The organism is Pseudomonas sp. MF08875 (genome assembly GCF_059862525.1).
The window spans coordinates 56,408-111,842 of the sequence record NZ_JCBCUW010000016.1 but is presented as its reverse complement, the minus strand read 5'-3'; the positions used below and the strand labels follow the sequence as shown (position 1 = coordinate 111,842).

The window sequence follows — 55,435 nt, the reverse complement described above, 5'->3', positions numbered from 1 at the left end:
AGGGGCGGGCAGCAACCCCTCCAACCGCACATCCCGCATCAGCAAACCAAAGCGCAAGTCCACCTGGTCGGGGATGGGCAGGTAGACGGTGTGGCCGTCGCCCGGGGCAACGGTGATGGCCTGGCCCTTGGCGTCTTGCAACTGGTGCAGGTCGAAGTGGAAGTTGCCCTTGGGGGTCATCAGTTCCAGGTGATCGCCCAGTTGGAAGCGGTTTTTCACCCGGACTTCAGCTAACCGATCGCGGCGTTCGCCGGTCAGTTCGCCGACGAATTGCTGGCGTTCGGACACCGAGCTGCCGTTCTGGTAGTTCTGGTATTCATCGTGCACGTGGCGGCGCAAAAAGCCCTCGGTGTAGCCGCGTTGGGCCAGGGATTCCAGGTCGTTCATCAGGCTGCGGTCGAATTCGCGGCCGGCCACGGCGTCGTCGATGGCCTGGCGGTACACCTGGGTGGTGCGCGCGCAATAGAAGTGGGACTTGGTGCGGCCCTCGATTTTCAGCGAGTGCACGCCCATTTTGGTCAGGCGCTCGACGTGCTGCACAGCGCGCAGGTCCTTGGAATTCATGATGTAGGTGCCGTGTTCGTCCTCGAACGCGGGCATCGGTTCGTCCGGGCGGTTGGCTTCCTGGAGCATGAACACCTGGTCGGTGGGGGCGCCGACGCCCAGGGTCGGCTCGGGCGAGTACTGCTGCACGATGTCGCCCAGCAGGTTTTCGCTGGCCGGTTGGGCGCTGTACTTCCAGCGGCAGGCGTTGGTGCAACTGCCCTGGTTGGCATCGCGCTTGTTCATGTAGCCCGACAGCAGGCAACGCCCGGAATAGGCCATGCACAGGGCGCCGTGGACGAAAATCTCCAGCTCCATGGCCGGCACGTGCTCGCGGATTTCGGCGATTTCTTCCAGCGACAGTTCCCGCGACAGGATCACCCGGCAGATGCCTTGTTGCTGCCAGAACTCGACACTGGCCCAGTTCACCGTGTTGGCCTGCACCGAGAGGTGGATGGGCATCTGCGGGAAGTGTTTGCGCACCAGCATGATGAGGCCCGGGTCGCTCATGATGAGGGCGTCCGGGGCCATGGCGATCACCGGCTCCAGGTCCTTGAGGAAGGTGCGCAGCTTGGCGTTGTGGGGCGCGATGTTGACCACCACGTAAAAGCGCTTGCCCTGGGCCTGGGCTTCGCTGATGCCCAGGGCGAGGGTGGCGTGGTCGAATTCGTTGTTGCGCACCCGCAGGCTGTAGCGCGGCTGGCCCGCGTACACCGCATCGGCGCCGTAGGCGATGGCGTAGCGCATGTTTTTCAGGGTGCCGGCGGGGGCGAGCAGTTCGGGCGAGGCGAGGGGCATGATGGTTTCGATCGCAAAAGGGCGCGAGGGTAGCCGGATGGGCCGGCGCGGATATTGACCTGGGTCTATACCCAGCGAAGAAAACACGGCACTCGGGCGCGCCCGTGCGGACTAAGCATCAGCGACGTCGCAATCCTTTTGCCAGAGACCGGCCCATGAACCCAGATGTCTTTCACAACAAATCCCTACCCGTGCTGCTCATCCTGGTGACAGTGGCGTTTATCTGGATTCTGCTGCCGTTCTACGGCGCGGTGTTCTGGGCGGTCATCCTCGGCATCCTGTTCGCGCCGTTGCAGCGGCGCCTGCAATTGAAGTTCGGCTGGCAGCGCAACCTCACGGCGCTGTGCACCTTGGGCGTGTGCCTGCTGATCGCGATTCTGCCGGTGATCGTCATCGCCACCTTGCTGGTGCAGGAAGGGGCGACGATCTACAAGAACATCGAAAGCGGGCAACTGGACATCTCCGGCTATATCGCCCAGTTCAAGCACAGCCTGCCGCCGTACTTCCAGCAGTTGCTGGACCGCTTCGGCATGGGCGAGTTGGAAGGGCTGCGCGAGAAAATCGTCAAGGGCGCCATGCAGGGCAGCCAGTTCCTCGCCAGCCAGGCGTTCAGCTTTGGCCAGGGCACTTTTGAGTTCGTGGTGAGTTTTTTCATCATGCTGTATTTGCTGTTCTTCTTTTTGCGCGACGGCGCCGAGCTGGTGCGCAAGATCCGCACCGCAACGCCTTTGGCCGAGCACCAGAAGCGCCGTTTGCAGCTCAAGTTCAACCGCGTGGTGCGGGCCACGGTCAAGGGCAACCTGCTGGTGGCGGTGACTCAAGGGGCGTTGGGCGGGTTGATTTTCTGGTTCCTGGACATTCCCAGTGCGTTGCTCTGGGCGGTGCTGATGGCGTTTTTGTCGCTGTTGCCGGCGGTGGGGGCGGGGATTGTCTGGGCGCCCGTGGCGGCGTACTTCCTGCTCAGCGGGGCGATTTGGCAAGGGGTGGTGCTGGGCTGCTTCGGGGTGTTCGTGATTGGCCTGGTGGACAACGTGCTGCGCCCGATTCTGGTGGGCAAGGACACCAAGATGCCGGATTACCTGATCCTGATTTCCACCCTGGGCGGCTTGGCGGTGTTCGGCCTCAACGGGTTTGTCATCGGGCCGTTGATCGCCGCGTTGTTTATGTCCAGTTGGGCGCTGTATGTGGAAACCCAGCCGCGGGTGCAGTTGCCCTAGGCGCGCAGGTCGACCTGCCGGGACAACGCTTGCGCCGCCGGTAGGGAGGTCAGCGGGCCACTGACCGGCACGCCGTCGCGCACCAGGTACCAGCAGGCGAGCAGGCCGGTTTCACGCAAGGGTTTGGGCACGGCGCTGCCGATCACGGACATGATTTGGATACGGGCCATTGAGGTGCTCCTGGGCATCGATCATGGGGCACACCTTATGCAACCGTTGGGGCGAGGGCCAATCATCGCGCTCGATAGTGCTCATCGACAGCGCGAGCGCAGGTGTCAGTCCACCACTTGATCGAGCATGTTCAGCACTTCGTGTTCATTGAGCAGGCCCTTGCGCACCAGGTTTTCGGCCAGTAGCGAAAGGAATTTGGCGCTGCGGTGGCCTTCCAGGTGCTTGAGTTCGGTTAGCGCGCTGTAAACCTTGCTGGAAGTGCACAGGCCTGCGGTGCGGTGGGGATGCTGCGTGGGCATGGTGGGTCGTCCTTGTTTTTATGGGGGGTGTACGGACACCCGGGAGGGTGGCGCGCGGGCATGACAGCAATATGACAGCCATGGCACGGTGCGGCCAATACGACATTGGGTGGCCATGATGTCAGAAAGGGCTGCATTCGCTGTGCCAGGAACGACCTCAAGTAGGACGTTTCAGTCATCCCAACGCCTCAGGCCCCGCTGTCGGGGCGGGGCCTGAGGGTGCATCACCAGCGCGGCGGGCCGTAATGGCCGGGGGGCGGGCCGTAGTAGCCACGGGGTGGCCCGTAGTACACGGGCGCAGGGCGGTAGTACACCGGTGGCGGGCGGTAATACACCGGTTGCTCGATGTAGACCGGTTGTGGCGGGTAATACATCGGTGGGGGCTGTTGTACGTAGACCGGTTGCGGCGCGTAGTACACCGGTTGCTGCTGCACATACACCGGGCGGTCACGGCTGATGACGGCACCGCCGATAATGGCCGCGCCGACCACCGCACCGAACACCGCCGGGCCGCGCCAATCGCCACCGCGGCCGTGGCCATGGCCGTGGGCAGAGGCTTGACCGGTGATCGCCAGCGCTGCGATGAGCAGGGCGCTGGTGGTGATTTTTCCCATCATGATGGCTGTTCCTCGTTTCGCTCCCGGCGCCCGGGCCTGCGGTAGGCCCGGGGAATGGCGCGGGGATAACCTTTAAGACAGCCTGTTTGGGAAAAACTGCGCCGGAGCTGGGTAAATATTGTGTAAGGTCGGTGCCTTGCTGTAACGATTCACCTCAACCCAAACGCCCCGTGCAGGAGACGCCCATGCAGATGCACCCCAACAAAGACACTCAACTGTGCATGTCGCTCTCGGCGCGCCCGGGCAACTTCGGTTTGCGCTTTCACAACCATCTGTATGAACAGTTGGGCCTGAACTTCTACTACAAGGCGTTCAGCAGCCAGGACCTGCCGGGCGCGGTGACCGGCATCCGCGCCCTGGGTATTCGCGGTTGCGGCGTGTCGATGCCGTTCAAGGAAGCGGCCATCGCCCTGGTGGATGAGTTGGACGCCTCGGCGGCGGCCATCGCTTCGATCAATACCATCGTCAACACCGCGGGCCACCTTAAGGCCTACAACACCGATTACCTGGCTATTGCCCAACTGCTCGACAGCCACCGTGTGCCCAAGGAATACCGCTTTGTGCTGCGCGGCAGCGGTGGCATGGCCAAGGCCGTGGCCAGTGCCTTGCGTGATGGTGGCTACCGCAACGGCGCGATCCTGGCCCGCAACGAACGCGCCGGCCGGGCCCTGGCCGAGGCGCTGGGTTACACCTGGCAGGCGCAACCGGATGACCTGCCGGCGCAGTTGCTGATTAACGTCACGCCCATCGGCATGAGCGGCGGCGCCCAGGCCGACGACCTGGCGTTCAGTGGCGAGGCGATTGCGGCGGCGCAGATCGTCTTTGATGTGGTGGCGATCCCGGCAGAAACCCCACTGATCCTGCGCGCCCGTGCCGAGGGCAAGCAGGTGATTACTGGGCTGGAGGTGATTGCGCTGCAGGCACTGGAGCAGTTTGTGCTGTACACCGGCATGCGCCCCACGCCGGCGCAGTTTGACGCGGCGGTGAGGTTTGCGCGGGGTTGAACGGTTCTGTGGCAACGGGTGTGCTGGTGCGTGCGCGCCCGCGATGGGGCCAGTACAGTCATTAACGCTCTAGCGCCAGGAATGCCGTCATCGCGGGCAGGCCCGCTCCCACAGCTGAACGGTGGTGTGGGTGGGATGTTCATTTTTCCTGTGTGGGAGCGAGCCTGCTCGCGATGACGGCACGCAGTGGCGGTGACGAAGGGCAGGGGTGAGACAGTTGCTCCCGCACACGTGGGCTCACACAAGCCCGTTTCTCTAAGGGGGGCCTCACTCCAGGCGCGAGAGGCGCTCTTCCAGCGCGGCGATCCGGGCTTCGAGTTCTTCGATGCGTTCCACCGACACGCCGCTGGCTGGGCTGCGTTCGGCCGCTTGCTGGCGGGCGGCGAGCAGGGTGTCGATGTCGGCTGGGTCGCCCAGGGCGTGCATATAGCGGTCTTCGCGCTGGCCGCTCTGGCGCGGGATCAGCAGGGCCAGGCCCCGGGAGATCAGGCGTTCGAGTTGGTGCACCACTTGTTCGCTGTCCTCGAAGTCGTGCATGCGCCCGCTGCGGGTCAGTAGTTCGTTGACGGTCTGCGGGCCGCGCAAAAACAGCAGGCCGCAGAGGATTACCTGGGCCGGCACCAGCTCCAGGGCTTTGTCCACGCGATGCTCCCAGCGGTCGGCGCGGCTGCCCATCACCAGGCGCGTGAAGCCCAGCCCTTCGAGCACCCGCAGGCTTTGGCCGACCTGGCCTTGGCTGAGGTTCATCACTGGCTCGCGGCTGGTCTTCTGGTTGCAGGCCAGGACGAGGGCATTGAGGGTCAGGGGGTAGGTTTCCGGGCTGGTGGCCTGCTTTTCGATCAGGGCGCCCAGAATCCGGATTTGCGTGGCGTCCAAGCGCTGCGGTGCGGGGGTGGTGTCTTCGGTGCTCATCGCGCGTTCCCTATGCTGTTCAAGCGGCCTAGCCTAATCCTTGCGCGGTAAAAGACAAGCCGCACCGTGGCCCGGGCATGGCTATAATCGCGCCACGTTCACCCCTTGCGAGATTGACATGACTATTTCCCTGCACGCCGCCTCCGTTCCTGTGTTCAAGCAAATGCTCAACGCCCTGAGCAACGTCCTCACCAAGGCCGAAGCCCACGCGAGCGCCAAGAACATCGACCCGGCCGTTTTCCTGCAATCGCGCCTGTACCCGGACATGTTCCCGCTGGTGCGCCAAGTGCAGATCGCCGTGGACTTCGCCAAAGGCGTCAGCGGCCGCCTGGCCCAGGTCGAACTGCCTAAGTACGACGACAGCGAAACCACCTTCGCCGAGCTGCAAGCACTGATCGCCAAGGTCCTGGCGTTCCTCGACGGCATCGCCCCGGCCCAGATCGACGGCAAGGAAGGCATCGAGATCATCACCCGCCAGGGCACGCCAAAAGAGAAGCGCTTTAGCGGCCAGGCCTACCTGCTGACCTACGGCTTGCCGCAGTTCTTCTTCCATGTCACCACCGCGTACGCGATCCTGCGCCACAACGGTGTGGAAGTGGGCAAGCGCGACTACATGGGCGCGTTCTAACCCCCCCCAGATGCACAAAAGCCCACCCCGGTTTGCGCCGGGGCGGGCTTTTTTGTGCCGTGAATGTCAGGCGGCGCGTTGCGCCTGTTCTTCCTGGGCCATGCACGCGGCGGCGGTAAAGAGCACGTCGGTGGAGGAGTTCAGCGCTGTTTCGGCCGAATCCTGCAACACGCCGATGATGAAACCGACAGCCACCACCTGCATGGCGACTTCGCTGGGGATGCCGAACAGGCTGCACGCCAGCGGAATCAGCAGCAGCGAGCCGCCGGCCACGCCCGAGGCGCCGCAGGCGCAGATCGCCGCGACCACACTGAGGAGGATGGCGGTGGGGATGTCCACGGTAATGCCCAGGGTGTGCACGGCGGCCAGGGTCAGCACGGTGATGGTGATCGCCGCGCCGGCCATATTGATGGTGGCGCCCAGGGGGATGGAGACCGAGTAGGTGTCTTCATGCAGGCCCAGGCGTTTGCTCAGCTCCAGGTTGACCGGGATGTTGGCCGCGGAGCTGCGGGTGAAGAACGCGGTGATACCGCTTTCGCGCAGGCAGGTGAACACCAGCGGGTAAGGGTTGCGGCGCAGTTTCCAGTAGACGATGGCCGGGTTCATCACCAGCGCCACGAACAGCATGGAGCCCAGCAGCACAGCCAGCAGTTGCAGGTAACCGAGCAGGGCGCCGAAACCGGAGGTGGCGAGGGTGGAGGCCACCAGGCCGAAGATCCCCAGGGGCGCAAAGCGGATGACGACGCGCACGATCAGGGTCACGCCGTTGGACAGGTCATCCAGCACCGTGCGGGTGGTTTGCCCGGCGTGGCGGATGGCGATGCCCATGCCGATGGCCCAGGTCAACACGCCGATGAAATTGGCGTTCATCAGGGCGCTGATGGGGTTGTCCACGGCGCTGAGCAGCAGGCTTTGCAGCACTTCGCTGATGCCACCGGGCGCGGTGACGGCCACGTCGTGGGTCGCCAGCACCAGGGTGGAGGGGAACAGCATGCTGGCGATCACCGCGACCACCGCGGCGGCGAAGGTGCCCAGCAGGTACAGGAACAGAATCGGGCGGATGTGGGTTTCCTGGCCGTGGCGGTGGTTGGCGATGGAGGCCATCACCAGGATGAACACCAGGATCGGGGCCACTGCCTTGAGCGCCGAGACAAAGACCTTGCCGATGAAGGCCGTGGACCGTGCCGCGTCGGGCAGCACCAGGGCCAGGGCGATACCGGCCAGCAGGCCGATGAGAATCTGGGTGACCAGGCTCATATTCTTGAGCTTGTGCAACAGGGAAGGGGCAGCAGTCATGGCGCTATCTCTGATTGTTAGGGGTGCTGTGATTCACGTGGGGCGTGCCAGCGGCGGCGCCATCCACGGGGGGTGTGGCGTTGGCAGGGGGCGGACTTTATCACAGCGTCAGCCAAGTCCTTCAGACCTGTGACGATCCGTCGCCGGAATGTTTTAGGGGGAATGCATCCGAAAGTCTCTGTTAAGCTGCGCCATCTTTTTCCATCTTCAGTCAGTGGGCCTTCGGGCTAGCGCTGGCGTTGCCGTTTGCGGAGTTTTTGCATGCTGTTGCCCATCCTTCTGTTGTCTGCCGCCGGGTTCACGGTGCTAACCACGGAATTCATCATCGTCGGCCTGTTGCCCGCCATCGCCCGGGACCTGGACGTCAGCGTGCCCCAGGCCGGTTTGCTGGTGACCCTGTTCGCCTTTACCGTGGCCGCGTTCGGGCCGTTTCTCACCGCGTATTGCGCGCGGTTCGAGCGCAAGCGCCTGTTCGTCTCGGTGTTGGTGATGTTTGGCCTGGCCAATACCCTGGCGGCGCTGGCGCCTAATATCGGGGTGATGGCGTTGGCGCGGCTAGTGCCGGCGCTGGGGTTGCCGGTGTTTTGGGCGCTGGCCAGTGAAACGGCGGTGGGCATCGTCGGGCCGGCCTACGCCGGGCGGGCGATTGCGAAAATCGGCTTCGGCATCGTCTGCGCCACGGTGTTTGGCATCCCGGTGGGCACGCTGATTTCCGACGCGTTTGGCTGGCGCAGTGCGTTCGCCCTCCTGGCGGTGATCGCGTTCGCCAAGGCGCTGCTGCTGTTGGTCTACCTGCCCAGAACTGACCTGCATAAACAGCAGGTGAGTTTGCGCGAGCAATTCAAGATCCTGCGCGAGCCCTTGATGCAGGGGCATGTGCTGCTGTCGATCCTGGTGTTCAGCGGCATGTTCACCGCCTACACCTACCTGGCCGACATCCTCGAACGCCTGGCCGGTTTCGATGGCACCCTGGTGGGCTGGTGCCTGATGGGCTTTGGCGCGGTGGGGTTGATCGGCAACTCCCTGGGCGGGCGGATGGTCGATCGTCACCCGTTGATCGCTTCGATGGTGTTCTGCTTCTTTATGATCGGCGGCATGGTGGCCTTGGTGCCGAGTATTCACTCCACCCTGGGCCTGGCGGCCGCGATGGGCATCTGGGGTGTGACCCAGGCTGCGCTGTTTCTGGTTAGCCATGTGCGCTTGATGAAGGCCGCGCCCCACGCACCGGCCTTCGCCGCTTCGCTAAACATTGCCGGGGCGAACCTGGGCATTGGCCTGGGGGCGATGGTGGGAGGGCGGGTGATTGACACCCTCGGGCTGGGCAGCCTGGGCTTTGCCGCCGCCGGGTTTATCCTGCTGTCGATCCTGCTGGCGTTGGGCTTGATGCGCCTCAAACCGGCCCAGGCCTGTGCCTAAAGCGCGGTAAACAACTCGCGGCGGGCGCCTTCGGTAATGGCCACGATGCCGGGGTGCTTGACCTTGCGCTCCACGGAAATGGCATAGAACGACTCGCTTACCGCATCGGTCTGGCCGATCAACTCGACGCCGTACTGGCGTGTCACCTCGTCGGCAATCACGCTGGGGCTGATGAAAATGCCACTGCCCGATTGCCCGAACGCCTGCATCAAGGCGCTGTCGTCGAACTCACCAACGATGCGTGGCTGGATCTGTTGCTCGGCGAACCAGCGCAACAAACGGCTGCGCACTACGGTTTCCTGCCCGGGAATCAGCAGCGGTGCGCCATGCAGGCTGCGTGGGAAGTCCTGGCCATAGCGCTGGGCCAGGGCGGGGGTGGCGAAAAAACTGATACCGCATTCCCCCAGTTTCTGGCTGTAGCCCTTGATGTCCAGGTGCGAAGGCATGGGGCTGTCGGAGATCACCAAGTCCAGGCGCTGGATCGCCAGGTCGGCCAGCAGGCGTTCGAGTTTGTCTTCGCGGCAGGTGATGTGGATCGGCTCGCTCAGTTCCATGGTCGGGGCGATCAGGCGATAGACAATGGATTTGGGCACCACATCCGCCACGCCGACGCGAAACTGTACTTGCTGCTGGTTGGGTTGGGCGCGCAGCATGGCTTCGAGTTCGTTGCCGGTCTGGAACATCTGCTCGGCGTAGGGCAGGGCCTGGCGGCCGGCTTCGGTCAGCTCCAGTTGCCGGCCGACGCGGCGAAATAGCTCAAGGCCATAGGTTTGCTCCAGCAGGCTGATTTGCCCGCTGATGGTCTGGGGCGTGAGGTTCAGTTGCTCGCACGCGCGCACGATGCTGCCGGTTTTGGCCACGACCCAGAAGTAGTGCAGTTGCCGGTAGTTGAGCATAAGGGCGCCAATATTCGTAAAAAGCGAAGTATAGCTGCTGAAAATACGAATTTTACTGAAGTATTTGCCTCCTTAGAATGCCGCGCTATTGACGGGCCATCACTGGGCCCGGTTCAGGCCACTGAGGACACCCCACCATGAACATCAAAAAACTCGGCGCTGCGGCGCTGCTGGCAGCATCCTTGTTGGCGTTGGCCGGCTGCGACCAGGCCGAAAAAAGCGCCCAGCAGTTGATGGGCAAAGCCGCCGAAACCGCCAAGCAGGCGATCGACGATACACAAAAAGCCGCCGAGCAAGCCCTCGGCGACGCCACCGGCGGAATCATCAGCAAGCGCCAGACGCCTGCCGAAGACGATGAAAAACAATCCAGCACCTCGCAAGAAATCTAATTCGCGTACACCGAGTCAGGACTGACCCATGGACTATCTGTTACAGCTCGCTGCAAGCCCCACCGCGTGGGTGGCCTTGGCCACCCTGGTCGTCATGGAAATCGTGCTTGGCATCGATAACCTGATCTTTATCTCGATCCTGACCAACAAACTGCCCGAGCAGCATCGCGCCAAGGCGCGACGCATCGGTATCAGCATGGCGCTGATCCTGCGCCTGGGCCTGTTGAGTACCATCGCCTTTATCGTGCAGTTGACGGAGCCGGTGATCGACGTATTCGGCCATGCGTTCTCCTGGAAGGACATGATCCTGATCGCCGGCGGCCTGTTCCTGCTATGGAAAGCCACCACCGAAATCCACCACAGCATGGACCCTTACGAGCAGACCGAAGCGAGCGTCAGTTCCAAGGTGACCATCGGTTTTGCTGCGGCCATTGGCCAGATCCTGATGCTCGACCTGGTGTTTTCCATCGACAGCATCATTACGGCGGTGGGCATGACCGAGCACTTGCCGATCATGATTATCGCGGTGGTGGTCTCGGTGCTGGTGATGCTGCTGGCGGCCGAGCCTTTGGCCAAGTTCATCAATGACAACCCGACGGTGGTGATGCTGGCGCTGGGCTTCTTGATAATGATCGGCATGACGCTGATTGCCGAAGGCTTCGGCGCCCATGTGCCCAAAGGCTACGTCTACGCCGCCATGGCGTTCTCGGCCGTGATCGAGTGCTTGAATATGCTGTCGCGCCGGGCGCGGCAAAAGCGTAGCGCCGAACAGGCCTGACGCGAACCACGAAAAACGGCCGCCTGCGCTAATCGCGTGGCGGCCGTTTTTTTATGGGGATTTTGCAGGGTTTCTCAGTGGGCGTTTGCCGGGCGTGCAGGGGTTTTCTTCAGGGGCGTGGGGCGAGGTTCCGTGTGCGGGTGATGGTGCCGGCGGGCGATGCGCAGCACGCCCCATAACATCGCGGTGGCGACGGCGAGCCAGCTGAAAATCAGCAGTGTGATAGTGGTTGCCAGGCCCATGAGTGCCTCCTTTGCCCCGTCGCGGGGCCTACGCTCTTTACAGGGGACAGTCTAGTCTGTGCAGTGTTTCAGGCTATTGACCAATGGTCGTGTGCGCTCAACTTGTTTGCTCTATCGAGGCTGGGCAACTGGCGCTTAAGGCTATAGGGGCCCTATGATCGGGGGCCGAGCCGGGTGCCTGTCTGCCTGGTGTGTTCAAGAGAGTGATGATGTTGCCTGTATTTTCTCGATTTAAATTTGTGCTGCTCGCGGGTGCTTGTGTCCTGGGCCTGATGGGCTGTGCGGGCAGTCCAAGGCCCGGCTTGCAGGGGTTGCCGGAGCGCGTTGAGCTGACGGGGCTGCCGTTCTTCCGGGGCGATGCCTATCAGGGTGGGCCACAGGTGCTGGCCAGCATGATTTCCCAGCAGGGCATCGTGATTACACCGGGGTTGCTGCTCAAGTCCCTGCACTTGCCGGGCGCCGAGGCGCAACTGGAGCAAAACCTCCAGGTCGCGGCCCGGGATTTCGGCATGGTGGTCTATCCCCTGGACAACACCCTGGCGCAGGTTCTGACTCAGGTGGCCGCTGGCTATCCGGTGATGGTGCGCATAACTGAAGGGTCGGCGTTCTGGGCAGAGCCGCGTTACGCCATAGTCGCCGGCTACAACCGGCACAAACAAACGATACTGCTGCGCTCGGGGATGAACCGACGCCTGGTGATGGGGTTTGGCAGCTTTGAGTCTGCCTGGGACAGTGCCGGGCATTGGGCGATTTTGGTCCAGGGGCCGACGCAGATCCCGGCCAAGGTCGATTCACAGCGGTGGCTCAAAGCCGCGGCTGACTTGGCCCAGGCTGGGCAAGAGCAAGCGGCGGCCAGAGCGGTCAAGGCCCTGGGCGCCCACTGAAGCAAGCAAAAAACGGCACATCGAGTGCCGTTTTTTCATCTGCAGCTCGCCTTACTTGGCAGCTTCCACCAGGCCGGTTTGACGGGCCTTGAGGTTCTTGTCCGCTTTATAGCGCAGCGCGACATCCGGCACGTCACCGCTTATCCCGGTCTCAACCCACTTGCGGATGCGGCTGGCATCGGCGAAGTGGGTGTATTTGCCAAAGGCGTCCAGTATCACCAGCGCCACTGGGCGCTGGCCCATGGTGGTCACCAGCACTAGGCAATGGCCGGCCTGGTTGGTGAAACCGGTCTTGGTCAGTTTGATGTCCCAGTTCTCTCGGTTCACCAAATGGTCTGTGTTACGAAAGCCCAGGGTGTAGTTGGGCTTGCGGAAGGTCACGGTTTTCTCCTTGGTGGTGCTCAGCTCACTCAGCAGTGGGTACTTGCGGGCGGCCAGCAGCAACTTGCTCAGGTCGCGGGCAGTGGACACGTTCTGAGTAGACAGCCCGGTAGGCTCGACATAGTGGGTGCTGCTCATACCCAGGGCCTTGGCCTTGGCGTTCATCGCGGCAATGAACGCGGCGTAACCGCCGGGATAATGGTGGGCGAGGCTGGCGGCGGCACGGTTTTCCGAGGACATCAGGGTTATCAGCAGCATGTCCCGGCGGCTCAACTCGCTGTTGAGCTTGACCCGGGAAAACACACCTTTCATTTCCGGTGTATTGCTGATGGAGACCGAAATGTACTCATCCATGGATTGTTTGGCTTCCAGTACGACCAGCCCGGTCATCAACTTGGTGACTGAAGCGATGGGCACCACGACGTCGGGGTTGCTTGAGTAGATGATTTTGTTGGTCTGTAAATCCAGCAGCATGGCGCTGCCGGAAGCGATATGGAGTTGGGAGGTGTCGCGGGGGGCTTCTATGGTTTCACGAGCGACGACGCTCGAGGTAATGGCAGCGCCTGTAAATGCAAACAATAAGCTGAGGATCGAAATACGAATTTTCACGCAGGTGCGCTCACTCAAAAATGGGTACGCCGTTATGCAACGGGCTTTTCTCATTAAAACGTTACATTTTATGAGTATGTGCGAGAAAAGCGAAAGGCGCCCGTAAAGCTTGGGTAATACGCGGGTGTCTGTTAGGTCGGTACCGGTTCTGTCGCCCTCTTTTTCGAGAAAGCCCGCACTGGGCGGGCTGTGCGGGTAGTTCAGTCCTCTTTCGGGACAACCCAGGAAACCTGCACGCCGCCATCCTCACGGTGCACCAGGGTGACATTGTCGGCTTCGTCAATGTCTTCCAGCAGTTGTGTCCAATCGTCAGAGGACTCGTCAGGGGATTTGTGGATCACGGCACGCTTGGAGGTTTGCGCGCCGGTGGAATTGATGATTTTCTGAATCCGAGTGGCAAGCAGCTCATAAGACGTAGGTGGCTTGGGGGTTGCGGCTTTCTTGGCCATGGGTAAGTCTCGCTTTACTGTTTAAATATACAGTATATGGCGTTTGCTTCATTTGACAAGATGACCAGTGCGCAAATTTTGGCTTCGGGCGCCCACAAAAAAACCGGCGCTCATGACAAGCGCCGGTTTTTTGAGGGGCGGGCTGCTGGCCGGCGATCAGCCGTGCAGGGTTTCCGCCGCGTAAAGGGTGTTTTCAAGCAGGCAGGCACGGGTCATCGGGCCGACGCCGCCAGGGACGGGTGTGATCCAGCCGGCACGGGGCAGGGCGGTCTCGTAGACCACATCGCCTACCAACTTGCCGTCTTCCTGGCGATTGATACCAACGTCGATCACGATCGCGCCTTCCTTGATCCACTCACCTTTCACTAGGCCGGGTTTACCGGCAGCCACGACAACGAGATCAGCGCGGCCAACGTGGCCGGCGAGGTCCTTGGTGAAGCGGTGGGTGACGGTGACGGTGCAGCCGGCGAGCAGCAGCTCCATCGCCATTGGCCGGCCAACGATGTTGGAAGCCCCCACGACAACGGCGTTCATGCCATACAGGTCTGCGCCTGTGCTTTCCAAAAGGGCCATGATGCCCTTGGGAGTGCACGGGCGCAGCAAGGGAATGCGCTGGGCAAGGCGCCCTACGTTGTAAGGGTGGAAGCCGTCGACGTCTTTGTCCGGGCGAATGCGTTCTAACAGCTTGGACGCGTCCAGATGCTCGGGCAGGGGCAGTTGCAGTAGCACCCCGTCGATGTTCGGGTCGTCATTAAGACGGTCGATTAGGTCAGTCAGGGCCTGCTGGGTGGTATCGCTGGGCAGGTCATAGGCCTGGGAGAGGAAGCCAACCTCTTCACAGTCTTTACGCTTGTGCGAGACATAAACCTGAGAGGCAGGATCGCTGCCGACCAGAATCACCGCGAGGCCAGGCGTGCGCAGGCCTTGCTGGCTACGCTCGGCGACACGTTTGGCGATCTGCTGGCGCAGGCTGGCGGCGATTGATTTGCCGTCGATTAGTTGTGCAGTCATTGCGCGTGATTAACCATCGAGAGGGAGAAGAAAAGAGGCCGCATTCTCGCATGCCAGGACGTGAGGGCAAAGGCGCTTGGTCTGCAAATTCCCCTAACCCCTTTAATTAAATGAATTTTTTTTAAAAAAGAGTTGACGACCTTTAGGCTCACCTATAACATTCGTCGCACTTGTCGGGCACAGCCTAGCACTGGTTGAGAAGGTCGAGCTGAATCGAAGTTTGATTTGGTAAGGCTGAAAGCACTTGGTTTGTAATCGTCAAAGAATACAGATTAACAAGGCGCCCGTAGCTCAGCTGGATAGAGCATCCGCCTTCTAAGCGGATGGTCGCAGGTTCGAGTCCTGCCGGGTGCGCCATTAGGCAGCTTTGGCACAAGTAACGCAACATGGCAATATGGTGGGCGTAGCTCAGTTGGTAGAGCACGGGATTGTGACTCCCGTTGTCGAGGGTTCGATCCCCTTCGTCCACCCCATATTTAGAAAGGCGCCAGGCTAAATAGTCTGGCGTCTTTGCTTTAAGAGCTTGATACGCGGATGTGGTGGAATTGGTAGACACACTGGATTTAGGTTCCAGCGCCGCAAGGTGTAAGAGTTCGAGTCTCTTCATCCGCACCAAACAAGTAGCTATTGGCTAACAAAAAGCGGCGCAGCACCTGAAAAGGGCTGCGCCGTTTTCGTTTCAGGGCATGGTAGTTCTGGGGTGCGTGTTTTGGTGAAAAAGGGTTCTTGGCGTTCATCATTGTGTTTCTTGATGCTGCACGGGTGTTCGTCGGTCTCCTTGTTGGGTCGATAGTCGGGTTCTGGCGTGTGTTCTTCTATATATAGAAGGGTTGGTTCAGGGATTTGGCGCGATTTGCTGTATTTGCTCTCGGGATAGGCCTACTGGCTTATGTCTATCCATAAATGGTCTGCTGTTTTTTACCCTTTTTCAGTAGGGTGACTTCTTGAGTTCGACCCTCTAGAATGCATGCCCTTGATTCTGGGGTCGGAAACGGCCGGCTAACGTCTGTGCAACGAGGAATATCCATGCAAGTTTCTGTTGAAAATACTTCTGCTCTTGAGCGCCGCATGAGCATCACCGTGCCAGCTGAGCGCATTGAGACCCAGGTCAACAAGCGTCTGCAGCAGACCGCCCAAAAGGCCAAGATTGCAGGTTTCCGCCCTGGCAAGGTGCCAATGAGCGTGATTCGTCAGCGTTATGAAGCTGATGCTCGCCAGGAAGCGGTCGGTGACGTGATCCAAGCTTCCTTTTATGAAGCCGTGGTTGAGCAAAAGCTGAACCCTGCTGGCGCGCCTTCCGTAGAGCCAAAGGTTCTGGAGAAGGGCAAGGATCTGGAATACGTTGCTACTTTTGAAGTGTTCCCAGAGTTCACTGTTGCCGGTTTCGATTCGATTGCTGTTGAGCGCCTGAGTGCTGACGTGACCGATGCGGACTTGGACAAGATGCTGGAAATCCTGCGCAAGCAAAATGTGCGCTTTGAGCTGGCTGATCGTGCTGCGCAGAACGAAGATCAATTGAACATCGATTTCGTCGGTAAGGTTGACGGCGAAGTGTTCGCTGGCGGTTCCGCTAAGGGCACTCAACTGGTATTGGGTTCCGGTCGCATGATCCCTGGCTTTGAAGATGGTTTGGTTGGCGCCAAGGCCGGTGAAGAGCGTGTATTGAGCCTCACTTTCCCGGCCGACTATCAGAACCTTGACCTGGCTGGTAAAACTGCTGAGTTCACCGTTACCGTGAACACCGTGTCTGAGCCGAAATTACCTGAGTTGACCGAGGAATTCTTCGCCCAGTTCGGTATCAAGGAAGCAGGTATCGACGGTTTCCGCGCCGAAGTTCGTAAGAACATGGAGCGTGAATTGCGTCAGGCGATCAAGTCCAAGGTCAAGAATCAGGTAATGGATGGTCTGCTGGCCACCAACCCGATCGAAGTGCCGAAGGCATTGCTCGACAACGAAGTCAATCGCCTGCGCGTACAGGCCGTTCAGCAGTTCGGTGGCAACATCAAGCCCGACCAATTGCCGGCTGAGCTGTTTGAAGAGCAAGCCAAGCGCCGCGTCGTGCTGGGCCTGATCGTGGCTGAAGTGGTCAAGCAATTCGACCTCAAACCGGACGAAGATCGCGTTCGCGAGCTGATCCAGGAAATGGCTTCTGCTTATCAGGAGCCAGAGCAAGTCGTGTCTTGGTACTACAAGAACGATCAGCAAATGAACGAAGTCCGTTCGGTTGTGCTGGAAGAACAAGTTGTGGATACTGTTCTGCAGAAGGCTAGCGTGACCGACAAATCGGTCTCTTACGAAGAAGCGGTCAAGCCGGCAGAAGCAGCACAAGCCGACTGATATCTGATTCGTTTGAAAATACACACATAAGCCAGCCTCGCGCTGGCTTATGTGTATTCAAGACATGACTATTTGGGAGTGACTGCAGGACATGTCCCGCAATTCTTATTATCAGCAGAGTTCTGACATCCAGGCCGCAGGCGGCCTGGTCCCGATGGTAGTCGAGCAGTCCGCCCGTGGCGAACGCGCCTATGACATCTATTCGCGCCTCCTCAAGGAGCGCGTGATCTTCCTGATTGGCCCCGTAGAAGACTACATGGCCAATCTGGTTGTGGCGCAACTGCTGTTCCTTGAAGCGGAAAACCCGGACAAGGACATCCATCTCTACATCAACTCGCCAGGTGGTTCCGTAACGGCAGGGATGTCGATCTACGACACCATGCAGTTCATCAAGCCTGACGTTTCCACCATGTGTATTGGCCAGGCCTGTAGCATGGGTGCATTCCTGCTCGCCGGTGGCGCAGCGGGCAAACGCCACTGCCTGCCTAACTCGCGGATGATGATTCACCAGCCGCTGGGTGGTTTCCAGGGGCAGGCGTCGGACATCGACATCCATGCCAAGGAAATCCTGTCCATTCGTCACCGTCTCAATACTTTGCTGGCTCATCACACCGGTCAAAGCCTCGAAACCATCGAGCGTGACACCGAGCGTGACAACTTCATGAGTGCAGAGCGAGCGGCTGAATATGGCCTGATCGACTCGGTGCATGCAAAGCGCAATATGCCCGCCTAAGTAGCCTGGATGCGGGTGGTTGGTTTAACTGACCACCTGCGGACTTGAAAAAGCCCGCAATAGCCTTCATCTTGTGTTGCAAGCCTATCGGATTTGGATCGATCGAATGACTGACACCCGCAACGGCGAGGACAACGGCAAACTGCTTTATTGCTCCTTCTGTGGCAAAAGCCAGCATGAAGTGCGCAAATTGATTGCCGGCCCCTCGGTCTTTATCTGCGACGAGTGCGTCGACCTGTGCAACGACATCATCCGTGAGGAGGTGCAGGAAGCACAGGCCGAAAGCAGCGCGCATAAATTGCCTTCGCCTAAAGAAATTAGCGGCATCCTTGACCAGTATGTGATTGGTCAAGAGCGTGCAAAAAAGGTTCTGGCCGTAGCGGTGTACAACCACTACAAGCGTTTGAACCAGCGTGACAAGAAAAATGACGACGTCGAACTCGGCAAAAGCAATATCTTGCTGATCGGCCCGACAGGTTCAGGCAAGACCCTGCTGGCCGAAACATTGGCCCGCCTGCTGAATGTGCCGTTCACCATCGCTGACGCAACCACGCTCACCGAAGCCGGTTACGTGGGGGAGGATGTCGAAAACATCATTCAGAAGCTGCTGCAGAAGTGTGATTACGACGTAGAGAAAGCCCAGATGGGTATTGTCTATATCGATGAAATCGACAAGATTTCCCGCAAATCTGACAATCCGTCCATCACCCGGGATGTTTCCGGTGAAGGCGTGCAGCAGGCACTGTTGAAACTGATCGAAGGTACTGTCGCCTCCGTTCCGCCTCAAGGTGGTCGTAAGCATCCTCAACAGGAATTTCTGCAGGTCGACACGCGCAACATCCTGTTTATCTGTGGCGGTGCATTCTCGGGGCTGGAAAAGGTTATTCAGAACCGTTCCACTCGCGGCGGCATCGGCTTCGGTGCAGAGGTTCGCAGCAAGGAAGAGGGCAAAAAAGTCGGCGAATCCCTGCGTGAAGTTGAGCCTGACGATTTGGTCAAGTTCGGCTTGATTCCGGAGTTCGTAGGTCGGTTGCCGGTTCTGGCAACCCTGGACGAACTGGACGAGGCTGCTTTGATGCAGATCCTCACCGAGCCCAAGAATGCCTTGACCAAGCAGTATGCCAAGCTGTTTGAGATGGAAGGCGTTGATCTTGAGTTCCGTGCCGATGCCCTCAAGTCGGTCGCCAAACGCGCCCTTGAGCGTAAGACTGGTGCTCGCGGCCTGCGCTCCATCCTTGAAGGTGTACTGCTCGACACTATGTATGAAATCCCCTCGCAGTCTGAGGTGAGCAAAGTAGTGATCGACGAAAGCGTCATAGAAGGCAAGTCCAAGCCACTGTATATCTACGAAAACAGTGAGCCGACCGCCAAGGCAGCGCCAGACGCCTAAGCGTCACCCTGCTGGAATAAAGAAGGGGCCTTCGGGCCCCTTTGCTTTTACTGTCTTTAAGTGACGCCTTGGAGCTTGTTTTTTTTCAGGGCTGCCCCCATCTTGGCTTCAAGCTTACATCCATCTGTTTACGGCCTTATGGCCGCCGTAGAGGCGAAATCATGAAGACAACCATCGAATTGCCTCTCCTGCCATTGCGTGATGTTGTGGTCTATCCGCACATGGTTATCCCGCTGTTCGTGGGGCGTGAGAAATCTATCGAAGCCCTCGAGGCCGCGATGACGGGCGACAAGCAGATTCTCCTGCTCGCCCAGCGAAATCCCGCTGATGATGATCCTGATGAAGACGCTCTCTATCGTGTAGGCACCGTTGCAACGGTCCTGCAGTTGCTCAAACTGCCCGATGGCACCGTGAAGGTGTTGGTAGAAGGAGAGCAGCGTGGCACCGTGGAGCGCTTCAGTGAAGTTGATGGGCATTGCCGTGCTCAAGTCGCGCTGATTGAAGAGGCGGACGCTCCCGAGCGTGAGTCGGAAGTCTTCGTGCGCAGCCTGCTGTCGCAATTTGAGCAGTACGTACAGTTGGGTAAGAAAGTGCCTGCCGAGGTACTGTCTTCGCTCAACAGCATCGATGAGCCCGGTCGCCTGGTGGATACCATGGCGGCGCATATGGCGCTCAAGATCGAACAGAAGCAGGAAATACTCGAGATTATCGACCTGTCTGCTCGGGTCGAGCATGTATTGGCGTTGTTGGACGCCGAAATTGATCTGCTACAGGTTGAAAAGCGCATTCGTGGGCGCGTGAAGAAGCAGATGGAGCGCAGTCAGCGCGAGTACTACCTGAATGAGCAAATGAAGGCCATTCAGAAAGAATTGGGTGACGGTGACGAAGGTCACAATGAAATTGAAGAGCTGAAAAAGCGTATCGATGCTGCCGGGTTGCCGAAAGATGCAATGACCAAGGCTATGGCTGAGCTGAACAAGCTCAAACAAATGTCGCCGATGTCGGCTGAGGCAACAGTCGTACGTACGTATATCGACTGGTTGGTTCAAGTTCCTTGGAAGGCCCAGAGCAAGGTGCGCCTGGACTTGGCACGTGCCGAAGACATTCTCGACGCTGACCACTATGGCCTTGAAGAGGTCAAGGAACGGATTCTTGAGTACCTCGCCGTACAAAAACGAGTGAAGAAGATCCGCGGCCCTGTGCTGTGCTTGGTCGGCCCTCCTGGTGTAGGTAAAACCTCTTTGGCTGAGTCGATTGCCCACGCAACAAACCGTAAATTCGTACGCATGGCCCTTGGCGGTGTGCGAGACGAGGCAGAAATTCGTGGTCATCGACGGACATACATCGGTTCGATGCCGGGAAGATTGATTCAAAAAATGACGAAAGTGGCGGTGCGCAACCCGCTGTTCTTGCTCGACGAAATCGACAAGATGGGCAACGACATGCGTGGCGATCCGGCCTCGGCATTGCTCGAGGTGCTTGATCCTGAGCAGAACCACAATTTCAACGACCACTACCTTGAAGTCGATTACGACCTCTCCGATGTGATGTTCCTGTGCACGGCGAACTCCATGAACATTCCGGCAGCCTTGCTTGACCGGATGGAAGTCATCCGTCTGCCGGGTTACACGGAGGATGAGAAGATCAACATCGCAGTCAAATACCTCTCACCCAAGCAGATTCAGGCCAATGGCTTGAAAAAGGGCGAGCTGGAATTTGACGCGGAGGCGATTCGCGACATTATCCGCTACTACACACGCGAGGCCGGTGTGCGTGGGTTGGAGCGCCAGATTGCCAAGGTGTGTCGTAAGGCGGTCAAGGAACATGCGTTGGAAAAGCGCTTCTCGGTGAAAGTCACTGCTGACTTGCTTGAGCATTTCCTCGGTGTGCGCAAATTCCGTTATGGTCTTGCTGAGCAGCAGGACCAGATCGGCCAGGTGACAGGCCTTGCCTGGACTCAGGTGGGCGGCGAACTGTTGACTATCGAAGCGGCCGTAGTGCCTGGTAAAGGTCAGCTCATCAAGACCGGTTCGCTGGGCGATGTGATGGTCGAGTCGATCACCGCAGCCCTGACGGTCGTACGCAGTCGTGCGAAAAGTCTGGGTATTCCCCTGGACTTCCACGAGAAGCGTGATACTCACATCCACATGCCGGAAGGGGCCACCCCCAAGGATGGGCCGAGCGCCGGTGTGGGTATGTGCACGGCCTTGGTGTCGGCGCTGACCGGGATTCCTGTACGTGCGGATGTAGCCATGACCGGTGAAATCACTTTGCGTGGCCAGGTGCTCGCTATTGGAGGTCTGAAAGAAAAACTGTTGGCGGCTCATCGCGGTGGAATCAAAACCGTGATAATCCCGGAAGAGAACGTTCGTGATCTGAAGGAAATTCCTGACAACATCAAGCAAGATCTTCAGATTAAACCGGTTAAATGGATTGACGAAGTCCTGCAAATTGCGCTGCAATACGCGCCGGAGCCCTTGCCGGATGTGGCTCCCGAGATAGTTGCAAAGGATGAAAAGCGCGAGTCTGACTCTAAGGAAAGAATTAGCACGCATTAGTACGTATTAGCCTGGGGGGCTTCCTTGACAGCTTTTTAGAGCCCTTGTTATAAAGCGGCTCTTAGGTGCCTGTAGGCCACTCAGCACTCGTTTTTGCTTTTACCAAAAAACTTAGAATCATACTCAATAGATATAAGGGGACTTACGAGTGAACAAGTCGGAATTGATCGAAAAAATCTCTGAAAAAGCTCAAATCTCGAAAGCTACTGCTGGCGTTGTGCTGGACGCAGTGATCGAATCCGTTACTGGCGCACTCACGGCCGGCGACTCTGTTGTACTGGTTGGTTTCGGTACTTTCTCCGTGACTGATCGTCCAGCTCGCATTGGTCGTAACCCACAGACCGGTAAGACACTGGAAATCGCAGCCGCTAAAAAGCCAGGCTTCAAAGCCGGTAAAGCGCTGAAAGAAGCTGTCAACTAAGCCTCCTTCAGGTTTTTTACCTATCCGGGTCGGGGTCATTCCTGACTTGGCAGCGGAGCGGCAGTCCAGTGAGTCAAACGACTTGCTGTGACGCCGGGAGCGCGGATTCGGCTCCCTCTGCTCCGCCAGTTACGAGAAGGCGCATCCTCGGATGCGCCTTTCTTCTATCCGGATTCTACCCACGCTCCACGGTTGTCTAATTTGAAGTACAACCGTTTCTGGGGGACGCATGCTGCAGAATATCAGGGACAATTCACAAGGCTGGATTGCCAAAACCATTATCGGGATCATCGTTGTATTGATGGCATTCACCGGTATCGAGGCCATTTTCCAGGCAACGACCAACAGCCAGGACGCCGCCAAGGTCAATGGTGACGAAATCAGTCAGAACGAGCTGAGCCAGGCGGTCGACATGCAACGTCGGCAACTGATGCAGCAACTGGGCAAGGATTTCGATGCGTCCTTGCTCGACGAACAGATGCTGCGTGAAAGCGCGCTCAAAGGGCTGATCGACCGCAAGCTGTTGCTGCAAGGCGCAGACAAGTCGAAGTTCGCCATCTCCGAGCCGGCGCTGGATCAGGTGATCCTGACCATGCCGGAGTTTCAGGTCGATGGTGCATTCAACGCCGAGCGTTTTGACCAGGTGATCCGTCAGTTGGGCTATAGCCGCCTGCAATTCCGCCAGATGTTGGCCCAGGAAGTGCTGATCGGTCAGGTTCGTGCTGGCTTGGCCGGCAGTGCCTTCGTCACCGACGCCCAGGTACTGGCGTTTGCCCGTCTGGAAAAACAGACCCGTGACTTCGCTTCGTTGAACGTCAAGGCGGACCCGGATGCGGTCAAGTTGACCGACGAAGAGGTCAAGGCCTACTACGACGAGCACGCCAAGGAGTTCATGACGCCGGACCAGGTGGTCATCGATTACCTGGAGTTGAAGAAAGCTTCGTTCTTCGACCAGGTCACTGTCAGCGACGAACAGTTGCAAGCCCAATATCAGAAAGAAACCGCAAACCTGGCTGAACAACGCCGTGCCGCGCACATTCTGATTGAGGTCAACGACAAGCTGAACGAAGCGCAGGCCAAGGCCAAGCTTGAAGAAGTTCAGCAGCGCCTGGCCAAGGGTGAAAGCTTCGAGGCCCTGGCCAAGGAGTTCTCCCAGGACCCAGGTTCTGCCACCAACGGTGGTGACCTCGGTTACGCCGCTCCAGGCGTCTATGACCCCGCGTTTGAGACGGCGCTGTATGCCCTGGGCAAAGATCAGGTTTCAGCCCCGGTGCGCACCGATTTTGGCTGGCATCTCATCAAACTGTTGGGTGTAGAAGCGCCTGAAGTGCCGAGCTTCGCCAGCCTGAAAGACAAGCTGACCCGTGAACTCAAAGCCCAACAGGTCGAGCAGCGTTTCGTCGAGGCGACCAAGCAATTGGAAGACTCCTCCTTTGAAGCGTCTGACCTAGCCCAGCCTGCGCAAGAGCTCAAGCTGACCGTGCACACCTCCGCGCCGTTTGGTCGCGAAGGGGGCGAGGGGGTGGCTGCCAGCCGTACCGTGGTGCAGGCTGCGTTCAGTCCGGAAGTGTTGGATGAAGGTGCTAACAGCACCGCCATCGAACTGGACCCGGAAACGGTCGTAGTCGTGCGGGTCAAGGAGCACCGCAAGCCTGAGCAATTGCCGCTCGACGCCGTGTCCGCGAGCATCCGCGCACAGTTGGCCAAAGAGCACGCCAGCGCTGCGGCCAAGACTAAGGCTGAGGAGTTGATCGCCAGCCTGCGTGATGGCAAGACGCCGTTGAACGGTCAGGACTGGAAAGTCGTGCAAGCGGCGACCCGCAGCCAGGAAGGGATCGACCCTACTGTGTTGCAGGCGCTGTTCCGCATGCCTAAGCCTGTATCCAAGGACAAGCCGAACTTCAGCAGCGTCACGCTGGCGGACGGCAGCCTGGTGATCGTGCGCCTGGACGGCGTGAACGAAGCGGCCGCCCCGAGCGAGGACGAGAAGGCACAGATTCGTCGCTTCCTGGCTTCGCGGATTGGTCAGCAGGACTTCACGGCTTACCGCAAGCAATTGGAAAATGAAGCAGACATCAAGAAGTTCTGATGCCTGACTGAGTGTTCGCGCTGTAAAAAAGACCCCGGCCGCAATGCCGGGGTCTTTTTTGTGCCGTACTCAGCGAACGCTTGGGAAGCCGTGGGCCCGGGCGTCCACGGCGCTTTTCGCGAGCACGGCGTGCCGCCGCGCCCCGATGACCTGGCGGACCACGCCTGCGTTGCGGGTATTTATCGATCATCTGTGTGCGCGACTTTTTCCGGCCACCCTCGGGGCGTAAGCTGGGCGTCGCGCTTAAAGGAAGCGCCCCTGTGTATCGATCTGTTGCACAATACGCCCCGAACCGTTTTGCTCAGGATGCTCAATGTTTAATTCATTCCACAGGCGTGCCTTGCTCCTGGCGCTGGTGATGGCAGGCGTAGCCGGTTGCTCGTCGAAGAAAACCGCCATTTACGAACATGAAAACTTCGCCCAGTCCGGCACCTTTTCGCGCAACTACCCGGTCAGCGACACCGCCAGTTGCGAGGCCGCGCGCCGTGCGCTGCTCAGCCAGGGTTACATCATCACCAGCAGCGACCCCAAACTCATCAGCGGGCACAAAAGCTTTCAACAGACCGGCGACACTCACATGGAGATCAGCTTCAGCGTGGTCTGCGCCGAAGACGGCAGCGCCGGACACCATGCCACGATGTTCGCCAATGCCCTGCAGGACCGTTATGCGCTGAAGAAGATCAACAACTCCGCCAGCCTGGGCGTTGGGGTGTTGGGTTCGGTGTCGATGCCGATCGGCTCCACCGATGATTCGATGGTCAAGGTCGCCAGCGAGACGGTGTCCTCGCCCAAGTTCTACGAGCGCTTCTTCGCTTTGGTGGAAGTCTTCCTACCCGCTCAGGTGAAGGAAGCTGCCCATATCCCGGAAAAACCCCAGGCCGACCTCGGTATGCCAGAAGCCGCGACTGCAGAGCCTGCACCGCTTGAACCGCCGACGCCCGCGCCGGCCGTGGAGCCTGCGCCCGTGGCCCCGGTGGAGCCCGCCCCGGTAGAGCCTGCATCGCTACCGCAGGAAGCCGCGCCGGCGGCCTCGCAACCGCTGGCGCCACCGGTCGAAGCGGCGCCGATTGCCCCGGCCGCGGCCCCTGAACCGGCCCCTGAACCGGCCCCTGAGCCAACCCCGCAACCGGCGCCAGACAGCATCACCCCCCCTGTGCAGGACAGCAGCCTGCCGCCGCCCACAGAACCGATCCCGGCATTGCCGGGCAGCGGGCAGTAACCTCGGGTCGCCACGGGCTTGGGCGGGGTCGGATCGACTTAGCAGCGGCTGATGGCCGGCCCCCGGTAAATCGCCAACAGCCTGTTGCGTTTAAGAGCTACAGGCGCGATTCATTTTTCCTTCACATCCTCGCCCTATGCTCAAACCCAGACTCAGCGAACCCAGAGGTTTGGACAATGGACGACTATCAGGAAGAACTGCTCGAATTCCAGGCGTTTGAACACGACCCGAGCGAGGACGCTACGGAGCTTTGAGCCGCAAGCGGCAAGCAGGTTCGGCACTTGCAGCTAGCCGCTTGCGGCTCCCCCTCCTATCCGTTGCGCCCGGCGAAATTCCCCCGGCGTTTGGCTATTCCACCGTTTGAACGCGCGTTGGAAGGCTTCGGCCGAGGCGAAGCCGAGCAGGTAGGCGATTTCGCCGAACGCCAGTTCGGTGTCGCGGATGTAGGTCATGGCCAGGTCGCGGCGGGTGTCGTTGAGGATGGCGCGAAATTGCGTGCCTTCTTCGGCGAGTTTGCGGCGCAGGGTCCAGGTCGGCAGTTTCAGGCGGGCTGCCACTTCTTCCAGGTCGGGTTCCCGACCGCCACTGAGCAATGGCCCCAGCAGGGCGATGATGCGTTCGCGCAGGCTGCGGGTGCGGGTCAGTTGTTCCAGTTCCCGTTCGCATAATTGCAGCAAGTGCCGCCAGGTACTGGGGCAGTGCACCGGGTTGCGTAGAGCCAGGCTAGCCTGGCCCAGGCGCAGCTGGTTGTGCTCGGCGGCAAAATACAGCGGGCAATTGCCGAGCACGGCATAGGCCTGGCGGTAGGGCGGCTCAGTGAATTCGATGTCGATGCGTTCGGCCAGCAGGGTTTGCCCGGCGACGCGGGACAACTGCTGCAACCAACTGGTGATGATCGAATCCACCACGAAGCGGTTGTAGGCGTTGTAGGGGCTGATGGAGTAAAAGCGCAGCCACGCGCCTCGGGCATCTTCATGGAAGCTCGATTGGCCGCGGTAGTTGGTGCCGTACAACGCTTCAAAGCGAATCAGGCAGCGGGCCGCCTCGCGCACGGTGGGCGCCTGGGCGGCGGTGACGCCGGCCAGCCCCAGTTGCTCCAGGCGACTGAGCCGGCCCATGCGCAGGCCCAGGGCCGCATCGTCGGTCAATTGAATGGCGGCGTGGCCCAGGCGCATGTAGCGCGGGATCGACAGCCGCGCCCCCGCTTGCCCGAGCCTGGCGCTGTCCAAACCGTATTGATCGAGCAGCGGTTGCGGGTTCAGGCCATGGCTGGCCACGGCGTCGGCCAGGCTTTGGACGAAGCCCACCGACAAGTCCCCGAGGCGCATCGGCTGGGGTTTCATGGCTTACAACCAGAGGTTGAGCAGGCGCGCCACGGGGGCGCTTGGCGCTGTGAAGGCCTGGGCGCCCTGGCGGATCACGCTGATTCCGCCCAGGCGTTGTTCCCAGAACTGGCCGTGGCTGAACACGCTGACGCTCGCGGTGCCCTGTTGGCCGAGCAGGGGCGCCAGTTGCGCCGGGGCCAGCCCGGCGCCTTGCCACGGGGCCAGCCCTGTGAAGGCCACCGGCGCGGCCACCAGTTTCACGCCTTGGGCATCGAGTTGGCGGTAGTTCTGCAGTTCGGTGCTGGCGTTACCCAGCAACAGGCCCAAGGGCCCGGCGGGGGTGGGGAAGACCTGCAACGGCTGCGCCTCGGCGCCGGGCCGGGCCTGACGTTGGGGCTGGCCGATGGGGAGGCCGTCGCGGCCGAATACCAGCGCGCTGTTGTAGAGCGCGCCGCTGCCAACGACCAGTACGCCGTTGCGCACGCTGGGCTCGGGCAGTACCACGGAGCCGGCCACCAGGGTTACGCCGAATTCCCGGGCCAAGCCGCCGAACAGTTGTTGATAGTCCGCCGCCACACCCGCGGCCTTCATGCGCAGGTAGCTGTCTTGCAGCCTGCCGGGGCCTTGGGCGCCGACAAAGGCGCGGGCGAACGCCACTGGGTTGCTCGCGGCCAGCCAATTCAGCGCCTGGGCCTGGTTGGCGGCTTGGTACAGCTCGTCTTTCTCACCGCCCAGTAGCAGCCAGGTGCCGATGTGCTCGGGCAGTACGACGATGGTTTTTTCATTGAGCAGGTGCTGTTCGCGGGCCTGCTGCAAGTAGGCGCCGAGCTTGCGCTGCAGGCGTTGCGGGTTCTGGTAGTCGGTGGCGAACAGCAACGGTTCGATGCCCAGCAGGTTGCCGCGCTCGCCTGGGGTGCCCTGGTTCACTGCGACCATGCTACGCAGGTCCGACAGGTAGTGGCCCGCCGGGCGCTTGGTGGTCCACAGGCCATAGGTGGTGAGGGCGGCGGCCAGGGCCGCGATGAAGATCAAGCAAAGCAATTTGCGCATGGAGAAGCAGTCGGCGGCCGTGGGCGAGTGGGCCTCTAGGTTAGGACTGCCGGGCGCGATTGCCAAGGGGCGCTGCGCATTTGGATCAATAAGTTGTCAGTTACGGTCATTGAGTGGCCCGATGCCTGCTCTTAGGCTGGCGAGCATGCCTGACGCACGCCGCAAGAGCCTGCGCAGTTTCCCGTGATTGCTTGTTGTGGAGCTTCCAATGACCGCCGCTCATTACCCGCACCTGTTGGCCCCGCTGGACCTGGGTTTTACCACGTTGCGCAACCGCACCCTGATGGGGTCGATGCACACCGGCCTGGAAGAAAAACCCGGTGGCTTCGAGCGCATGGCCGCGTACTTTGCCGAGCGCGCCCGCGGCGGTGTGGGCTTGATGGTCACCGGCGGCATTGGCCCCAACGATGAAGGCGGGGTGTATTCCGGCGCCGCCAAGCTGACCACCGAGGCCGAGGCCTTGCAGCACCAGATCGTCACCCGCGCCGTGCATGAGGCGGGCGGCAAGATCTGCATGCAGATCCTCCACGCCGGGCGTTATGCCTATAGCCCCAAGCAAGTTGCGCCCAGTGCGATCCAGGCGCCGATCAACCCGTTCAAGCCCAAGGAGCTGGACGAGGCAGGCATCGAGAAGCAGATCAGCGACTTCGTCACCTGCTCGGTGCTGGCCCAGGTCGCCGAGTATGACGGCGTCGAGATCATGGGTTCGGAGGGGTATTTCATTAACCAATTCCTCGCCGCCCACACCAACCATCGCACCGACCGCTGGGGTGGTTCCTACGAAAACCGTATGCGTTTGCCGGTGGAAATCGTGCGCCGCGTGCGTGAGGCGGTAGGGCCGAACTTCATCATCATTTTCCGTCTGTCCATGCTTGACCTGGTGGAAGGTGGCAGCACCTGGGCAGAAATCGTGCAACTGGCCAAGGCCATCGAGCAGGCCGGCGCGACCATCATTAATACCGGCATCGGCTGGCACGAAGCGCGCATCCCCACCATTGCCACCAAGGTGCCGCGTGCCGCATTCAGCAAAGTCACCGCCAAGTTGCGCGGCGAAGTGGCGATCCCGCTGATTACCACCAACCGCATCAACACCCCGGAAGTGGCCGAGCAGATCCTGGCCGAGGGCGACGCCGACATGGTGTCCATGGCGCGCCCATTCCTCGCCGACCCGGACTTCGTCAACAAGGCCGCCGCCGGCCGGGGCGACGAGATCAACACCTGCATCGGCTGCAACCAGGCGTGCCTGGACCACACCTTCGGCGGCAAATTGACCACCTGCCTGGTCAACCCCCGCGCCTGCCACGAAACCGAGCTCAACTACCTGGCGGTGCAGCAGGTGAAGAAAATCGCCGTGGTCGGCGCCGGCCCCGCAGGCCTGGCCGCGGCCACCGTGGCCGCCGAGCGCGGGCACCAGGTGACCCTGTTCGATTCGGCCAGCGAAATCGGCGGCCAGTTCAACGTCGCCAAGCGCGTGCCGGGCAAGGAAGAGTTCTTCGAAACCCTGCGCTATTTCAAGCGCAAGCTGCAGACCACCCACGTCGAGCTGTGCCTGAACACCCGGGTGGACGTTGCCCAACTGGTAGCCGGCGGCTATGACGAAATTATCCTGGCCACCGGCATCGCCCCGCGCCTGCCGGCCATTCCCGGGGTGGAACATGCCAAGGTACTGAGTTACCTGGACGTCATCCTGGAACGCAAACCGGTGGGCAAGCGCGTGGCGGTGATCGGCGCTGGCGGCATTGGTTTTGACGTGTCCGAGTTCCTCGTGCATGAGGGCGTGGCTACCAGCCAGGATCGCGAAGCGTTCTGGCGCGAATGGGGCATCGACACGGCCCTTGAGGCCCGTGGCGGCGTGGCGGGCATCAAGGCCCAACCCCATGCCCCGGCACGCGAGGTGTTCTTGCTGCAACGCAAAAAATCCAAGGTCGGCGACGGCTTGGGCAAGACCACCGGTTGGATCCACCGCACGGGCCTGAAGAACAAGCAGGTGCAAATGCTCAACAGCGTCGAGTACCTGAAGATCGACGATGAGGGCCTGCATATCCGCATCGGCGAAACCGGCGAACCCCAACTGCTGGCGGTGGACAACATCGTTATCTGCGCCGGCCAGGACCCACTGCGCGAGCTGCATGAAGGCCTGCTGGCCGCCGGGCAGAGCGTGCACCTGATCGGTGGCGCTGACGTGGCCGCCGAACTGGACGCCAAACGGGCCATCAACCAAGGCTCGCGCCTCGCCGCCGAGCTCTGACCCCCCTGTAGCAAGTGGGCTCGCCCGCTTGCTACAGGCGTATTCAAGTAGAATGCCGGGTCTTTCCCATGGGTCCGGCCTTTATGTTTTCTCCTCCCGCCGACTGGCATCCCTGCGCTCCCCTGCAAGCCCTGCGCCTGGAATGGCTCGCGGCCGCCGGGGTCGAGGTGGCCGTATTGCGCCTGGATTGCATCGACGCGCTTATCAGCGGCAATAAGTGGTTCAAGCTCAGCGAGCACCTAGCCGCCGCCGACCAAGTGAACGCGGCAGGGGTCATCAGCCTGGGCGGTGCTCATTCCAACCACCTGCATGCCTTGGCGGCGGCGGGCCAACGCTTTGGTTTCGCCACCGCGGGCCTGCTGCGCGGCCATGCCCAGGACACCCCCACTGTGCTCGACCTCAAGGCCTGGGGCATGCACCTGCATTGGCTGGGTTATGGCGGTTACCGGGCGCGCCACGATGCGGATTTCTGGCAACCGTGGCAGGCCCGCTACCCGGGGTTCTACCCCGTGCCGGAGGGCGGCGGTGGGTTGGCCGGCGCCCGCGGCTGCCGGGTGTTGCGCCAACAGGTGAGCCAGCAATTGGCCGCCCTGGGCTGGGGTGATTTTGATGGCTGGTGGCTGGCCTGTGGCACCGGCACCACGTTGGCGGGCCTGGTGCTGGCCGAGCAGGGCACACGCACCGTGCACGGCGCCCTGGCGGTGCCGGCGGGCCACGGCGTGGCGCAGCAAGTGGCGGCGATCCTGCGCGCCGCCGGCGCCCATGACCACGGCTATGCCCTGATCGACGCCTGCCGTGGTGGTTTTGCCCGGGTCGATGAGGCCCTGCTGGCCTTTATCGACGCCACCGAACAGGCCAGCGGCCTACTGCTGGAGCCGCTTTACACCGGCAAGGCGTTGCTGGCGTTGCAGCAAGCGGTGGCGGCGGGGCGCTTTGCGCGCGGCACGCGGTTGGTGTTTGTGCACACCGGCGGCTTGCAGGGGCGCCGGGGCATCGCCATGGCGACCGGTGGGTAGCTGCACGTGCGGGGGCGGGGTGAGCGGCTCGGGCGTTTGTGTTTGTTCAACTGCCGTCATGAGGGGCACGGCGCTTTGCGTAGATTTTATTGTCGATATCGCTGCGTGGCGCTGGGCAACTTTTAGTTGTGCAAGTTACACCGGTAATGCCCGTTCTTATTCATTGCGCCGGCGCGGCCACAGCCTTGTAAGTTCATGGCCGCTGATTTAATAGAGTGGACTAATAGATTTAAGACAAGGTGATAAAGAGGATGCCCGCCAACCCACTGTTCAAGTCGCTGGCGGACAAAGCGTGCACTTTTCAGCCGCGCTTTGGCGCCATGCGCCGTAGGGTGTTATCCCCCAGCACATAGTGGTGATACAACCCCGCCACCGCGTGCAAGCCGATCAGCCAATAACCGATGGTTCCGCCCAGCACGTGCCAGCCTTCGATCTGCTCGGCCAGGTCCTTGTTTTCGTCTATCAGCAGCGGCAACTCGATGCCGTAGAACAGCACGTGGTGGCCCGCCGCGCTGGTGACGAGCCAACCCATGATCGGCATGGCGATCATGAACACGTAGAGTGCGCAGTGCATCAGGCTTGCCAGCAGGCTTTGCCATTTGGGCGGTGGTGGCAGGATCCGTGGCGTGGCGCTCAGGGCGCGGCCCAGTAGGCGTAGCCACACCAGCACGAACACCGTCAGGCCCAGCATGAAGTGGGCTTCTTTTATCAGGGTGCGGCCTTCGGTGCCCTTGGGGAACAGGCCGCGCAGTTCGATGGTGGCGAACACCACAGCCAGCAGTACCAGCATCAGCCAGTGCAACGTAATCGAGAGCGTGCTGTAACGCGAACTCGGGTTGATGAAATTCATGGGCTTTCCTCGTTTATCAGGTCTGAAGCCTCCGTTCTTGTTTGACGGAGTGGCGCTACTGTAATCCCGTTTGCCCGGCAAAACCTGAGTGAGGTCAGGTTTTTCGAGAAAAAACTGAAACCCTGCCTGTTTGTTAGTTAAGTCTGAAGTTGAATGGTAAGTATTCCGTGTGTGGCTGTGTAATGTCGCCCGAGGCTGTAAGTGGGTTCCGTTTTTTTTGTTGTCTGTGCCGGCGTGTTGAACTGGCGGGCAGCGTTATTAATAGTGGGTGCGCATCCGTAGGGTGCGAAGTGATAAACACAATATTAATTAAGGAATGAATATGGAACAGTGCTTGGACGCAATGGTGCGCGGTGAAGTGAAAACCTATACCTGGGGAACCCTGGGCGCCGACGGTTCAAAACAGTACAACAATGGGGCCATTCAGTATGCCGACGGCACCCTGGAGTTTTGTGGGTTGACCTTCTACCCCGACGGCGTGGTGATCGATGCCGAGGGGCAGCAGGTCGGTTTGGTGGAATCCGCGTGCGAGGTGTTAACCGAGACCACGGTGGTCGACGAGTTACCGGCCCCGGTCGAGCCTGCCGTCGAGACGCCAACCCCGTCACCCCAGCTGGAAGAGGCCCGCGAGTCACTGCTGGACCCCATCGAGCCCGTGCTCGAAGAGCCCCTGCCAAACCCCGTGCCGGGGCTTGAGGAACAACCACCCGCGCCCGACAGCGATGTCGAACTGACCCAGCCCGACGGTGCTCCGGGCCGCTAACGGCCACTGGCCTGCGCTGAAATGCACAATGGCGCAGCAGGCGAAAACCTGCTGCGCCATGGGTGTCGCGGTCGGTCAGTGGCCCTGGGGCATTTCACCGCGCGCCAGGCGCTGGTTGATGTCGGCGATCACCTGGGGCAGGTCGGTGATGGTGTCGATCATGTAATGCGGGCGTGAACCCTTGAACAGGGCCTGGATGCGCTTGCGCTCGCTGTCCAGGGTGGCACTGTCCAGGGCCCGGTAGCCCTCGTAGGTCAGGCCCAGGGCGTTGCCCGAGCAGGTCAGCGCCACCGTCCACATGCCGGCGCTGCGGCCTTCGAGGATGCCCGGCACGGTGTCGTCGATTTTCACGCATGCCGCTACGTCGCTGATGCCCAGGGCGATCACGTTAGCCAGGGCCTGGGCCGGCCATGGGCGGCCGTTGGGCACTTCGTCGGTGGCAACCACATGGTCGGCGACATAGCCATTGCTGGCCGCCAGCTCCACCACTTTATCCATCACCTGCTTGGGGTAGCCGGAGCAGGAACCGATCTTGATCCCTTGCCCGCGCAGGGCCGCGATGGTGTCCAGGGCGCCGGGGATCAACGCCGAATGCTCGGCGATTTTCTCGATCTGCAATGGCATGAAGCGCTGGTAGATGGCTGTGACGTCGTCGTCGGTGGGCGTGCGGCCGAACACCTGACGGTAGCGCTCGGCCACCTGGGGCTGGTTGCAGAGGGTGCGGATGTGGTCCCACTTGCCCATGCCCATCGGGCCGCGGGCTTCTTCGATGGAAACCTGCACGTCGAACTCGGCGAAGGCCTCGACAAAAATCTGCGTCGGCGCAAAAGAGCCGAAATCGACCACGGTGCCGGCCCAGTCGAGGATGGCGGCTTGCAGTTGGCTTGGTTGGCTGTAGTTCATGGTGGGCGGTGTCCTGAGGAAATGGGTTAGGGCTTTTGTGGGATTCGGCGGGTGTTGAAGCAGGCCTTTATGGGAGCGGGTCAGCAGTCGAGCACTTCCATCTCCCGCAAAACCTGGGCGATGGCCGCGACCGCGGCGCGCATTTCGCCTTCGTTGACGTGGCCGATGCAGCCCACGCGGAAGGTCTCGACCTGGGTCAACTTGCCCGGGTAGAGGATGAAACCCTTGGCCTTGACCCGTTCGTAGAACGCCTTGAACTGGTAGCGCGGGCTGTCGGGCGCGTGGAAGGTGATGATGATCGGCGCCTGGATCGCGCTGGGCAGGAAGCTGCGCAGGCCCAGGGCGGCCATGTCATCGAGCAGCACCTGGCAGTTGGCCGCGTAGCGCTGGTGGCGTACCGCCAGGCCCCCTTCTTCCTGGTACTGCAACAAGGCTTCGTGCAGGGCCGCGACCACATGGGTCGGCGGGGTGAAGCGCCACTGGCCGGTCTTGGCCATGTAGGCGTGCTGGTCGTACAGGTCCATGGCCAGGGAGTGGCAGTTACCGGCCGACTCGGCCAGCGCGGTTTTGCGGGCGAAGACAAACCCCATGCCCGGCACGCCTTCCAGGCATTTGCCGCTGGCGGCGATCAGCGCGTCGAACGGCACCTGGCGAGCGTCGATAGGCAGGGCGCCGAAGGAGCTCATGGCATCGATAATCAGGCGTTTACCGTGGCGGGCCACCACTTGGGCAATCTCCTGCAACGGGTTGAGGATGCCGGTGCTGGTTTCGCAGTGGATCAGCGCCACGTGGGTCAGGCCCGGGTCGGCCAGCAGCAGGCGCTCGACATCGGCGGCGGTGGTGGGCTGGTCTTCGGCGGTTTCAAAGGTGCTGAACGGGCGGCCCAGCACTTCGCAGATCTTCGCCAGGCGCTTGCCGTAGGCGCCGTTTATCAGCACCAGCACCTTGCCATCGCGGGGCACCAAGGTGCCGATGGCCGCTTCCACCGAGAAGGTGCCGCTGCCTTGCAGGGGAACGCAGTGATGGCTGTCGGCGCCGTGGAGGATAGCCAGCAGTTGTTCGCAGACGCTGGCGGTCAGTTGGTTGAAGCGCTCATCCCACGAACCCCAATCGACCATCATCGCCTGGCGGGTGCGGGCCGAGGTGGTCAGTGGGCCCGGGGTAAGCAGGATGGGTTCGGCAATACTCATTCTCGTGTCCTCGCAGTTCGTGGGATGACGCTACGGGACATAAATTGCAGTTTGCCTTACCATCAATCAAATTGTTTGTTGTTATGCCAATCATAAGTGAGGCCGATAGGTATGAACTTGTTCCAGCTCCGTGCGTTCGATGCCGTGGCCCGCGAAGGCAGTTTCACCCGGGCGGCGGCGCGGTTGTTCATCAGCCAACCGGCGGTGACCGGGCACATCAAAGCGCTGGAGGAGCACTACCAGATCACCCTGCTGCGCCGCACCGCGCGGCGGGTGGAGCTGACGGAGGAGGGCACCAAGTTGGCGGCCATCACCCGCGCCATGTTCGGCCTGGCCGAAGAAGCCCAGGCGATGCTGGAGGCCAACCGGCAGTTGCTCACCGGGCGCCTGGAGGTGGCGGCGGACGGCCCGCACATGGTCATGCCCATGCTCGCCAGCCTGCGCGCGCGCTACCCGGGGATCACCGTCAACCTGCGCCTGGGCAACGCCCAGGAAACCCTGGCGGCGTTGTTGTCGGAACACGCCGACGTGGCGGTGCTCACCGAGGTCGAACCGCGCAAGGGCCTGCACCTGCAAGCCCTGAGCGAGTCGCGCATCTGCGCCCTGGTGCCCCAGGGCCACCCGTGGCAGGCGTTGCCCGACGGCATCGACATTGCCCTGCTGGACCAGGTCATCATGGTGCTGCGCGAGCCCAGCTCCATCACCCGCCGCACCTTCGACGCGGCCTGCGCCCAGGCCCGGGTCAGCCCACGGGTGTTGCTGGAACTGGACAGCCGCGAGGCCGTCACCGAAGCGGTGGCGGCGCAACTGGGCGTGGGGGTGGTGTCATCGGTGGAAGTCAGCCACGACCCCCGGGTGGCGGCGGTGCCGATCAACGGCGCAGGGCTGCTCAACCGGCACATGATCGGCTGCATGGAGCGGCGCCGGGACCTGCGCCTGATCCAGGCCTTCCTGGCGTTGGCGGTGTAGCGGCCTCGGGCCTGTGGCAGCCTTCAAGCCACTAATGCCCCAGGCTCTCACGCACCATGTCGAGAAAGGTCGCCACCACCCGCCGCGAGCTTTGTTCGCGCAGGCACACCAGGGTTTCGGTCAGGCGCCGGGTGCAGTCGGTGATGGGCAGGGCGCACACCCGTGCATCGGCGCCGAACTCGGCGGCTGACACCACGCCCACGCCAATCCCCACCACCACCGCCTCGCGGGCGGCTTCGCGGCCTTCGACCTGGATTGCCGGGCGGATGCGGTAACCGGCGCGGCTCATTTCTTCTTCCAGGGTCTGGCGGGTCACCGAGCCGGTTTCGCGCAGCACCAGGGGCGTGTCGTCCAGGTCCGCCAGGCAGATGGATTCACGGCTGGCCCAGGGGTGGCTGCGGGCCACGAACGCCACCATCGGGTCGTTGCGCAAGGCCAGCGACAGCAGCCGTTCGTCACTCACTTCGCGCCCCAGCAAGGCCAGATCGGCCTGGTAGCTGAACAGCCGTGCCAGGGATTCGTCGGTGTTGCCCGTCTCGATTTTCACGCTGATGCCCGGGTAGCGCTCGCAGAACCGGGCGATTTGCGGCAGCACATGCACCGGCGCGTCCACGGCCAGGATCAGGCTGCCGGTTTGCAGGGCGCGCGAGTCTTGCAGCAGTTCCTGGGCCTCGGCCTCGATCACGAACAGGCGCTGGGTGATGCCCAGCAGGCGTTCGCCCAAGTCGGTGAGGTGCACCGAGCGCTTGTTGCGGTGGAACAACAGCACACCAAAGCGCTCTTCGAGTTTGCGCACCTGGTCGGAAATCGCTGGTTGGGTGAGGAATAGCTTCGCGGCGGCGCGGGTGAAGCTGCCATGCACGGCGACCGCATGGAACGCCTTGAGCTGGGCGTGGGAGACCGACATGGGAATACCTCTTACAAGCTGAACTTATATTTGAAATACGATAAATCGATTTCACTTATTAGTCTGTACTTGTTTTTATCCCTCTCAGCCCCGGTGCCTGTGGTGGTTTCACAGCGCCGGTGGCCATGGGCCTGTGCGTGCAATCGATCCCGACTACAGGGAACAACAGACTCATCTGACCGGTATCGCCCCCGTCACAAGGGCCGTATCGCGGTGCTCAACAATAAAAAACACAGGCGTTTTTCTAAAAATTCTGCCAGCACACTCACCCCGAGGTCAGACTCACCATGAACCAGCACATCGGCACCATCAAGCGTTGGCGCGTGCAGATTTTCGCCATCACCTGGTTGGCCTACGCGGCCTTCTATTTCACCCGTAAAGCTTTTTCCGTGGCCAAACTGGGCATCGGCGAAGACCCCAGTTTTCACCTCGACAAAATGATGATGGCCAACCTCGACGCCATCTACCTGGCGGCCTATGCCGTGGGCCAGTTCACCTGGGGCATCCTCGCCGACCGCTTCGGCCCGCGGGTGGTGGTGCTGGGCGGGTTGTTGATTTCCGCCGTGGCGGCCCTGGTGATGGGCAGTTTCGCCACCTTGCCGATTTTCGCCACCTGCATGCTGATTCAGGGCCTGGCGCAGTCGACAGGTTGGTCGGGGCTGTGCAAGAACCTGGGCAGTTTTTTCCCCGCCCAGCAGCGCGGCCGGGTGTTGGGGCTGTGGAGTTCCTGCTACGCCTTCGGCGGTTTGGTGGCTTCGCCCTTCGCCGGGTGGTGGGCCTACACCCTGGTGGGCACTTGGCACGCGGCGTTTATTTCCAGCGCGGCGGTGGTGGCCGTGGTGGCGGTGCTGTTTTTCATCTTCCAGCGCAACACCCCCCAAGACGTCGGCCTGCCAGCGGTGGAACCGGCACCGGAACAAACCGCCGAAGAGGCCCTGGCCGAAAGCCGCCTCAGCGTGCTGGCGCCGCTGCGCGAGATCCTGCGTAACCGCACGGTGCTGACGCTGGGCCTGGCGTACTTCCTGCTCAAACCGGCGCGCTACGCCATTTTGCTGTGGGGCCCGGTGATCGTGTTCGAGCAGATGCCCCAGGTGGGCAAGGTCGGCGCGGCGATCATCCCCACCGCATTCGAGCTGGCGGGCCTGTTGGGGCCGATCATGATTGGCCTGGCCTCGGACAAGCTCTTTGGTGCGCGGCGCATGCCGGCCTGTGTCCTCAGCCTGCTGGCGTTGACGGTGGCCCTGGCGTTGTTCATGGGCGCGCTGCACACCGGCAGCGTGCTGCTGGTGGTGGCCCTGCTGTTCGTCATGGGCCTGACCCTGTACGGGCCGGACTCGATGATTAGCGGCGCGGCCGCCATCGATTTCGGCACCGCCAAGGCCGGCGCCACGGCGGCGGGGTTCGTCAATGGCTGCGGCTCGGTGGGGGCGATCCTGGGCGGCTTGCTGCCGGGCTACTTCGATACGGTCACGGTATTCGTGGTATTTGCCGGTTGCGCGTTGTTTTCCGCCCTGGTGCTGGTGCCCCACTGGAACAGCCGCCCGGCGGGCCTGCGCCCCTACTGCGCGTTCGTGCCCAACCGAGCCCTGGCGATCAAACCCTTGCGTAGTTGAATGCCCTTTCTTTTATAAGCCCCTTGAACTGGAGATACCCCCCGATGAGACCGTTTTGGCTGGAACAGGCCCTCAATGCCGAGGGCGGCGAACCCTGCGCGCCCCTGCACGGCGAGACCCGTGCCGATGTGTGCATTGTCGGTGGCGGCTACACCGGGTTGTGGACGGCGGTGATGCTCAAGGAGCAGAACCCGCAGCTGGATGTGGTGCTGATCGAGGCCGATATCTGCGGCGCCGGCGCCAGTGGCCGCAACGGCGGGTGTGCGCTGTCCTGGTCGGCCAAGTTCTTCACCCTGGAGCGTTTGTTCGGCATTGAGGAAGCGGTGCGCCTGGTGCGTGCTTCAGAGCAGAGCATTCATGCCATCGGCGCGTTCTGCGAAAAGTACGCGGTGGATGCCCAGTACCGCCTCGACGGCACGCTCTACACCGCCACCAACCGCGCCCAGTGCGGCGCCACCGACGGGGTGATCGCGGCGCTGGAGCGCAACGGCATCAACTCCTTCAGCAAGCGGCCGTTGGCGGATGTGCAACGTATGGCGGGCTCGGCCCAACACCAGGAGGGCTGGTTCTCGCCGGCCGCCGCCAGCGTGCAACCGGCCCTGCTGGTGCGCGGGTTGCGCCGGGTGGCGCTGCAACTGGGGGTGCGCTTGTTTGAGAACACCGCGATGGTGGGGCTGGAGGAGGGCCGCCCGGCGCTGATCCAGACCCCGGACGGCGCCGTGCGCGCCGACCGTGTGGTGCTGGCGATGAACGCCTGGATGGCTCGCGCGTTCCCGCAGTTCGAGCGCAGCGTGGCGATTGTCTCCAGCGACATGGTTATCACCGAGCCGCGCCCGGACCTGCTCCAGGAGATCGGCCTGACCAGCGGTGTGACAGTGCTCGATTCGCGGATTTTCGTGCACTACTACCGCAACACCCCGGACGGCCGGATCATGCTCGGCAAGGGCGGCAACACCTTCGCCTATGGCGGGCGGATGCTGCCGGTGTTCGACCAGCCGTCGCCCTACGCGGGCCTGTTGCGCAAGAGTCTGGGGCAGTTTTTTCCGGCGTTCGCCCAAGTGCCGGTGGCGGCGACCTGGAACGGCCCCTCAGACCGCTCGGTCACTGGCCTGCCGTTCTTCGGGCGCATGGGCAGCGGTGGCAACGTGTTTTATGGCTTCGGTTATTCCGGCAGCGGCGTCGGCCCGTGCCACATGGGCGGGCAGATCCTCGCTTCGCTGGTGCTGGGGCTGGACAACCCCTGGACCCGTTCACCCCTGGTGGACGGGCCGTTGGGGTATTTCCCGCCGGAGCCGATCCGCTATTTGGGCTCGCTGTTGGTGCGCAACGCGATCCGGCGCAAAGAGCGTGCCGAAGACCACGGCCACCGGCCACGGCACCTGGACGTGCGCCTGGCGCGGTTCGCGGCGGCGGCCGGTAAGGCCGACAAAGGCTAAGGCCGCGTCAGGGCTCACCCATCAGCCATTGCAGCAACAGCGGCGCCTCGGCCAGGGCGGCGGGAGCGGCCTGGGCCTTGGCGCAGCGGTGCAAGGCCTGGCGCTGTGGCTGGCTCCAGTGCTGCTGGAAGTATTCGGCCAGGGCTACGCAATGCCCCGGGTACAGCAGGCTCAGTTGCCGAGGCGTGCGGGCGAACTCGCGGGCCAACAGGCGTTTTTGCTGCGGGTTCAGGTCCAGGGCGCCGCTGGCCAGGCTCTGGCCTTGCAGCACAATCGCGTCGCGGCCCAGGCCGGCCGGCTCCTGCAGGTCGGCGCGGGGCATGCGCACGATGTACCACGAGGTGTTGGCCAGGCGCCGCGCGGCCAGCGGTGGGGCGGCGAACAGGCAGATTTCGCCATCCCACAACGCGTCGGGCTCGGCCGCAGGAGGCAGGGTGGGCCGGGGTGTGGCGGCCAAGGCCACGCCGTCGGGATCGAGGCGGATATGCTGGCCATTCACCGTCAGGGTCAGGTGCTCGCTGCCCTGGACCCGCAGCGACTGGCCCGCCTTGAGGTAGATTTGCCGGGTTTTTTCCGCCAGTTGCTGGCCGTTGAGGTACAGGCCCTTGCGTTGGGCCTCGAACGGCGCGCCCGCCAACTGGAACACCACCGGGTAGTCCGGGTCGCCGTTGACAAAACGCACCAGCACTTCGCACCCGGCGGTGGGTAACGGCCCGTAGCCGGCGGCTTCCTGGCGCACGAGGGGCAACCACAGGCAATGCTGCGGGACCCGCTCGGGGGTCTCGCCCCAGGCCAGGTGCACGGGGATGCGGCCCTGGGCGTCCTGTTCGGCCAGTTGCCCGCGGGCGCCGGGCACGTAGCCGCGCTGGTAACCGTTGACCAGCGGTTTGGGATGGCGCAGCGCGGGCCGGTAAGCGGTGGCCCAGGGGATGGCCTTGAACTGATTGCCGTAAGGTTCGCTGGCCCATTGATGGCCTGGCATCAGCGCGGTGCCGCCCAGCCGCTCGGTGGCCACCCACCAGGGCTGGCGGCTGGCCGGGGTGGTGAAACCGGGTTGCCGGCCCTGGTGGTGAACCTCGGTGAGCAGCCACTGGTCGTTGAACCGCGACACCGGGTGGTCCTCGACCTGCATCAGCGCCCCGCTGCGCAGGTGCGCCTCGCTGCTTTGGCCCACCAGGCATGGCGGCTGGCTGCGCAGGCGTTCCAGGGCGCGGCGGCTGGTTTGCTGGCGATGGGCTTCGGTGGGCGAGGGGCGCTCCCAGTGGCGGGCGGGCGGGTCGTGGGGCTGATTGGCGGCACCGGCCGGCGTTGCGCTGGGCGTGTTCGGCCCGCATGGGTTGGGCCTGGGCTGGGCCGGTTGGGCCTGGGCCAGCCAGGCGAGCGCCGGGGCGGCGGGCTCCCGTGGCGGGCACGACAGCGGCGTCGATAGCGGCACAAAGGCTTCGCTGTCGTCGGCAAACACCAGCACATGGCGCTCTTGCTGGTGCTCGAAGTGGTAGTGGATGCCTTCCTCCTCGCACAAACGTTGTAGGAAATACAGGTCGCTCTCGTCGTACTGGATACAGAACGCGCGCTTGGGGTACTGGCCGTGGGGCAGTTCGAAGCGGTAGCTGTCGGCCGGCAAGCGGTGTTCCTGGAGCAACTGCAAGAGCATGCCGGGCACGCTGACATCGTGGAGCACCCGCCGACAGGTACGCTGCGCCAGGGTCGCCAGATGAGGCGCCAGGCTCAGGTTGCAGTGCCGGCCACAAGGGTGGGCGCGGGTGATGACGCCATGGATGCCGCTGCCGTCCCCCAGGCGCAGGAACGCAGGCTGTTGCAGCCAGTCATCGAGGGCGCCGGGCGTACCAGGCGCGGCCAGTTCGATGTCGAAGCAATAGGGTTCGTTCAAGGCTTCGCGACCGGTGAAATGCGCGACGGGCAGGCACAGCGAACGGCCGGCGATCGTCAGAGTGAAGGGGCTTGTGAGGTCGTCGTGCATGGTCTGCCAGCTCTTGCCTTTAAGGGACGGGGGACAGAGGTTACGAAACGACGGGGCGCAATGGGGCGTCAAAGCGATTTTTCGGAAACCCCCTACGCAATGGGGTGGACAAGTCGCCCGCCACCTCGACTTTTTGGTCGATTGCCGACTTTAGGCCGTATAAACTTGCCGCCATCGTCGGCCAACAGATGTCACGACGCACAGAACGAGAGAGTGAGTAATGGGCGCACAGTGGAAGGTTAAACACAAAGAAGCGGCAGCCAACGCCAAGGGCAAGATCTTCGGCAAGTTGGTCAAGGAAATCACCATCGCCGCGCGCAACGGCGCGGACGTGACCACCAACGCGCACCTGCGCCTGGTGGTGGAGCAGGCGAAAAAAGCCTCGATGCCCCGCGAAACCCTGGAACGCGCCATCAAGAAAGGGTCTGGCCAATTGGGCGAGACCGTGCAGTACCACCGCGTCACCTACGAAGGTTTTGCCCCGCACCAAGTGCCGCTGATCGTCGAGTGCGTGACCGACAACATCAACCGCACCGTCGCCGAAATCCGCGTCGCCTTCCGCAAGGGCCAACTCGGCGCTTCGGGCTCGGTGGCCTGGGATTTCAACCACGTCGGCATGATCGAAGCCGCCCCCGACAGCCCCGACGCCGACCCGGAAATGGCCGCCATTGAAGCCGGCGCCCAGGATTTCGAGCCGGGTGAAGAGGGCGCCACCCTGTTTTTGACCGAGCCCAGCGACCTGGACGCGGTGCAAAAAGCCCTGCCCGAATTCGGTTTCACCGTACTGTCGGCCAAGTTGGGCTACCAGCCGAAGAACCCGGTCAGCGGCCTGAGTGAGGCGCAAATGGCCGAAGTCGAAGCCTTCCTCGAAGGCCTGGACAACCACGACGACGTGCAGGACATGTTCGTCGGCCTGGCCGGCTAAGCGCTTGCGGGGGGCTGAAGCTTCAGCTCCCCCAATTCCCGCTCTATTGCGCTGAAGCCCGGCCGGCCCATGACCTGGGGCTGGCAGCAGCGCTCTTGCAGGCTTTGCAGCTGCTCCCGGTCCTGGGCACCGAGCCCGCCATCGATACGCTCCAACAATTCCCCCAGCAAAATTCCGAAGGCCCGCACCTCGATGCGTTGCAGCGCGCCCGCCACAGGGCTGTGGGCCGGGTCGTAGCCCGCCGCTGCGCCAAAATCCCCCAGCAGGCAATGGCCCTGGGGGTTGAACAGGATGTTGTGGCCATACAGGTCGCCATGGTTCAAGCCCTGGCCGTGCAGGTGGGCGGCCACCGAGGCGATGCCCTGGGCGATAGTGAGCGCGACCTCGGCACTCAGGCACCAGCCTTGCGGGTAGACGTCGCGGGTGCAGGAGGCCAGGCTCGGCAACCCGGCCAGGTTGCGGTAGTGCGGGCCGATCAGTTCCATCACCAGGGCCGCGCGGCCTTCGGGGTGGTCGCTGACCTGGCCGTGCACGCCGATCAGGTTGGGGTGCAGGGCGGCGCGGATGCAGGCGTGCATTTCATGCAGCGGCGAGCCATCGCTGGTCATGCTGCCCTTGTACAGCTTCACCGCCACGTCTTGCGGCGCCTGCCCCGGCGCTTGCCACGTCGCTTGATGAATCACGCCGCTGGCGCCTTCGCCCAAGGGCTGTTGCAGGTGCAACTGCGCCCAGGCGATGGCTGGCGCCGGGGCGGCGTGCGTGAGGTCCGCCTCCAGCGGATTGCCGGCATAGGCCAGCCACGCCAGTTTCGGCAACGCCAGCAGCCAGTGCGGCAGTTCGCTCAATTGGTTGGCGGCGACGCGGATCAACTCAAGCTGCGGGGCGTTGGCCAGGCTCGCCGGTAACTGGCGTAGGCGATTGCCCGAAAGCATCAGTTTTTGCAGGTGCGGGCGTTCGCCCAGGGCCTGGGGCAGGTGCTCGATGCGGTTGTCGGTGAGGATCAGCCAGCGCAACCGGGGCGGCAACGCCTGGGCGCTGACCCGTTCGATCCGGCAGGCCTTGAAGCCCACCATGCTCAACTGCGCGCAGCGGCCCAGGCTTTCGGGCAGTTCGGTAAAGGCGTTGTCCGAGCAGAACAGCACCTGCAAGCGGTGCAGGCGATGCAGGTCGTCGGGCAGGCTGCGCAACTGGTTGGCGCTGAGGTTGAGCACTTCCAAAGAGTCCGCCAGGTCGAAGATCTCCCGGGGGAACTCGGTCAGGCCGGCGCTCAGGTCCAGGCGCCGGATGCCGCGAAGTTGGCCGGCGCGCAGTTGTGCAAGGGTATCCATGGAAGGGTTCGCAGCTCATTGGAAAAAAGGGCGCCATCATAGCGCCCTGCGCTGGGGCCCGCACGGCGCGGTTCAGGAGGTTGCCGGCGCGGTTTGGCGGATCGGCAGTTCGACGCGGAACGTGGTGCCCTTGCCGACTTCACTGTGCACCGTGATCTCACCGCGATGCTTCTTGATGATCCCGTACGACAGGGACAACCCCAGCCCCGTGCCCTGGCCCACCGGTTTGGTGGTGAAGAAGGGGTCGAAGATTTTCGCCAGATGCTGGGGCGCGATCCCTGCGCCATTGTCGGCCACTTGCAGCCACACCGTGTCGCCCTGCACGCCGTTGCTCAGGGTGATGGTGCCCCGTTCGCTGCCCATGGCCTGGGCGGCGTTGACGATCAGGTTCATCACCACCTGGTTGATTTGCGAGGGCAGGCACTCGACCTCGGGCAACGGCACGTACTGCTTGACCACATCGGCCTTGTACTTGATCTCGGCGGCGACGATGTTGAGGGTGGAATCCATGCCCTGTTGCAGGTCCGCCCACTGCCAATGCTGGGTCGAGTCCACGCGGGAGAAGTCCTTGAGGTCCTTGACGATCTGGCTGACCCGGCCGATGCCGTCCTTCGATTCCTTGATGAGCTGGGGAATGTCTTGCAGCAAAAAGTCCAGCTCCAGGCTTGCGCGTAACTGTTCCAGGCCCAGGCGCGGCTCACCGGGGGCGAGGGCGGCTTCGGCCTGGCGGTAGGCCTCGAGCATCTGCTGCATTTGGCCGAAGTACGTCCCCAAGGTGCTGAGGTTGGAGGAAATGAAGCCCACCGGGTTGTTGATTTCGTGGGCGACGCCGGCGGCCAACTGGCCAAGGGAGGCGAGTTTTTCCGATTGCACCAATTGGCTTTCCAGCAGCATGCGTTCGTCCATCTCGTGTTGCAGGGCCTCGCTGGCCTGCTGGAACGCCTGGGTGCGTTGCGCCACCAGGGCTTCGAGCTGGCTCATTTGCAGTTGGGCGCGGCGGGTCATTTCCCACTTGGTGGTCAGGGTATTGGCCATTTGCTGGACTTCGATGTTGTCGAAGGGCTTTTTCAGGATCAGCAAGCGGTCGTGGCCGTTGAGGCGGTCGAGCAACTCGTCCCAGGAATAGTCCGAATACGCGGTGCACACCACCACTTGCAGCAAGGGGTCGTGCTTCCACAACTCTTCAATGGTTTGCGCGCCATCCCAGCCATCGGGCATGCGCATGTCGACGAACGCCAGGGCATAGGGCCGCGCCTGGGCGGCAGCGTCGAGCAACTTGCCCAGGCCTTCCTGGCCGCCATAGGCACACTCGAGTTCATAGACCGTGGCCGGGGCTTTCGGCGCACTGCCGAACAGGGCGCTTTCCAGGTCGTCGAGGTCGGTGCTGGCGCTGGGGCCGGGGGTGAGGATCTTGCGAAAATCATCGTGGATGGTCGGGGTGTCGTCGATCAGCAGAATGCGTCGGTTGATGGCAGTGTTCATGCGTTACCTTGGGCCACGATCAGAGGAATTTGTAGGGTAAACAGCGCGCCCCGCCCCGGCCCGTCGCTGTGGGCGCTCAAGTGGCCGTTCATTTCCACGGCGGCCAGGGCGCAGCTGTGCAGGCCAAAGCCGTGGCCATCCTTACGGGTGGTGAAACCATGGACAAAGATGCGCGTCATGTTTTGCGCCGAGATGCCTTCGCCCTGGTCGCGCACGCTGATGTTGAGGTTGTCGCCGTCGATGACGGCGCTCAGGGTCAGGGTGCGTTCGCGGTCGGTGACGTTGGCCATGGCGTGCTTGGCGTTGCCGATCAGGTTTATCAGGATCAACAGCAGGCGATGCTTGTCGCCCATGATCCGCGGCACATCGGAAAATTCCTTGAGTACCGTGACGTGGTGTCGGGTGAGGGCACCGGCGTGCATGCGTAGGGCATCATCGAGCAGTTCGCTGATGGACAGCGCTTGCAGCAGGCTGCTGGTGCCGGCGTAGGACTGCTGGGTGGCGACGATGTCCTTGATGTGGTCCACGCTTTTGCTCAGTTGCCCCAGTTCCGCGCTCATGCCTTGCTGCTCCTGGGCGATAGCCAACACCAATTGGTTGAGGTAGCCGGGCAGCAACTTGCCTTTCTCGTCCTCGGTGAGAAAACGGCCCAGGTCGCCTGGGTGTTCATTCATCAGTTGCATGGCCTTGCCCAGGCCTTGGGCCTTGCTGTGGCGCAACTGACGGCTGACCAGGTCGGCGGAGATGTTCACGCTATTGAGCACGTTACCCACGTTATGCAGCACGTTGGTCGCGATTTCCGCCATGCCGGCCTGGCGCGCGGTATCCAGCAGTTCGGTCTGGGTGTCCTTGAGCTCTCGGGTGCGTTCTTCGACCCGGCGTTCGAGTTCGTCGTTGGCGGCCAGCAAGGCGCGGTTCATCTGGTTGATCTGGGCAAAGCTGCGCATCAGGCGCACGGCCAGCCAAATCAGCAGCAGCACCAGCAGGGCGGAAAACACCACCAGGTAGAAGTGGTATTTCTGGTCGCTCGCCTCGGCGAGCTGCTGGTCGCGGTTGAGCAGGTTGGTGAGGTCATCCAGGCGTTCGGACACGGGGAAGCTTTCGATTTCGTCGAGCAAGGCATTGACCAGGGGCTGCTCGCGCAGGATCAGGGAGATGTGGTTGCTGAGAATATCGATGGGCTCGTGGAACTCCGCCGGCAGGCGCTCCTTGTTCACTTGCAGTTTGTTCAGGCCCACCAGGATGTCGGCGGCGTGGTCGGCGGAGGTGACCTGGGCGAATTCCAGGCTGCTGAGTAGCAGGTCGTAGGTGTCGTTGGCGATGTTCTGCACTTGCAGTTTGTCGGTGTCGGCAACCCGCCCCAGTTGCGCCTGGATGTCGTCTTCGGCGGTGGGCAGGAAGGCCAGGGAGTTGCGCAGCACCGCGTTGTGGGACTTGAACTGTTCCACCACCCGGGTTTTTTCCTTGAGCGCATCGAGGTAGGCCTGCTGGCTGGCCTGCCACAGCGGCGACTGGTCGCGGCTGCGCTGGGATTCCAGCACCTCGAACTGCTGCCACAGCCGCGTCATTTCGTTCAGGGGTGATACCAGCGGGTCGTAGTTGTGGCTGATGGCAACCCGAGCCTTGAGGATCTCGTTTTCCCACTGCGCGTTCTGCTGCTTGAGTTGGCGGATCAGGTCGCGGGACTCGGTGTAGGTGGCGGTCAGGTCGGAGCGCGAGTTGAGGTACAAAAACAGCAGGATCGAGGCCAGCACGGCCGCAACCGCCGCCAGCAGAAGCAAGCTCAGGCGCCGGGAGACTTTCATAGGGGCTTGCCCTGCCACTCACCGGTCAGGGTCTTGAGGAATTTCACGATCAGGGCTTTGTCCTCTTCGCTGGGGATGCGCCCCAATTGGTAGGTGAACATCACGGTCACGGCGCCTTCGAGGGTCGCCTGCGAGCCATCATGGAAGTAGGGCGCGGTGACGGCCACGTTGCGCAGGCTGGGCACCTTGAACACGTGGCGGTCTTCTTCGGCGCCGGTGACATTGAAGCGCCCCAGGTCCGCCGGGGTGGGGTTGTCCCGGGCGGCGAAGTAGTCCCCCAGTACGCCGAACTTCTGGAACATGTTGCCGCCGATATTCACTCCTTGATGGCAGGCGATGCAGCCGTAGTCCTGGAAGCGCTGGTAGCCGTACTTTTCCTCGGTGCTCAGGATCGCGGTGTTGCCCGCCAGGTACTGGTCGAAACGCGAGTTGAGGCTTAGCAAGGTGCGTTCATACTCGGCCAGGGCGCCCTGGATATTGGCCTGGGTCACGCCGCTCGGGTAGGCGTCGGTGAAAGCGGTAGCGTAGTGGTTGTCGGCAGCGATGCGTTGCACCACGGTGGCCCAGTCGCTGCCCATTTCCGTGGGGCTGTGCACCACGATGTGGGCCTGTTCTTCCAGGGTTTCCACGCGCCCGTCCCAAAACTGGCGAAAGTTCAGGCTGGCGTTGAACACGCTGGGGGTATTGACCGCCACCGGTCGGCCGTCAAAGCCCAGGGACAAAGGCTTGTCGTCGGCGCCGCCACGGTCCAGGCGATGGCAACTGGCGCACGACAGGCTGTTGTTCACCGACAGGCGCGGGTCGTGGAACAACTGGCGGCCCAGTTCCACCCGCTTGCTGTCCAGCACCGGCACCGCGGGCAAGGGCTTGAGCGGGCCTTCCAGGGGCGCGGCTTGGGCGCCTGCGACGAACAGCAGGGCGGCGCTCAGGGGCAGGGCGAGTGGTGGCATGGGGTGAATCCTTACCCGGGGCGGCGTCATAGTGGGGGTGTTTGCAGGTGCGGGGAGTCGGCCAGGTAACGGGCGAACTCCTCGGCGGCCACGGCTTTGCTGAAGTAATAGCCTTGGCCTTCTTCGCAGTGGTGGCGCTGGAGGAAGGCCAGTTGCTCGGCGGTTTCCACCCCTTCGGCGATGATGCTCAGGTTCAGGCTCCTGCCCAGGTCGATGATGCTGCTCACCAGTTTGGCGTCGTTGCTGTCGGTGCTCAGGTCGCGCACGAAGGATTGGTCGATCTTGAGCACGTCCACCGGGAATTTTTGCAGGTAGCTCAAGCTGGAATAACCGGTGCCGAAGTCATCGATGGCCAGGCGCACCCCCAGTTGCTTGATCGCTTGCAGCGTGGCGACGGTGGCCTCGACGTTCTGCATCAGCACGCTTTCGGTGATTTCCAGCTCCAGCAGCGTCGGGGCCAGGCCGGTTTCACTCAGGGTGCGGCTCAGGCGCTCGACGAAATCGCGCTGGCGAAAGTCGATGGCCGAGACGTTCACCGCCATGCAAATCGGCGCCAGGCCCTGGCGTTGCCAAGCACGTGCTTGCTGGCAGGCGCGGTTGAGCACCCATTGGCTGAGGGCAACGATCAGGCCGCAATCCTCGGCCAGGGGAATGAATTGGCCGGGGTAAACCAAACCGTGATCGGGGCGGTGCCAGCGCACCAGAGCCTCGGCGCCCACCACCTGGCCCGTGTTCAGCTCCAGTTTGGGCTGGTAGTGCAGGACGAATTCATCGCGTTGCAACGCCAGGCGCAGGCCGGTTTCCAGGGTCTGTTGCTGGTGGGCGCGCAGGTTCATGTCTTCGATGAAAAAACTGAAGTCGTTGGGGCCGCAGTCCTTGATGTTGCGCATGGCGGTTTCGGCGTTTTTGATGAGCGTCATCGCGTCGAAGCCGTCCTCGGGGTACAGGCTGATGCCCAGGCTCGCGGTGACGGTTAGGTCATGCCCGGCCACCGAGTGGGGCGTGTTGACGGCCGCCAGCAGTTTTTCGGCGATGCGCCGGGTTTGCTGCGGGTGCTGAATGTCGCCCAGGATCACCACGAATTCGTCGGAGCCGTAGCGGAACACCGAATCGCTGTCACGCACCGTGGCCACCAGGCACTGGGCCACGTGCTTGAGCATCTGGTCGCCGGCCGGGTGGCCCAAACCGTTGTTGATGCGCTTGAAGCGGTCCAGGCCCAGGAACATCACCGCCAACGTGCAGTCGTGGCGCCGCGACTGGGACAGGCTCTGGGTCAGGCGATCGCCCAGCAAGGTGCTGTTAGGTAACCCGGTGAGCACGTCGTAGTACAACAGGCGCGACACGCTGAGCAACTCCTGGACGCGCTCTTCGATGGTCCGCTCCAGGTCGCGCATCTTGCTCGCCGCGTCCTGGGCCAATTGCCATTTGCAGGTCAGGGCGCTGGCCATCTGGCGGATCTCGATGGCGTCGAAGGGCTTTTTCAGAATCAGCAAGCGGTCGCCCAGGTCCAGGCGTTCGGCCATGTCTTCCCAGGAGTAATCGGAGTAGGCCGTGCACAGGGCGATTTGCAGCTTGGGCGCGATGCGCCACAGCTGCTCGATGGTTTCCAGGCCATCCCAGCCGGGTGGCATGCGCATGTCGATAAAGGCCATGGCGTAAGGCGCGTCGCGGTCCTGGGCGGCTTGCACCATGGCCAGGGCTTCTTGGCCCTGGTACGCCGAGTCGAGGATAAATCGCTCTTGCACGGCGCTGGCGGGGCTGCCGAACAGGGCCATTTCGGCACTGTGCAAGTCGCTATCGGCGAGGGCGGTGGGGGCGAGGATCTTGCGAAAATCCTCATGGATGCCCTCGGTATCGTCGACGATCAGGATCCGTCGGTTAAGGGGGCCAGCTAAAGCCATCATGGCCAGACTCCTATCCAACGTGGGGCCCTTGGATCGACGCTCATCTGGCTTCCCTTCCTGGCTGTGACACATGTCGTCCATTTGCGCCCTGAGCATAGTCAGACGCTGCGGGAAGTGCTACTTAATTGATATCAATTTGCTGCCAAGCTGCGGCAAGTCATCTAGGCTGTCGCGCATCCGCGCTACGGTGGCCGTCTGGAAAGGGGGAGAACCATGGAAGAACAGCTCAACGACGGGCTCGAGCGCAAATCCACCGTGCTGTTGGTGGACGACGAGGAATCGATTCTCAATAGCCTGCGCCGCCTGCTGCGCAGCCAGCCCTACGAGATCCTGCTGGCCGACAGCGGGGAAAAGGCCCTGGAGATCCTCGCGCAGCGGCCGGTGGACGTGGTCATGAGCGATGCACGCATGCCGGGCATGGATGGCGCCACCTTGCTGGCGCACGTCCATCAGCGCTATCCCTCGACCCTGCGCATCCTGCTCACCGGTTATGCCGACATGACGTTGATCGCCAAGGCCATCAACGAAGGACAGATCCACCGCTACCTCAGCAAACCGTGGAACGACGACGAAATGCTGGTGACCCTGCGCCAGGCCCTGGCCCACCACCACTCCGAAGACGAGCGCCAACGCCTGCAAGCCTTGGCCCGCGAGCAGAACGAGCAACTGCGCAGCCTCAACGCCACCCTGGAAAAACGCGTGGCGGCGCGCACCGCCGAGTTGCAGCAAACCGCCGACATGCTCGACCTGGCCTATGAAGAGCTCAAGCGCAGCTATGTGACCGGCACCGAGGTGTTTTCCTTGCTGGCCAACCTGCGCCTGCCCAAGGCCAAGCAGACCAACCGGCAGATCATCGAATTGATCCGCGTGTACTGCAAAACCCACGGCCTGAGCGAAACCGACAGCCGCGACATGACCATGGCCGCCGCGCTCTACAACATCGGCAAACTGAGCTGGACCGACGGCATGATGACCGCCCCGGCCGACCTGCTGCGCCACACCGAACGTGACCTGTACCGCGCCTACCCCAAGCAGAGCGAGTCGCTGCTGATGACCCTGGAGCCGATGAAAGACGCGGCGCGCATCATCCTCCACCACCAGGAACGCTGGGACGGCAGCGGCTTTCCCGATCACTTGCGCGGCGAAGCCATCCCCCTGGGCGCGCGCTGGCTGAAACTGGCGGTGGACTTCATCGAGTTGCAGCGCGGCTTGATCCTGGAGCGGCAAATGAACAGCGCCGAGGCCTTGCTGTTCATCCGCAAATACGCAGGAAGGCTGTACGACCCGGACCTGGTGGAAGACTTCGTCAAGGTGTGCGCCGATTTCCTCAGCGACGTCAGCCTGTCCGATCCCACGGTGGTGGTGCTCGGCACCCGCGAACTGGCCGCGGGCATGGTCCTGGTACGTAACCTCAACGCCGACAACGGCATGCTTCTGCTCAACGCCGGCAAGGTACTGAGCACCGCGTTGGTGGATAAACTCATCGCCTTCGAGGCCATGGAAGCGGGTAAGTACAGCGTGTTTGTGCGGGTGCCCGAGCCTGCGCCTGGGCACGAGCAAGCCGCCGGCCTAGCCTAGGATTTGCTGCGCCAGCAGCACCAAGGCAATGACCATCATGGCCGCGCCGGACACCTGGCTCACCCGCTTCGCGGCGACGGGGCGGGCGCCGAGCACGGCCTGGGCGCCGAAGCCCACCAGCAGGTAAACCAGTGCGCAACTGAGGATATGCACCAGGCCCAAGGCCATCATTTGCACGGGCACCGGCCAGGGTGCCGTGGCGTCGGCGAACTGGGGCAACAGGGCCAAAAACAGCAGGAACACCTTCGGGTTCAACCCGCTCACGCAAAACCCCTTGAATGCCCAGCGTTGGCCTGAGCGCGTGGCCTGGCCGTCATCGGCGTGAGGCACCGACGGGTGGGCGAGCAGGTTGATACCCAACCAGAGCAGGTAGCCTGCCCCGGCCACCGTCAGCGCCGTCAGCACCCGTGGGTGATTGGCCACCACAGTGCCGACCCCCGCAGCCACCACCAGGGTGGCCACCACATGCCCGGCCAACAGCCCGCCCACGGCCGGCATGACCACGCGGCCCTTCAAGCCCGCCGAGATCGCGTAGGCCCAATCGGCCCCCGGCGTAATGATGAACAACACCGATACGGCCCAGAAGGCCGCCAACACACTGAGGGTCATGGCGTTACCCACCCTCGCTGATCCGCCGCTGTCGGCATATTCTCGCTCCCACCCGATGAGCCGCCCCGGGCTGGCCGGGGCGGTGATTAAAGGTGGAAGAAGAATAATGAAAGAGGCGTAGAATTTACTTTCAAAGTGAATCGCTATAGCTCAAAAAAAGGGGAGATTATTCTCAATGGATCGCACAGACCGAAAAATTCTTGCTGAGCTGCAAAAGGACGGTCGCCTTTCCGTTACCGAACTGGCCGAGCGGGTCGGCCTGAGCCTGTCGCCGTGCCACCGCCGCGTGCGGGCCTTGGAAGAGGCCGGCGTGCTGCTGGGCTACCGCGCCCAACTGGACCCGGCCGCCCTGGGCCTGAATTTTTCCGCCATGGTTTTTGTGACCCTGCGTGAAGGCGACCGGCCCGCAGTGGAAGCGTTCGAGACAGCCCTGCTGGACATCGCGCAGATCATCACCGCCCAGCGTTTGTTCGGCGAACCGGACTACTTGCTGCAGGTGGTTGCCCAGGACCTGCCGGCCTTCCAACGGCTTTACGATGAACGCCTGTCGACCTTGCCCAACGTGCAGCGGCTGACTTCCACATTGGTGATGAAGCAGGTGGTGCAGGATCGGCCATTGCCGTTGTGAGGTGGGGGGGCCGGGCCCGGCCCTAATCCCTGTGGGAGCGGGCCTTGCCCGCGATGAGGCCGGGGCAGGCGATGCACTTCTGGCAGTTGGAATGCCGCCATCGTGAGCAGGCTCCCACAGAGGAAAAATGGAAATCCCACCCGCATCACCGTTCACTGTGGGAGCGGGCCTTGCCCGCGATGGCGATTTCAAGACCGCCATCGCGGGCAAGCCAGGTCCCACAGGGCCGCCCTCACCCCCAAGCCTGTCCCCGGCGCTTGAGTTCAAGGCGGCGGACAAACTCCTCCAGCACCAGGGCATACAGGTCATCCTGCAAGTAGGCGTCTTCGATGCCGGCATCCATGTTCGGGTTGTCGTTGACTTCAATCACCACTACTTGGTCCCCCGACTGTTTGAGGTCCACGCCGTAGAGGCCATCGCCGATCAGGTTCGCGGTTTTCACCGCCAGTTCCACCACCGCCCGTGGCGCTTCGTGGACCGGTAGGGTGCGGCACTCGCCGTTGATGTCCTGGGCCCGGGCCTTGTGGTTGTAGATCTGCCAGTGGCCTTTGGACATGAAGTATTGGCAGGCGAAGATCGGTTTGCGGTTGAGCACGCCGATGCGCCAGTCGTATTCGGTATAGAAAAACTCCTGGGCCAGCAGCAGCACGGAGTGCTCGAACAACTGGGCGGTGGCCTGGAGCAAGGCTTGCTGGTTTTCGACTTTGATGACCCCCCGGGAAAAACAGCCATCGGGGATTTTCAGCACCAGGGGAAAGCCCAAGCGCTCGGCCACCCGGGCGAAGTCCTGCGGTCGTTCCTTGTACAGGATTTCGGTGGCCGGCATGCCTAGGCGATGGCTTTGCAGCAGGTCGGCCAGGTACACCTTGTTGGTACAGCGCAGGATCGAGGTGGGGTCGTCCATGACCACCAGGCCTTCGCTTTCGGCTTTTTTGGCGAAGCGGTAGGTGTGGTTATCGACGCTGGTGGTTTCGCGGATCAGCAGGGCGTCGTATTCGGCGAGGCGCGCGTAGTCCTTTTTTTCGATCAGTTGTACGTCGATGCCCAGGCCCCGGCCGACGCGGATGAAGTTCTCCAGGGCCTTGGCATTGGAGGGCGGCATCGCTTCTTGCGGGTCGTGCAAGATCGCCAGGTCATAACGGGCCACGCGGCGCGAACGGGGCAGGCGCCAGATCTTGCGGCTGAAGTTGTCCAGCGCCTGGGCGAATTGATCTTCCTGGTCTTCGCGTAACTTGTGCAGCGTGCCCGGTTTTATACCTTCTATATGCCAACTGGTGGTTTTACGGAACTCAACTAACAGCACCGGGCAAGGAAAGGCTTCAAATAACTGACGGGCCAACTCCTGCATGGGTTCAAGATTGGTTTTGCCGAAGTAGAGGGTCAGGGTAAAGCCTTCAGTATTGCTGTAAAGATGATTGCTCAAGGCTTTTTCCAGGGCCTTGTCCAAGTCATCCAGCGCCAGGCCGTAGAGGGACTTGCGGGTCAGTTCGCTGATGGTGCGCACCGACGGAATCACCCGGTGGCCGCGGGCTTCAGCCAGCAGTGAGCAGTAATAGCCGTAGCCCAGGTACTTGTAATTGCGGCACAGGTTGATGACCTGGGTGCGTTTTGCACCATCCCCCTCCTGGGGGTTTTCCAGGTACTGCTGGGCCGTCATCAGGTCTTCGCTGGGGAAGTATGAGGTCCAGTCTTCTTTGCGCTCGACAATAATTACCAGTTGGCTGCTACTGCGATTGACCTCGGTTAAATAACGAGGCTTGGATATTGTCGCGAGCTGTTTTTGCTCGGATACTGCGCGCCACTCACCTTGTACCGCTGACATAGAAAGAGTCCGTTTGAGAACAGGTTCTTGCCTATAAAGCATGAACTTTCGAGCAAGTCCCGTTTCGTTACGCAACTTTTACGAGTGTGCTATGAACCTAAACTTTCGCCTTGCAACCCTGGGTGATCTGCCAGGGTTGCTGGCCCTGGAACAGCAGTGTTTTACCCATGACCGCCTCAGCGCCCGCAGCTTGCGCTGGATGCTCAGCCGTGCCCACGCCAGCCTGATGCTGGTGCAGGCGGGGGAGGCGTTGCTGGGTTATGGCTTGGTGCTGTTTCGCCACGGCAGTGACGTGGCGCGCCTGTACTCCCTGGCCGTCGCCCCCCAGGGCCGGGGCCTGGGGTTGGGCCGGCAACTGCTCGAACGGGCCGAGGCCTGTGCCCGCGCCCAGGGTTGCGCCTGGCTACGCCTGGAAGTGCGCCCCGACAACCCGGCGGCCATGGGCCTGTATGCGGGCCAGGGTTACCGGCGTTTTGCCCGGGTGGAGGATTACTACGAGGATCACAGCCCGGCGTTGCGCCTGCAAAAGCGCCTTTTGTAGCGCCAGGCCGGCCATCTTGATGCCGTCTTAATACGCCTCACCGCATTCAATGTCCGACCTTGATACCCCTTCACCTAACCTCCCTGGCGCACCGGGGGCCGGGTTTGCCGGCCCCTCCTGTCTGATAAGGGGAGCGATCTTGTTAACACTGCAATTTATCTACGTCGCCAGCGGCGTATGCGCCGTCTCGTTGTTCGCCTACCTGGGCTACGCCCTGATTCGTGCAGAAAAGTTCTGATGGCCCGTCCACAGGCTATTTCATCCGCCCTGCGGGGCTTTCCCGAGCAAGGAAACCGGCAATGTACGACTTGATTTTCGTGGGGTT

The 55,435-nt window shown here is 62.0% G+C and carries 49 protein-coding genes, 3 tRNA genes and 1 pseudogene (1 of these 53 only partly in view); 28 read left to right on the top strand and 25 right to left on the bottom strand.

The window, feature by feature from the left end; genetic code table 11:
- On the bottom strand, positions 1–1,341 hold the 5' portion of the coding sequence (gene trhP, locus AC19YT_RS11835) for a prephenate-dependent tRNA uridine(34) hydroxylase TrhP (RefSeq protein WP_500599333.1). It extends 30 nt beyond the left edge of the window; the window shows 1,341 of its 1,371 coding nt (coding positions 1–1,341); it begins with the start codon at positions 1,339–1,341; its stop codon lies beyond the left edge, outside the window.
- A 155-nt stretch (positions 1,342–1,496) separates the two neighbouring features.
- Here trhP and AC19YT_RS11830 point away from each other — a divergent pair, with 155 nt between their 5' ends.
- Positions 1,497–2,558, top strand: coding sequence for an AI-2E family transporter (locus tag AC19YT_RS11830; protein WP_500610297.1), 1,062 nt, complete (start codon positions 1,497–1,499; stop codon positions 2,556–2,558).
- Here AC19YT_RS11830 and AC19YT_RS11825 read toward each other — a convergent pair.
- From AC19YT_RS11825 to AC19YT_RS11815, 3 genes are all read right to left on the bottom strand, one after another.
- Positions 2,555–2,728 (bottom strand): hypothetical protein, encoded by a 174-nt coding sequence (locus tag AC19YT_RS11825; protein ID WP_095110981.1) that lies wholly within the window; start codon positions 2,726–2,728, stop codon positions 2,555–2,557. The genes AC19YT_RS11830 and AC19YT_RS11825 overlap by 4 nt on opposite strands.
- Before the next feature lie 105 nt (positions 2,729–2,833).
- The gene (locus tag AC19YT_RS11820) at positions 2,834–3,028 is read right to left on the bottom strand and encodes a hypothetical protein (RefSeq protein ID WP_095110980.1); all 195 of its coding nucleotides are present in this window, start codon (positions 3,026–3,028) and stop codon (positions 2,834–2,836) included.
- A gap of 224 nt (positions 3,029–3,252) precedes the next feature.
- Positions 3,253–3,645 carry a hypothetical protein gene (locus tag AC19YT_RS11815; RefSeq protein ID WP_095110979.1) on the bottom strand — a complete coding sequence of 131 codons (393 nt, stop codon included), beginning with the start codon at positions 3,643–3,645 and terminating at the stop codon, positions 3,253–3,255.
- Between the two features lie 185 nt (positions 3,646–3,830).
- Here AC19YT_RS11815 and AC19YT_RS11810 point away from each other — a divergent pair, with 185 nt between their 5' ends.
- Complete coding sequence (locus AC19YT_RS11810; RefSeq protein WP_500610296.1) at positions 3,831–4,649, top strand: shikimate 5-dehydrogenase; 819 nt, start codon at positions 3,831–3,833, stop codon at positions 4,647–4,649.
- Positions 4,650–4,916: 267 nt separating this feature from the next.
- Here the strand turns inward: AC19YT_RS11810 and AC19YT_RS11805 are convergent, their stop codons facing one another.
- Positions 4,917–5,561: a YceH family protein gene (locus AC19YT_RS11805; RefSeq protein WP_095110977.1), complete on the bottom strand. Its 645-nt coding sequence runs from the start codon at positions 5,559–5,561 to the stop codon at positions 4,917–4,919.
- Between the two features lie 118 nt (positions 5,562–5,679).
- Here AC19YT_RS11805 and AC19YT_RS11800 point away from each other — a divergent pair, with 118 nt between their 5' ends.
- Positions 5,680–6,189 carry a DUF1993 domain-containing protein gene (locus AC19YT_RS11800; RefSeq protein ID WP_095110976.1) on the top strand — a complete coding sequence of 170 codons (510 nt, stop codon included), beginning with the start codon at positions 5,680–5,682 and terminating at the stop codon, positions 6,187–6,189.
- Positions 6,190–6,255: 66 nt separating this feature from the next.
- On the opposite strand, the gene sstT is transcribed toward AC19YT_RS11800, so the two are convergent.
- Complete coding sequence (gene sstT, locus AC19YT_RS11795) at positions 6,256–7,485, bottom strand: serine/threonine transporter SstT (RefSeq protein ID WP_500610295.1); 1,230 nt, start codon at positions 7,483–7,485, stop codon at positions 6,256–6,258.
- 261 nt (positions 7,486–7,746) lie between these two features.
- Between sstT and AC19YT_RS11790 the strand changes: the two genes are divergently transcribed.
- A complete protein-coding gene (locus tag AC19YT_RS11790) occupies positions 7,747–8,901 on the top strand; it encodes an MFS transporter (protein ID WP_500610294.1) in 1,155 nt (384 codons plus the stop codon).
- Here AC19YT_RS11790 and nhaR read toward each other — a convergent pair.
- Positions 8,898–9,797, bottom strand: coding sequence for a transcriptional activator NhaR (gene nhaR, locus AC19YT_RS11785; protein WP_095110973.1), 900 nt, complete (start codon positions 9,795–9,797; stop codon positions 8,898–8,900). The genes AC19YT_RS11790 and nhaR overlap by 4 nt on opposite strands.
- Before the next feature lie 137 nt (positions 9,798–9,934).
- On the opposite strand from nhaR, the gene AC19YT_RS11780 reads away from it, so the two are divergent.
- Both AC19YT_RS11780 and AC19YT_RS11775 read left to right on the top strand, forming a co-directional pair.
- Positions 9,935–10,186, top strand: coding sequence for a hypothetical protein (locus tag AC19YT_RS11780; protein WP_500610293.1), 252 nt, complete (start codon positions 9,935–9,937; stop codon positions 10,184–10,186).
- Positions 10,187–10,214: 28 nt separating this feature from the next.
- Positions 10,215–10,964 (top strand): TerC family protein, encoded by a 750-nt coding sequence (locus AC19YT_RS11775; protein ID WP_095110971.1) that lies wholly within the window; start codon positions 10,215–10,217, stop codon positions 10,962–10,964.
- Positions 10,965–11,038: 74 nt separating this feature from the next.
- On the opposite strand, the gene AC19YT_RS11770 is transcribed toward AC19YT_RS11775, so the two are convergent.
- Positions 11,039–11,206 (bottom strand): hypothetical protein, encoded by a 168-nt coding sequence (locus AC19YT_RS11770; RefSeq protein WP_176465165.1) that lies wholly within the window; start codon positions 11,204–11,206, stop codon positions 11,039–11,041.
- Between the two features lie 209 nt (positions 11,207–11,415).
- Between AC19YT_RS11770 and AC19YT_RS11765 the strand changes: the two genes are divergently transcribed.
- Positions 11,416–12,090, top strand: coding sequence for a peptidase C39 family protein (locus AC19YT_RS11765; protein ID WP_500610292.1), 675 nt, complete (start codon positions 11,416–11,418; stop codon positions 12,088–12,090).
- Between the two features lie 51 nt (positions 12,091–12,141).
- Here the strand turns inward: AC19YT_RS11765 and pbpG are convergent, their stop codons facing one another.
- From pbpG to folD, 3 genes are all read right to left on the bottom strand, one after another.
- Positions 12,142–13,080: a D-alanyl-D-alanine endopeptidase gene (gene pbpG / locus AC19YT_RS11760; RefSeq protein WP_500610291.1), complete on the bottom strand. Its 939-nt coding sequence runs from the start codon at positions 13,078–13,080 to the stop codon at positions 12,142–12,144.
- Positions 13,081–13,280: 200 nt separating this feature from the next.
- The gene (locus AC19YT_RS11755) at positions 13,281–13,529 is read right to left on the bottom strand and encodes a DUF1654 domain-containing protein (RefSeq protein ID WP_095110969.1); all 249 of its coding nucleotides are present in this window, start codon (positions 13,527–13,529) and stop codon (positions 13,281–13,283) included.
- Between the two features lie 156 nt (positions 13,530–13,685).
- Positions 13,686–14,540 (bottom strand): bifunctional methylenetetrahydrofolate dehydrogenase/methenyltetrahydrofolate cyclohydrolase FolD, encoded by an 855-nt coding sequence (gene folD / locus AC19YT_RS11750; protein WP_500599347.1) that lies wholly within the window; start codon positions 14,538–14,540, stop codon positions 13,686–13,688.
- Positions 14,541–14,820: 280 nt separating this feature from the next.
- Between folD and AC19YT_RS11745 the strand changes: the two genes are divergently transcribed.
- The 10 genes from AC19YT_RS11745 (at position 14,821) to AC19YT_RS11700 (ending at position 25,287) form a co-directional block, all read left to right on the top strand.
- Positions 14,821–14,897: transfer RNA gene (locus AC19YT_RS11745), tRNA-Arg, on the top strand.
- 40 nt (positions 14,898–14,937) lie between these two features.
- Positions 14,938–15,013: transfer RNA gene (locus tag AC19YT_RS11740), tRNA-His, on the top strand.
- A gap of 57 nt (positions 15,014–15,070) precedes the next feature.
- Positions 15,071–15,155, top strand: a tRNA-Leu gene (locus AC19YT_RS11735).
- 411 nt (positions 15,156–15,566) lie between these two features.
- The gene (gene tig / locus AC19YT_RS11730; protein ID WP_500610290.1) at positions 15,567–16,877 is read left to right on the top strand and encodes a trigger factor; all 1,311 of its coding nucleotides are present in this window, start codon (positions 15,567–15,569) and stop codon (positions 16,875–16,877) included.
- 91 nt (positions 16,878–16,968) lie between these two features.
- The gene (gene clpP, locus AC19YT_RS11725; RefSeq protein ID WP_095110445.1) at positions 16,969–17,610 is read left to right on the top strand and encodes an ATP-dependent Clp endopeptidase proteolytic subunit ClpP; all 642 of its coding nucleotides are present in this window, start codon (positions 16,969–16,971) and stop codon (positions 17,608–17,610) included.
- A gap of 106 nt (positions 17,611–17,716) precedes the next feature.
- Complete coding sequence (clpX, locus tag AC19YT_RS11720) at positions 17,717–19,000, top strand: ATP-dependent Clp protease ATP-binding subunit ClpX (protein ID WP_095110446.1); 1,284 nt, start codon at positions 17,717–17,719, stop codon at positions 18,998–19,000.
- Between the two features lie 161 nt (positions 19,001–19,161).
- Complete coding sequence (gene lon, locus AC19YT_RS11715; RefSeq protein ID WP_095110447.1) at positions 19,162–21,558, top strand: endopeptidase La; 2,397 nt, start codon at positions 19,162–19,164, stop codon at positions 21,556–21,558.
- Positions 21,559–21,706: 148 nt separating this feature from the next.
- The gene (locus AC19YT_RS11710; RefSeq protein ID WP_095110448.1) at positions 21,707–21,979 is read left to right on the top strand and encodes an HU family DNA-binding protein; all 273 of its coding nucleotides are present in this window, start codon (positions 21,707–21,709) and stop codon (positions 21,977–21,979) included.
- 229 nt (positions 21,980–22,208) lie between these two features.
- A complete protein-coding gene (locus AC19YT_RS11705; RefSeq protein WP_500610289.1) occupies positions 22,209–24,068 on the top strand; it encodes a SurA N-terminal domain-containing protein in 1,860 nt (619 codons plus the stop codon).
- 313 nt (positions 24,069–24,381) lie between these two features.
- Positions 24,382–25,287 (top strand): DUF2242 domain-containing protein, encoded by a 906-nt coding sequence (locus AC19YT_RS11700; RefSeq protein ID WP_500610288.1) that lies wholly within the window; start codon positions 24,382–24,384, stop codon positions 25,285–25,287.
- Between the two features lie 287 nt (positions 25,288–25,574).
- Here the strand turns inward: AC19YT_RS11700 and AC19YT_RS11695 are convergent, their stop codons facing one another.
- Positions 25,575–26,630 (bottom strand): AraC family transcriptional regulator, encoded by a 1,056-nt coding sequence (locus AC19YT_RS11695; protein WP_095110451.1) that lies wholly within the window; start codon positions 26,628–26,630, stop codon positions 25,575–25,577.
- 3 nt (positions 26,631–26,633) lie between these two features.
- Positions 26,634–27,662 (bottom strand): carbon-nitrogen hydrolase family protein, encoded by a 1,029-nt coding sequence (locus AC19YT_RS11690; RefSeq protein WP_500599351.1) that lies wholly within the window; start codon positions 27,660–27,662, stop codon positions 26,634–26,636.
- A 208-nt stretch (positions 27,663–27,870) separates the two neighbouring features.
- Between AC19YT_RS11690 and AC19YT_RS11685 the strand changes: the two genes are divergently transcribed.
- Positions 27,871–29,910: an NADPH-dependent 2,4-dienoyl-CoA reductase gene (locus AC19YT_RS11685; protein ID WP_095110453.1), complete on the top strand. Its 2,040-nt coding sequence runs from the start codon at positions 27,871–27,873 to the stop codon at positions 29,908–29,910.
- 83 nt (positions 29,911–29,993) lie between these two features.
- Positions 29,994–30,926 carry a 1-aminocyclopropane-1-carboxylate deaminase/D-cysteine desulfhydrase gene (locus tag AC19YT_RS11680; protein WP_500610287.1) on the top strand — a complete coding sequence of 311 codons (933 nt, stop codon included), beginning with the start codon at positions 29,994–29,996 and terminating at the stop codon, positions 30,924–30,926.
- Between the two features lie 301 nt (positions 30,927–31,227).
- Here AC19YT_RS11680 and AC19YT_RS11675 read toward each other — a convergent pair whose 3' ends face one another.
- Positions 31,228–31,776 (bottom strand): cytochrome b, encoded by a 549-nt coding sequence (locus AC19YT_RS11675; RefSeq protein ID WP_095110454.1) that lies wholly within the window; start codon positions 31,774–31,776, stop codon positions 31,228–31,230.
- Positions 31,777–32,098: 322 nt separating this feature from the next.
- Between AC19YT_RS11675 and AC19YT_RS11670 the strand changes: the two genes are divergently transcribed.
- Positions 32,099–32,539: a hypothetical protein gene (locus tag AC19YT_RS11670; RefSeq protein WP_500610286.1), complete on the top strand. Its 441-nt coding sequence runs from the start codon at positions 32,099–32,101 to the stop codon at positions 32,537–32,539.
- A gap of 75 nt (positions 32,540–32,614) precedes the next feature.
- On the opposite strand, the gene phnX is transcribed toward AC19YT_RS11670, so the two are convergent.
- Positions 32,615–33,442, bottom strand: coding sequence for a phosphonoacetaldehyde hydrolase (phnX, locus tag AC19YT_RS11665; RefSeq protein WP_095110456.1), 828 nt, complete (start codon positions 33,440–33,442; stop codon positions 32,615–32,617).
- 80 nt (positions 33,443–33,522) lie between these two features.
- Positions 33,523–34,632, bottom strand: a complete 1,110-nt coding sequence (locus AC19YT_RS11660; RefSeq protein ID WP_095110457.1) for a 2-aminoethylphosphonate--pyruvate transaminase — start codon at positions 34,630–34,632, stop codon at positions 33,523–33,525.
- Positions 34,633–34,743: 111 nt separating this feature from the next.
- Here AC19YT_RS11660 and AC19YT_RS11655 point away from each other — a divergent pair, with 111 nt between their 5' ends.
- A complete protein-coding gene (locus AC19YT_RS11655; RefSeq protein ID WP_095110458.1) occupies positions 34,744–35,601 on the top strand; it encodes a LysR substrate-binding domain-containing protein in 858 nt (285 codons plus the stop codon).
- A 31-nt stretch (positions 35,602–35,632) separates the two neighbouring features.
- Here AC19YT_RS11655 and AC19YT_RS11650 read toward each other — a convergent pair whose 3' ends face one another.
- The gene (locus tag AC19YT_RS11650) at positions 35,633–36,508 is read right to left on the bottom strand and encodes a LysR family transcriptional regulator (RefSeq protein ID WP_500610285.1); all 876 of its coding nucleotides are present in this window, start codon (positions 36,506–36,508) and stop codon (positions 35,633–35,635) included.
- Between the two features lie 287 nt (positions 36,509–36,795).
- On the opposite strand from AC19YT_RS11650, the gene AC19YT_RS11645 reads away from it, so the two are divergent.
- A complete protein-coding gene (locus tag AC19YT_RS11645; RefSeq protein WP_500599358.1) occupies positions 36,796–38,121 on the top strand; it encodes an MFS transporter in 1,326 nt (441 codons plus the stop codon).
- Positions 38,122–38,165: 44 nt separating this feature from the next.
- Positions 38,166–39,557, top strand: a complete 1,392-nt coding sequence (locus AC19YT_RS11640) for an FAD-dependent oxidoreductase (RefSeq protein WP_500599359.1) — start codon at positions 38,166–38,168, stop codon at positions 39,555–39,557.
- A 7-nt stretch (positions 39,558–39,564) separates the two neighbouring features.
- On the opposite strand, the gene tssI is transcribed toward AC19YT_RS11640, so the two are convergent.
- Complete coding sequence (tssI, locus tag AC19YT_RS11635; RefSeq protein ID WP_095110462.1) at positions 39,565–41,538, bottom strand: type VI secretion system tip protein TssI/VgrG; 1,974 nt, start codon at positions 41,536–41,538, stop codon at positions 39,565–39,567.
- 220 nt (positions 41,539–41,758) lie between these two features.
- Between tssI and AC19YT_RS11630 the strand changes: the two genes are divergently transcribed.
- A complete protein-coding gene (locus AC19YT_RS11630) occupies positions 41,759–42,463 on the top strand; it encodes a YebC/PmpR family DNA-binding transcriptional regulator (protein ID WP_095110463.1) in 705 nt (234 codons plus the stop codon).
- Here the strand turns inward: AC19YT_RS11630 and AC19YT_RS11625 are convergent.
- The 5 genes from AC19YT_RS11625 to AC19YT_RS11605 all read right to left on the bottom strand — a co-directional run bounded on the left by AC19YT_RS11625 (position 42,460) and on the right by AC19YT_RS11605 (position 49,932).
- Positions 42,460–43,791, bottom strand: coding sequence for a leucine-rich repeat-containing protein kinase family protein (locus tag AC19YT_RS11625; protein WP_500610284.1), 1,332 nt, complete (start codon positions 43,789–43,791; stop codon positions 42,460–42,462). The genes AC19YT_RS11630 and AC19YT_RS11625 overlap by 4 nt on opposite strands.
- 72 nt (positions 43,792–43,863) lie before the next feature.
- On the bottom strand, positions 43,864–45,273 hold the full coding sequence (locus AC19YT_RS11620) for an ATP-binding protein (RefSeq protein ID WP_095110465.1): 1,410 nt from the start codon (positions 45,271–45,273) through the stop codon (positions 43,864–43,866).
- Positions 45,270–47,078, bottom strand: coding sequence for a DAHL domain-containing sensor histidine kinase (locus AC19YT_RS11615; RefSeq protein ID WP_500610283.1), 1,809 nt, complete (start codon positions 47,076–47,078; stop codon positions 45,270–45,272). Before AC19YT_RS11615 ends, AC19YT_RS11620 begins: the two co-directional genes overlap by 4 nt.
- A complete protein-coding gene (locus AC19YT_RS11610) occupies positions 47,075–48,028 on the bottom strand; it encodes a cytochrome-c peroxidase (RefSeq protein ID WP_500610282.1) in 954 nt (317 codons plus the stop codon). The genes AC19YT_RS11615 and AC19YT_RS11610 overlap by 4 nt, the downstream gene beginning before the upstream one ends.
- Positions 48,029–48,054: 26 nt before the next feature.
- Positions 48,055–49,932 carry a putative bifunctional diguanylate cyclase/phosphodiesterase gene (locus AC19YT_RS11605; protein ID WP_500610281.1) on the bottom strand — a complete coding sequence of 626 codons (1,878 nt, stop codon included), beginning with the start codon at positions 49,930–49,932 and terminating at the stop codon, positions 48,055–48,057.
- Between the two features lie 213 nt (positions 49,933–50,145).
- On the opposite strand from AC19YT_RS11605, the gene nosR reads away from it, so the two are divergent.
- A complete protein-coding gene (gene nosR / locus AC19YT_RS11600) occupies positions 50,146–51,510 on the top strand; it encodes a response regulator c-di-GMP phosphodiesterase, NosR family (protein WP_095110469.1) in 1,365 nt (454 codons plus the stop codon).
- Here nosR and AC19YT_RS11595 read toward each other — a convergent pair.
- A complete protein-coding gene (locus AC19YT_RS11595; RefSeq protein ID WP_095110470.1) occupies positions 51,502–52,119 on the bottom strand; it encodes a LysE family translocator in 618 nt (205 codons plus the stop codon). The genes nosR and AC19YT_RS11595 overlap by 9 nt on opposite strands.
- Before the next feature lie 175 nt (positions 52,120–52,294).
- On the opposite strand from AC19YT_RS11595, the gene AC19YT_RS11590 reads away from it, so the two are divergent.
- Positions 52,295–52,747 carry an Lrp/AsnC family transcriptional regulator gene (locus AC19YT_RS11590; RefSeq protein WP_095110471.1) on the top strand — a complete coding sequence of 151 codons (453 nt, stop codon included), beginning with the start codon at positions 52,295–52,297 and terminating at the stop codon, positions 52,745–52,747.
- A gap of 232 nt (positions 52,748–52,979) precedes the next feature.
- Here the strand turns inward: AC19YT_RS11590 and AC19YT_RS11585 are convergent, their stop codons facing one another.
- The gene (locus tag AC19YT_RS11585; RefSeq protein WP_500610280.1) at positions 52,980–54,569 is read right to left on the bottom strand and encodes a RimK family ATP-grasp domain-containing protein; all 1,590 of its coding nucleotides are present in this window, start codon (positions 54,567–54,569) and stop codon (positions 52,980–52,982) included.
- 91 nt (positions 54,570–54,660) lie between these two features.
- Between AC19YT_RS11585 and AC19YT_RS11580 the strand changes: the two are divergent.
- Positions 54,661–55,107, top strand: a pseudogene (locus AC19YT_RS11580) (GNAT family N-acetyltransferase); the annotation flags it as partial.
- A 142-nt stretch (positions 55,108–55,249) separates the two neighbouring features.
- Complete coding sequence (kdpF, locus tag AC19YT_RS11575) at positions 55,250–55,348, top strand: K(+)-transporting ATPase subunit F (RefSeq protein ID WP_095110474.1); 99 nt, start codon at positions 55,250–55,252, stop codon at positions 55,346–55,348.
- Positions 55,349–55,435: the final 87 nt, after the last annotated feature.

What these genes read in the sequence shown, in the direction of transcription:
- AC19YT_RS11830 (WP_500610297.1), top strand. Translation starts at nt 1,497, where the DNA reads ATGAACCCAGATGTCTTTCACAACAAATCCCTACCCGTGCTGCTCATC.
- AC19YT_RS11825 (WP_095110981.1), bottom strand. Translation starts at nt 2,728, where the DNA reads ATGGCCCGTATCCAAATCATGTCCGTGATCGGCAGCGCCGTGCCCAAA.
- AC19YT_RS11820 (WP_095110980.1), bottom strand. Translation starts at nt 3,028, where the DNA reads ATGCCCACGCAGCATCCCCACCGCACCGCAGGCCTGTGCACTTCCAGC.
- AC19YT_RS11815 (WP_095110979.1), bottom strand. Translation starts at nt 3,645, where the DNA reads ATGATGGGAAAAATCACCACCAGCGCCCTGCTCATCGCAGCGCTGGCG.
- AC19YT_RS11810 (WP_500610296.1), top strand. Translation starts at nt 3,831, where the DNA reads ATGCAGATGCACCCCAACAAAGACACTCAACTGTGCATGTCGCTCTCG.
- AC19YT_RS11805 (WP_095110977.1), bottom strand. Translation starts at nt 5,561, where the DNA reads ATGAGCACCGAAGACACCACCCCCGCACCGCAGCGCTTGGACGCCACG.
- AC19YT_RS11800 (WP_095110976.1), top strand. Translation starts at nt 5,680, where the DNA reads ATGACTATTTCCCTGCACGCCGCCTCCGTTCCTGTGTTCAAGCAAATG.
- sstT (WP_500610295.1), bottom strand. Translation starts at nt 7,485, where the DNA reads ATGACTGCTGCCCCTTCCCTGTTGCACAAGCTCAAGAATATGAGCCTG.
- AC19YT_RS11790 (WP_500610294.1), top strand. Translation starts at nt 7,747, where the DNA reads ATGCTGTTGCCCATCCTTCTGTTGTCTGCCGCCGGGTTCACGGTGCTA.
- nhaR (WP_095110973.1), bottom strand. Translation starts at nt 9,797, where the DNA reads ATGCTCAACTACCGGCAACTGCACTACTTCTGGGTCGTGGCCAAAACC.
- AC19YT_RS11780 (WP_500610293.1), top strand. Translation starts at nt 9,935, where the DNA reads ATGAACATCAAAAAACTCGGCGCTGCGGCGCTGCTGGCAGCATCCTTG.
- AC19YT_RS11775 (WP_095110971.1), top strand. Translation starts at nt 10,215, where the DNA reads ATGGACTATCTGTTACAGCTCGCTGCAAGCCCCACCGCGTGGGTGGCC.
- AC19YT_RS11770 (WP_176465165.1), bottom strand. Translation starts at nt 11,206, where the DNA reads ATGGGCCTGGCAACCACTATCACACTGCTGATTTTCAGCTGGCTCGCC.
- AC19YT_RS11765 (WP_500610292.1), top strand. Translation starts at nt 11,416, where the DNA reads ATGTTGCCTGTATTTTCTCGATTTAAATTTGTGCTGCTCGCGGGTGCT.
- AC19YT_RS11755 (WP_095110969.1), bottom strand. Translation starts at nt 13,529, where the DNA reads ATGGCCAAGAAAGCCGCAACCCCCAAGCCACCTACGTCTTATGAGCTG.
- folD (WP_500599347.1), bottom strand. Translation starts at nt 14,540, where the DNA reads ATGACTGCACAACTAATCGACGGCAAATCAATCGCCGCCAGCCTGCGC.
- tig (WP_500610290.1), top strand. Translation starts at nt 15,567, where the DNA reads ATGCAAGTTTCTGTTGAAAATACTTCTGCTCTTGAGCGCCGCATGAGC.
- clpP (WP_095110445.1), top strand. Translation starts at nt 16,969, where the DNA reads ATGTCCCGCAATTCTTATTATCAGCAGAGTTCTGACATCCAGGCCGCA.
- clpX (WP_095110446.1), top strand. Translation starts at nt 17,717, where the DNA reads ATGACTGACACCCGCAACGGCGAGGACAACGGCAAACTGCTTTATTGC.
- lon (WP_095110447.1), top strand. Translation starts at nt 19,162, where the DNA reads ATGAAGACAACCATCGAATTGCCTCTCCTGCCATTGCGTGATGTTGTG.
- AC19YT_RS11705 (WP_500610289.1), top strand. Translation starts at nt 22,209, where the DNA reads ATGCTGCAGAATATCAGGGACAATTCACAAGGCTGGATTGCCAAAACC.
- AC19YT_RS11700 (WP_500610288.1), top strand. Translation starts at nt 24,382, where the DNA reads ATGTTTAATTCATTCCACAGGCGTGCCTTGCTCCTGGCGCTGGTGATG.
- AC19YT_RS11695 (WP_095110451.1), bottom strand. Translation starts at nt 26,630, where the DNA reads ATGAAACCCCAGCCGATGCGCCTCGGGGACTTGTCGGTGGGCTTCGTC.
- AC19YT_RS11690 (WP_500599351.1), bottom strand. Translation starts at nt 27,662, where the DNA reads ATGCGCAAATTGCTTTGCTTGATCTTCATCGCGGCCCTGGCCGCCGCC.
- AC19YT_RS11685 (WP_095110453.1), top strand. Translation starts at nt 27,871, where the DNA reads ATGACCGCCGCTCATTACCCGCACCTGTTGGCCCCGCTGGACCTGGGT.
- AC19YT_RS11680 (WP_500610287.1), top strand. Translation starts at nt 29,994, where the DNA reads ATGTTTTCTCCTCCCGCCGACTGGCATCCCTGCGCTCCCCTGCAAGCC.
- AC19YT_RS11675 (WP_095110454.1), bottom strand. Translation starts at nt 31,776, where the DNA reads ATGAATTTCATCAACCCGAGTTCGCGTTACAGCACGCTCTCGATTACG.
- AC19YT_RS11670 (WP_500610286.1), top strand. Translation starts at nt 32,099, where the DNA reads ATGGAACAGTGCTTGGACGCAATGGTGCGCGGTGAAGTGAAAACCTAT.
- phnX (WP_095110456.1), bottom strand. Translation starts at nt 33,442, where the DNA reads ATGAACTACAGCCAACCAAGCCAACTGCAAGCCGCCATCCTCGACTGG.
- AC19YT_RS11660 (WP_095110457.1), bottom strand. Translation starts at nt 34,632, where the DNA reads ATGAGTATTGCCGAACCCATCCTGCTTACCCCGGGCCCACTGACCACC.
- AC19YT_RS11655 (WP_095110458.1), top strand. Translation starts at nt 34,744, where the DNA reads ATGAACTTGTTCCAGCTCCGTGCGTTCGATGCCGTGGCCCGCGAAGGC.
- AC19YT_RS11650 (WP_500610285.1), bottom strand. Translation starts at nt 36,508, where the DNA reads ATGTCGGTCTCCCACGCCCAGCTCAAGGCGTTCCATGCGGTCGCCGTG.
- AC19YT_RS11645 (WP_500599358.1), top strand. Translation starts at nt 36,796, where the DNA reads ATGAACCAGCACATCGGCACCATCAAGCGTTGGCGCGTGCAGATTTTC.
- AC19YT_RS11640 (WP_500599359.1), top strand. Translation starts at nt 38,166, where the DNA reads ATGAGACCGTTTTGGCTGGAACAGGCCCTCAATGCCGAGGGCGGCGAA.
- tssI (WP_095110462.1), bottom strand. Translation starts at nt 41,538, where the DNA reads ATGCACGACGACCTCACAAGCCCCTTCACTCTGACGATCGCCGGCCGT.
- AC19YT_RS11630 (WP_095110463.1), top strand. Translation starts at nt 41,759, where the DNA reads ATGGGCGCACAGTGGAAGGTTAAACACAAAGAAGCGGCAGCCAACGCC.
- AC19YT_RS11625 (WP_500610284.1), bottom strand. Translation starts at nt 43,791, where the DNA reads ATGGATACCCTTGCACAACTGCGCGCCGGCCAACTTCGCGGCATCCGG.
- AC19YT_RS11620 (WP_095110465.1), bottom strand. Translation starts at nt 45,273, where the DNA reads ATGAACACTGCCATCAACCGACGCATTCTGCTGATCGACGACACCCCG.
- AC19YT_RS11615 (WP_500610283.1), bottom strand. Translation starts at nt 47,078, where the DNA reads ATGAAAGTCTCCCGGCGCCTGAGCTTGCTTCTGCTGGCGGCGGTTGCG.
- AC19YT_RS11610 (WP_500610282.1), bottom strand. Translation starts at nt 48,028, where the DNA reads ATGCCACCACTCGCCCTGCCCCTGAGCGCCGCCCTGCTGTTCGTCGCA.
- AC19YT_RS11605 (WP_500610281.1), bottom strand. Translation starts at nt 49,932, where the DNA reads ATGATGGCTTTAGCTGGCCCCCTTAACCGACGGATCCTGATCGTCGAC.
- nosR (WP_095110469.1), top strand. Translation starts at nt 50,146, where the DNA reads ATGGAAGAACAGCTCAACGACGGGCTCGAGCGCAAATCCACCGTGCTG.
- AC19YT_RS11595 (WP_095110470.1), bottom strand. Translation starts at nt 52,119, where the DNA reads ATGACCCTCAGTGTGTTGGCGGCCTTCTGGGCCGTATCGGTGTTGTTC.
- AC19YT_RS11590 (WP_095110471.1), top strand. Translation starts at nt 52,295, where the DNA reads ATGGATCGCACAGACCGAAAAATTCTTGCTGAGCTGCAAAAGGACGGT.
- AC19YT_RS11585 (WP_500610280.1), bottom strand. Translation starts at nt 54,569, where the DNA reads ATGTCAGCGGTACAAGGTGAGTGGCGCGCAGTATCCGAGCAAAAACAG.